Origin of the sequence: Kitasatospora sp. NPDC127035 (assembly GCF_042726075.1) — a bacterium.
Taxonomy (GTDB): Bacteria; Actinomycetota; Actinomycetes; order Streptomycetales; family Streptomycetaceae; genus Kitasatospora.
This window is the reverse complement of the sequence record NZ_JBHXDN010000045.1, coordinates 1-40,847: the sequence shown is the minus strand read 5'-3', so window position 1 is coordinate 40,847 and position 40,847 is coordinate 1. Positions and strand designations below refer to the sequence as shown.

At 71.7% G+C, this 40,847-nt stretch carries 34 protein-coding genes; 19 read left to right on the top strand and 15 right to left on the bottom strand.

Annotated elements, in window-relative coordinates; genetic code table 11:
- Positions 1 to 236: 236 nt before the first annotated feature.
- On the top strand, positions 237 to 947 hold the full coding sequence (locus ACFWIC_RS27105) for a hypothetical protein (protein ID WP_355404780.1): 711 nt from the start codon (positions 237 to 239) through the stop codon (positions 945 to 947).
- A gap of 42 nt (positions 948 to 989) precedes the next feature.
- Here the strand turns inward: ACFWIC_RS27105 and ACFWIC_RS27100 are convergent, their stop codons facing one another.
- Complete coding sequence (locus tag ACFWIC_RS27100) at positions 990 to 2,336, bottom strand: right-handed parallel beta-helix repeat-containing protein (RefSeq protein WP_380520210.1); 1,347 nt, start codon at positions 2,334 to 2,336, stop codon at positions 990 to 992.
- Positions 2,337 to 2,367: 31 nt separating this feature from the next.
- On the opposite strand from ACFWIC_RS27100, the gene ACFWIC_RS27095 reads away from it, so the two are divergent.
- Positions 2,368 to 3,588, top strand: coding sequence for a Dyp-type peroxidase (locus ACFWIC_RS27095; protein ID WP_380520209.1), 1,221 nt, complete (start codon positions 2,368 to 2,370; stop codon positions 3,586 to 3,588).
- A 151-nt stretch (positions 3,589 to 3,739) separates the two neighbouring features.
- On the opposite strand, the gene ACFWIC_RS27090 is transcribed toward ACFWIC_RS27095, so the two are convergent.
- Positions 3,740 to 4,117 carry a CBS domain-containing protein gene (locus ACFWIC_RS27090; protein WP_329952317.1) on the bottom strand — a complete coding sequence of 126 codons (378 nt, stop codon included), beginning with the start codon at positions 4,115 to 4,117 and terminating at the stop codon, positions 3,740 to 3,742.
- Between the two features lie 363 nt (positions 4,118 to 4,480).
- Positions 4,481 to 4,684, bottom strand: coding sequence for a cold-shock protein (locus tag ACFWIC_RS27085; RefSeq protein WP_030918248.1), 204 nt, complete (start codon positions 4,682 to 4,684; stop codon positions 4,481 to 4,483).
- Positions 4,685 to 5,222: 538 nt separating this feature from the next.
- On the opposite strand from ACFWIC_RS27085, the gene ACFWIC_RS27080 reads away from it, so the two are divergent.
- Both ACFWIC_RS27080 and ACFWIC_RS27075 read left to right on the top strand, forming a co-directional pair.
- A complete protein-coding gene (locus ACFWIC_RS27080; protein ID WP_329952670.1) occupies positions 5,223 to 5,450 on the top strand; it encodes a hypothetical protein in 228 nt (75 codons plus the stop codon).
- Positions 5,451 to 5,650: 200 nt separating this feature from the next.
- Positions 5,651 to 6,013, top strand: a complete 363-nt coding sequence (locus ACFWIC_RS27075; protein WP_329881505.1) for a hypothetical protein — start codon at positions 5,651 to 5,653, stop codon at positions 6,011 to 6,013.
- Between the two features lie 176 nt (positions 6,014 to 6,189).
- Here the strand turns inward: ACFWIC_RS27075 and ACFWIC_RS27070 are convergent, their stop codons facing one another.
- Positions 6,190 to 7,770 carry a carbohydrate binding domain-containing protein gene (locus tag ACFWIC_RS27070; protein ID WP_380520223.1) on the bottom strand — a complete coding sequence of 527 codons (1,581 nt, stop codon included), beginning with the start codon at positions 7,768 to 7,770 and terminating at the stop codon, positions 6,190 to 6,192.
- 734 nt (positions 7,771 to 8,504) lie between these two features.
- Here ACFWIC_RS27070 and ACFWIC_RS27065 point away from each other — a divergent pair.
- Together ACFWIC_RS27065 and ACFWIC_RS27060 are read left to right on the top strand one after the other, a co-directional pair.
- Positions 8,505 to 10,232, top strand: coding sequence for an amidohydrolase family protein (locus tag ACFWIC_RS27065; protein ID WP_329881506.1), 1,728 nt, complete (start codon positions 8,505 to 8,507; stop codon positions 10,230 to 10,232).
- A 282-nt stretch (positions 10,233 to 10,514) separates the two neighbouring features.
- Positions 10,515 to 12,485: a ricin-type beta-trefoil lectin domain protein gene (locus ACFWIC_RS27060; protein WP_380520208.1), complete on the top strand. Its 1,971-nt coding sequence runs from the start codon at positions 10,515 to 10,517 to the stop codon at positions 12,483 to 12,485.
- Positions 12,486 to 12,746: 261 nt separating this feature from the next.
- Here ACFWIC_RS27060 and ACFWIC_RS27055 read toward each other — a convergent pair whose 3' ends face one another.
- From ACFWIC_RS27055 to ACFWIC_RS27030, 6 genes are all read right to left on the bottom strand, one after another.
- Complete coding sequence (locus ACFWIC_RS27055; RefSeq protein ID WP_329875284.1) at positions 12,747 to 13,172, bottom strand: peptidase inhibitor family I36 protein; 426 nt, start codon at positions 13,170 to 13,172, stop codon at positions 12,747 to 12,749.
- A 32-nt stretch (positions 13,173 to 13,204) separates the two neighbouring features.
- The gene (locus ACFWIC_RS27050; RefSeq protein ID WP_329952672.1) at positions 13,205 to 13,642 is read right to left on the bottom strand and encodes a peptidase inhibitor family I36 protein; all 438 of its coding nucleotides are present in this window, start codon (positions 13,640 to 13,642) and stop codon (positions 13,205 to 13,207) included.
- 114 nt (positions 13,643 to 13,756) lie between these two features.
- Positions 13,757 to 14,203 carry a peptidase inhibitor family I36 protein gene (locus ACFWIC_RS27045; protein WP_329875280.1) on the bottom strand — a complete coding sequence of 149 codons (447 nt, stop codon included), beginning with the start codon at positions 14,201 to 14,203 and terminating at the stop codon, positions 13,757 to 13,759.
- A gap of 255 nt (positions 14,204 to 14,458) precedes the next feature.
- Positions 14,459 to 15,181, bottom strand: a complete 723-nt coding sequence (locus ACFWIC_RS27040; RefSeq protein ID WP_329952673.1) for a phospholipid scramblase-related protein — start codon at positions 15,179 to 15,181, stop codon at positions 14,459 to 14,461.
- Positions 15,182 to 15,424: 243 nt separating this feature from the next.
- Positions 15,425 to 16,555: a glycosyltransferase gene (locus ACFWIC_RS27035; RefSeq protein ID WP_355404799.1), complete on the bottom strand. Its 1,131-nt coding sequence runs from the start codon at positions 16,553 to 16,555 to the stop codon at positions 15,425 to 15,427.
- A gap of 283 nt (positions 16,556 to 16,838) precedes the next feature.
- On the bottom strand, positions 16,839 to 18,284 hold the full coding sequence (locus ACFWIC_RS27030) for a ParB/Srx family N-terminal domain-containing protein (protein ID WP_380520207.1): 1,446 nt from the start codon (positions 18,282 to 18,284) through the stop codon (positions 16,839 to 16,841).
- 418 nt (positions 18,285 to 18,702) lie between these two features.
- Between ACFWIC_RS27030 and ACFWIC_RS27025 the strand changes: the two genes are divergently transcribed.
- The 5 genes from ACFWIC_RS27025 to ACFWIC_RS27005 all read left to right on the top strand — a co-directional run bounded on the left by ACFWIC_RS27025 (position 18,703) and on the right by ACFWIC_RS27005 (position 25,458).
- Positions 18,703 to 19,485, top strand: coding sequence for a S1 family peptidase (locus ACFWIC_RS27025; protein WP_380364715.1), 783 nt, complete (start codon positions 18,703 to 18,705; stop codon positions 19,483 to 19,485).
- A gap of 223 nt (positions 19,486 to 19,708) precedes the next feature.
- Positions 19,709 to 20,620: a LysR family transcriptional regulator gene (locus ACFWIC_RS27020; protein ID WP_380359179.1), complete on the top strand. Its 912-nt coding sequence runs from the start codon at positions 19,709 to 19,711 to the stop codon at positions 20,618 to 20,620.
- A gap of 237 nt (positions 20,621 to 20,857) precedes the next feature.
- Positions 20,858 to 21,436 carry a snapalysin family zinc-dependent metalloprotease gene (locus ACFWIC_RS27015; protein ID WP_380520206.1) on the top strand — a complete coding sequence of 193 codons (579 nt, stop codon included), beginning with the start codon at positions 20,858 to 20,860 and terminating at the stop codon, positions 21,434 to 21,436.
- 294 nt (positions 21,437 to 21,730) lie between these two features.
- Entirely contained in the window at positions 21,731 to 22,906 is a 1,176-nt protein-coding gene (locus ACFWIC_RS27010; protein WP_380520205.1) for a cytochrome P450, read from the top strand.
- 185 nt (positions 22,907 to 23,091) lie between these two features.
- A complete protein-coding gene (locus ACFWIC_RS27005) occupies positions 23,092 to 25,458 on the top strand; it encodes an LPXTG cell wall anchor domain-containing protein (RefSeq protein ID WP_380520204.1) in 2,367 nt (788 codons plus the stop codon).
- A 137-nt stretch (positions 25,459 to 25,595) separates the two neighbouring features.
- Here ACFWIC_RS27005 and ACFWIC_RS27000 read toward each other — a convergent pair whose 3' ends face one another.
- Positions 25,596 to 26,054, bottom strand: a complete 459-nt coding sequence (locus ACFWIC_RS27000) for an MFS transporter (protein ID WP_380520203.1) — start codon at positions 26,052 to 26,054, stop codon at positions 25,596 to 25,598.
- Between the two features lie 45 nt (positions 26,055 to 26,099).
- Positions 26,100 to 27,026, bottom strand: coding sequence for an MFS transporter (locus ACFWIC_RS26995; RefSeq protein ID WP_380520202.1), 927 nt, complete (start codon positions 27,024 to 27,026; stop codon positions 26,100 to 26,102).
- Between the two features lie 544 nt (positions 27,027 to 27,570).
- On the opposite strand from ACFWIC_RS26995, the gene ACFWIC_RS26990 reads away from it, so the two are divergent.
- On the top strand, positions 27,571 to 28,092 hold the full coding sequence (locus ACFWIC_RS26990; protein WP_380359165.1) for a TerD family protein: 522 nt from the start codon (positions 27,571 to 27,573) through the stop codon (positions 28,090 to 28,092).
- 92 nt (positions 28,093 to 28,184) lie between these two features.
- Here the strand turns inward: ACFWIC_RS26990 and ACFWIC_RS26985 are convergent, their stop codons facing one another.
- Positions 28,185 to 29,132, bottom strand: a complete 948-nt coding sequence (locus ACFWIC_RS26985; RefSeq protein WP_380520201.1) for a helix-turn-helix transcriptional regulator — start codon at positions 29,130 to 29,132, stop codon at positions 28,185 to 28,187.
- Between the two features lie 195 nt (positions 29,133 to 29,327).
- Here ACFWIC_RS26985 and ACFWIC_RS26980 point away from each other — a divergent pair, with 195 nt between their 5' ends.
- The 6 genes from ACFWIC_RS26980 (at position 29,328) to ACFWIC_RS26955 (ending at position 39,510) form a co-directional block, all read left to right on the top strand.
- The gene (locus tag ACFWIC_RS26980) at positions 29,328 to 30,272 is read left to right on the top strand and encodes an alpha/beta fold hydrolase (RefSeq protein WP_380359159.1); all 945 of its coding nucleotides are present in this window, start codon (positions 29,328 to 29,330) and stop codon (positions 30,270 to 30,272) included.
- Positions 30,273 to 30,453: 181 nt separating this feature from the next.
- Positions 30,454 to 31,203 (top strand): MerR family transcriptional regulator, encoded by a 750-nt coding sequence (locus tag ACFWIC_RS26975; protein WP_380520200.1) that lies wholly within the window; start codon positions 30,454 to 30,456, stop codon positions 31,201 to 31,203.
- Positions 31,200 to 31,883 (top strand): hypothetical protein, encoded by a 684-nt coding sequence (locus ACFWIC_RS26970; protein WP_380520199.1) that lies wholly within the window; start codon positions 31,200 to 31,202, stop codon positions 31,881 to 31,883. The genes ACFWIC_RS26975 and ACFWIC_RS26970 overlap by 4 nt, the downstream gene beginning before the upstream one ends.
- A 288-nt stretch (positions 31,884 to 32,171) precedes the next feature.
- Complete coding sequence (locus ACFWIC_RS26965) at positions 32,172 to 37,094, top strand: RHS repeat-associated core domain-containing protein (RefSeq protein ID WP_380520198.1); 4,923 nt, start codon at positions 32,172 to 32,174, stop codon at positions 37,092 to 37,094.
- Positions 37,095 to 37,145: 51 nt separating this feature from the next.
- Positions 37,146 to 38,180: a hypothetical protein gene (locus ACFWIC_RS26960; RefSeq protein ID WP_380520197.1), complete on the top strand. Its 1,035-nt coding sequence runs from the start codon at positions 37,146 to 37,148 to the stop codon at positions 38,178 to 38,180.
- Positions 38,181 to 38,703: 523 nt separating this feature from the next.
- Positions 38,704 to 39,510, top strand: a complete 807-nt coding sequence (locus ACFWIC_RS26955; RefSeq protein ID WP_380520222.1) for a class I SAM-dependent methyltransferase — start codon at positions 38,704 to 38,706, stop codon at positions 39,508 to 39,510.
- A gap of 48 nt (positions 39,511 to 39,558) precedes the next feature.
- Here the strand turns inward: ACFWIC_RS26955 and ACFWIC_RS26950 are convergent, their stop codons facing one another.
- The gene (locus ACFWIC_RS26950) at positions 39,559 to 39,681 is read right to left on the bottom strand and encodes a hypothetical protein (protein ID WP_380359144.1); all 123 of its coding nucleotides are present in this window, start codon (positions 39,679 to 39,681) and stop codon (positions 39,559 to 39,561) included.
- A gap of 356 nt (positions 39,682 to 40,037) precedes the next feature.
- Between ACFWIC_RS26950 and ACFWIC_RS26945 the strand changes: the two genes are divergently transcribed.
- The gene (locus ACFWIC_RS26945; protein WP_380520196.1) at positions 40,038 to 40,196 is read left to right on the top strand and encodes a hypothetical protein; all 159 of its coding nucleotides are present in this window, start codon (positions 40,038 to 40,040) and stop codon (positions 40,194 to 40,196) included.
- A 410-nt stretch (positions 40,197 to 40,606) separates the two neighbouring features.
- Here ACFWIC_RS26945 and ACFWIC_RS26940 read toward each other — a convergent pair.
- On the bottom strand, positions 40,607 to 40,847 hold a 241-nt coding region (locus ACFWIC_RS26940), incomplete at its 5' end, for a pirin-like C-terminal cupin domain-containing protein (protein ID WP_380520195.1).

Genomic DNA, 40,847 nt, shown 5'->3' with positions numbered 1-40,847 from the left:
GATCAGCACCTGGAGCTCTTCGAGGCAGACTCCGGTCCGCGGACCCGCCCGACCGTCGTGACCGACCGACGAGAGAAGGCGATCGCATGGCCCGGAACGCAGGGGCCCGGACGACAGGGGCCCGAAGGGCGGAAGCCGCGAAGGCGGGCGCCGGGGCGGGCAGCGGGAAGCCCGGGAGCGCCCCCCGCGCGACACGTCGTCGGACCCTCCGGTTCAGGACCCTGGTCGCGCTCGTGGTGTGCGCCACCGCCGCGGGCGGCGTCGTCGCCTACCGGACCGTCGCAGGCGGGACCGGGGAGCGCGCGGTGACCGTCGACGAGGCCTCCCGGCTGGCCCTGTCGCGCCTGAACCTCTACCAGGCCGGCCCGGTCACCGTGACGCTCACCGCCGCCGAGGGCGGGGGCGTCGACGTCCGGGTCGAGGGTGTCGTGGACTACCGCACCCGCCGGGGCGTGGGCCGCTACCGGGTCACGGGGGCGAGCGGCCCGCTCGACCACGGACTGGTCGTCTGGGACGCCGGCGGGCTCGGGCTCGCCCCCGAGCCCGCCGGTACCGACGGACCGGCCTGGCAGCAGGCCGAGCGCGTCCCCCGGCAGGGCTGGTCCCCGCGCACCTACACGGCGGACCCGCTGGACGCCGGGCTCCAACTGCTGGTCCAGCTGGGCGCCGACCGGCCGGACAACCCGCTGCTGCTCGCCCAGTCCGGGGCGCGCTGGCTCGGCACCGACCGCCTGGACGGCCGGATCCACGACCGGTTCGCCGGCCCGCGCGCCCAGGGCGCCGCGCCCGACGGCGGCCGGTCGCCCCTGACCTACTGGGTCGACGCCGACGCCACGCTGAGGCGGGTGACGATGCGGATGCCGGGCCTGGGCACCCCGACCACCGTGGAGTTCGCCGGACACGACGACGTCGCCAAGCTCCCCGAGGCGCCCTGGCTGACCGGCTGACCGGCCGGCCCCCGACCTGCCTCCCGCCCCTTCGCCCGCCCGTCAGCGCGCGGGCTGCGCCGGGAGCACGCCGGCATCCGTCGGAAGCGGGTACGCCCCCGGGTCCACCGCGCCCGGCAGACCGGTCGCCGGGCGGCCCGGCGCCGTCGGGTCGGGCAGCGACGGCTGCGCGGGCGGCGCGGGCACCCGGCTGAACGGGACGCCGGGCGGCGCCAGGACCGTCGCCGTCCGGCCCGCCGGCAGTGGCCCGTGCACCGGGCTTCCGCAGCCCGCCGCGGCCTCCAGACCCTCCGGGCTCTGCGTGGCGGGCCGGTTGCCGCTGAAGCAGTTGCCGGGGTCCGCCGAGGCGAGCACCAGGTCGGCGCCGTTGCCGTCCACCTGGTTGCCCTCGACCCGGTTGCCGGTCGCCGGGTGGCCCGGCGGATCGGTGACGATCACCCCGGCCGCGCGGTTGCCCCGGACGAGGTTGCGCTCCACCCGGTTCGCGGTGCCGCCGCCGATCCCGATGCCGATCCCGAAGCCGCCGTCGGCCTGCTCGGGCGTGTCGGCGGCGTTGTTGTCGACGACCACGTTGCCCGCGATCACCGCGCCGTGCTGCGGGGCCAGCGCCTCCAGGTCGTTGGAGTTGACCGTGACGCCCACCCGGTTGCCGGCCACGCGGTTGCCCACGATCGACAGGCCGTCGGAGGCGTTGGTCAGCTCGACCCCCACCGCGTTGCGCTCCACGGTGTTGCCGCGCACGACGGTGTCGCAGGGCTTGCACTGGCCGACGTAGATGCCGGAGTCGGCGTGCCCGGAGGCGTAGGAGTCCTCGATCACGCCGGAGCGCGCGTCGAAGGCGTAGATGCCGTACAGGCCGTTGTTGTACGACGTCACCCTGGTCGCACGGAAGCCCTCCACGGGCGGGAAGCGGGCGGTGTCCAGCGGGTCGTACGCCGAGCCGCCCGCGCCGCGCTGCTGCAGCTTCTCGTCCGTGACGCCGGTGAACAGGACGCCGTTGGCCAGGTATCCGTGGACGGTGAGGTTCTCCACCACGGAGCCGGGCCCGGTGACGGTGATGCCGTTGGCCAGCTTGAGCCCGCCGTCCAGCACCACGGCGGAGCGGTCCGTCCCGCGCACCACGACGTTCCGCTTGGGGACGCGCACGCTCTCGCGGTAGGTCCCCGGGCCGATCAGCACCGTGTCGCCCTCGCGCGCAACGTCCACGGCCTTCTGGACGGTGGGAAAGTCCTCCGGCACGCGGACCACGGTCCCGGCCGGGTGTGCTGCGTCGTCCGAGGCCGGACCCGCGGAGGAGCACCCCGCGGACAGGGCGGCCGCGAGGACGAGGGTGGTCGCCGCCGCTCCGGCCCGGAGAGCTGACAGACGATCAGGAAACGTGATTTGCATGGCACGTGTTCTATCGTCTCCAATAGGGCGCATGCCCACCGAACCGGGAAACGCGTCGCCGTCGAACCCGATCGCCGCGCCCGGCCTCGGGCGGCGGCGGGCGCTGCTGGCGGCCGGTGCGGTGCTCGCCGCCGGCGTCGGAGCCGCGGCGGGCGAACTGACGGACGGCGACCGGACATCGGGCCGCGCCACCGGAGCCGACGGCCCGCCGCCCGGGGCGCCGACCCCCTTCCACGGCGCCCGGCAGTCCGGTGTGACGTCCCCTCAGCTCGCGGCGACGAAACTGATCGCCTTCGACCTCCCGCCGAGCTCCACCGCCGCGGACCGGGAGGCCCTGCGCACCCTCCTCGCCGCCTGGACCCGCACCCTGGCCTCGGCGACGGCCGGAACCGGCCCGTCACCCGACCCGCGGCTACGGGCCGGCGGCACCACCCGGCTCACCTCGCTGGTCGGCCTCGGCCCCGCCCTCGCCGCCCGGCTCGGCCTCGCCGTCCCCGCCGGGCTGGCCGAGCTGCCGGCGTTCCCCGGCGACCGCCTCGACCCGGCGCGCAGCGGCGGCGACCTGCTGCTCCAGCTCGGCGCCGCCGACCACTGGACGCTCGCCGTCGTCGGCGAACTCACCGCCACCGCCGCCCGGGCCGCCGGGGCCACGCCCCGCTGGTCGCAGTCCGGCTTCCTGCCGGGCACGGAGCCCGGCGCCACGCCCCGCAACCTGTTCGGCTTCAAGGACGGCAGCGCCAACCCGGACGAGGACGCGGCCCGACAGTGGGTCTGGGGCCCACCGGGGCCGCACGAGAACGCCACCGTCCTGGTCTACCGACGGATCCGGATGGACACCGCCGCCTTCGCCGCCCTCCCCGAGGAGCATCAGAACCTCGCGATGGGCCGCCGCGCCGGTGACGGCGCCCCGCTGACCGGCACGGCCGAACACGACGAGCCCGACCTCTACGCCAAGCACCCGAACGGTGCCTACGTCATCCCCGCCACCGCCCACGTCCGCCTCACCGGCCCCCGGCTGGACGGCGGGGCCCGCATGCTCCGCCGGGGCTACAGCTACGACGACGCCCCCGGCGACCGCGGCCTGCTCTTCTGCGCCTTCATGCGCGACCCCGGCCAGTTCACCCGCGTCCAGGAGCGCCTCGCCACCCGTGACGCCCTCAATCCGTTCCTCGAACACACGGCGTCCGCCGTCGCCCACGTGCTCCCCGGCGCCCCGGAGGGCACCGCCCTGGGCGACCACCTGTGGTCCTGACGCTCCCGGGCCCGCACGCCCCGGAGCCGGCTGCGCCCCGCGCGCGGTAGCGGGGGTCGGGGCGGGATCGCTGCGCCCCACCCGGGGCGCGAAGGACCCCCCGCCCGCCCGTCCGGGCCGGTCGGCGTCCGCGTCGGCGTCGGCGTCGGCGCTAGATGCTGAGCAGGCCGACGACGTGGCCGTCGTGGTCCACCACCGGCCAGCTGGTCAGGTCGCGGGAGCGCATGGCGGCAGCAGCCGTGGTGGCCGACATGTCGGCGGTGGCGAACGGGCCGCGGTCCAGGACGATGTTGCGCACCGGGGTGCGCTCGGTGTACCAGGAGCGGGCCTGGAAGGGCGCCAGGTGCAGGTGGGTCAGCAGCCCGGCGCAGCGACCGTCCTCGTCGCGGACCAGGAGGTGGTCCGCGCCGGAGCTCCGCAGGATGTCCATCGCCGTGTCGACCATGACGTCGTCGCTGATCTGCAGCTCCGGGTGTCGCATGAGGTCGCCGACCGTGGTGGTCGTGGGGTGTTCGAGGGTCGTGGTCATGGGCGGGCTCCTTCTCGTGTCGTTCGCCGAGGCAGCCGGTTGATCAGCGCACGCGGAAGCCGCGAGGCATCGGGCCGGGCGTGTGACGGGCGGGGCGTGGACGGTGGAACCGTGCGGCACGTCGCCTGCGGTCGGTGCTCACCGCAGGGGGCGGGAGCGAAGAACCGCGAACCGTGAACTGTCACGGGAGGAGGCCGGTCCGGACGCGGCGCCGTACGTCTCGCGTGGGGACGGCCGCCGGTGGCGGGACCGAGGGCCCGAACGGCCCGGGATGCGTCGTGACGCAATGCCGAAGGGCCCGCACCGGGCATCAAGTACTCGGTGCGGGCCCCTCGCTGCTGGGCGGGTGCCGTGGCAGAAGAACTACAGCGGGCGAATGTTCTCGGCCTGCGGGCCCTTCTGGCCCTGCGTGACGTCGAACTCGACCTTCTGGCCCTCAAGCAGCTCACGGAAGCCGTTGGCGTTGATGTTCGAGTAGTGGGCGAAGACGTCCGGGCCGCCACCCTCCTGCTCGATGAAGCCGAAGCCCTTTTCCGCGTTGAACCACTTCACGGTGCCATTAGCCATAAAAAAAATCTCCTTCAAGGGCAGTCCGAAACACGTACAGCACGTGCTTCGAGTCGCCGCGATGAGCACCCACCCGGAAATATCCGGGAAACAAAAATGCGCCTGCGATACATCAGCAGGCGCACACAAAGTTCATGGGAACCACTACTGCAACTAAAACGACTCTAGCAGGCCCCGGCCCGCTGCGGGCGGATATTTCGCCCCGGGTTTTTCGACACCTCGCCCCGGGGTCGCCGGCACCGGGGCGCCGGGACGGCCAACGCACTCCGGGGGTAGGCCTGTTGGTGCGGTCAGCCGCACCGTCCGAGCCCGCGGCCCTCCGGGGCGGGCGCGACTCGCCCGGGTGCGGCGCGCCCGGCGTCGCCGCGACAGCCCCCCAGGGCGCGCCCCGGGCCCGCCCGGGCCCGTCCGGCCCACCCCGGCCGGCGCCCCGCCCCGTTCCGGGGAGTTCCGTCGGCACACGCGGCGTTACAGCCCGCGCAACCCGAATGCTTCGGGAAAGTCCCACCCCCGCGATATCCGGCGCATACTGGAAGGGATGAGGAAATCTGCAGCAGTCCACCGCCACCTGCCCACCAGCCCCTTCAAGGCCCGGGTCGAAGCGCCGCGCAAACACTTCGCCGTCGGTGACCGCGTCAGCCACGACACGTTCGGCCTCGGCCGGGCCATCGGGGTCGAGGGCGACAGCGACATCGCGGTTCTCGTCGACTTCGGATCCCGACAGGAACGCATCACCCAGCCCTACACCTCGATGCACAAGCTCTGACCCGGCGCCTCACCTCGCCGTTCACCCCGTCCCTCCGGCTCCGGCCGACGCACCGGCGGTCGTCGACGCCGGGCGTCCGGCCGATCGGCCGGCGGCACGCCCACGGGTCGCGCCGTGGGAACGCCGCGCCGTGGCAGCGCCGTGGAGACCACCCCGGGCAAGGCTAGGCGGCCCCGGCACGGTGTCCTAGGCTGGGAGTCATGTCGAACCCCGACGGGCTGCTCGTCGACATCGCCGCGATGGTCGAATCCGAGCACAGCAACCAGATGTCCTTGACCGTGGTGGTCCCAGGCGCGGTCATCACCGGCAGGCTCGCGCCGGTGACCCTGTGGTGGGAGCGGGTGGCGGAGGTCCTCCAGGCGTCCGATCACCTGAAGCCGTTCGCCGCCCTCTTCGCCCAGCCCGCAGACGGCCCGCCCGCACGCCCCACCCACCTCCACCTCCACCGGGCGAAGATCCTCCAGGGCGACTTCGCGCTGCCCCACACCGGGGGCATGTACCGCATCGCCATCGAGGACGTCAACGCCTGGACGGTCGGAGACCTCAGCTACTCCGACACCTGACAGCCGCGGTCGCCCCGCCCTTCCCCTGCGATTCCCCTGCGAAGCACACACCCCTGCGGGTGATCCGGGCCCTCGGCGGCCTCGGATCACCCGCAGGGGTGGTTTCGGTCGGTGATCGGCTCCGGCGCGCAACGGCGCACCGGAGCCCCCGGAATCAGCGGGACATCAGCGGGACATCAACGGCCCTGGAGGGACTTGACGTTGTCGCCGAAGCTCCAGCCCTTGGAACCGTCCCAGTTGATCGACCACGTCATGAGCCCCTTCAGCGAACCGCTGAACGCGTTCCACGACTGGCTGACCAGGCCCGGCGCCATGTAGCCGCCGCCGGCGCCGGGTTGGGCCGGCAGGCCGGGCACCTGCTTGTCGTACGGCACCTTGATCGTGGTGCCCTGGATGACCAGGCCGTTGTTCAGGCAGGTGGTCTGCGCGGTGAAGCCCTGGACGGTGCCGGCCTGGTAGGAGTCACCGGAGCAGCCGTACATGCTGCCGTTGTAGTACTGCATGTTCAGCCACCACAGCCGACCGTTGTCGACGTACTTCTTGATGATCGGGAGGTAGGAGCCCCAGATCGACCCGTAGGTGACGCTGCCGCCGGTGACGTACGCGGTCTCGGGGGCCATCGTCAGACCGAAGCCCGCGGGCATCTGGGCGAGGACGCCGTCGATGATGCGGATCAGGTTGGACTGGGAGGCGGACAGGGTGTTGATGTTGCCGCTCCCGGACAGGCCGGTCTCGATGTCGATGTCGATCCCGTCGAAGTTGTACTTCTTGAGGATCGGGACGACGGTCGCCACGAACTTGTCGGCGACGGTGCTGGAGCTGAGGTCGATGCCGGCGGCGGCACCACCGATCGACATCAGGAGCGTGGCGCCGGCGGCCTTGGCCCGGCACATCTCGGCCGGGGTCGAGACCTTGACGCCGGCGTCCATGCCGTCCTGCCACAGGACGGTGCCGTCCGAGAGGATCACCGGGAAGGCGGCGTTGATGACGTTGTAGCCGTGCGCGGCGATCCGGCTGTCCGTGATGGGGACCCAGCCCATGCCGGGGTGCACGCCGTTCGCGGCACCGTCCCAGTTCTCCCAGTAGCCCTGCAGCACCTTGCCCGACGGCTTGGGCTTCGTCGGGCAGGTGTCACCCGGCGGCGTGGTCGGAGGCGTCGTGGGCGGTGTCGTGGGCGGCGTGGTGGGCGGCGTGGTGGGGGGTGTCGTGGGAGGGGTGGTCGGAGGCGTCGTGGGCGGCGTGGTGGGCGGCGTCGTCGGAGTGGTCGGCGACGGGCTGTTGCCGCCGGGGCCGGCGAGCGACACGTCGTCCACGTGGTACGCGGGCTGCCCGTACCAGCCGTGCAGGAAGACGGTCACCGAGGTGGTGTTCGCCCCGGTGGCGAAGGCCACGCTGAGCTGGCTGTAGGACGAGCTGCTCGGCGTCCAGGTGGAGGTGGTGCCCGTGAGGCCGGTGCCGGTGGCGCCCAGGTAGATGTAGCTGCCCTGGACGTACGCGCTCAGCGTGTACTGGGAGTTGGGCTGCACGCTGATGGTCTGGGTGCACTGGGCGTTGTCCAGGCCGGTCGGCGTCGCCTTGAGCGCGGAGGTGCCGGAGCGGACCGGGCTGCCGACGGCCGCGCCGGATCCGCCGGAACAGGTCCAGTCGGCGAGTCCGTTCTCGAATCCGGAGTTGGCCACCAGGTTGGGGGTGACGGCCCCGGCCGTGACGGTGCCGGCCACCGCGAGGCCGGCGCCGATGACGGCCGCGGCGCTCATCCCGGCGAGGGAGCGCCGCAGGACGGCCGGTCCGGGCCGGGTGCGGCCGGTCCGGTTCACGTGCGATGCGCGCTCCACGGCCGCCCGCTGCGGGCGGGGGGTTCGGGACGACTCGCTCCCGGCCCGGTCGCCTTCGAGGCGGCCGGGGTTCGCACCAGGGCGGGAATCGCCCGACAGACGCGGAGTACGGGACCTCCGACGGAACATGTTGTGCTCCCTTCCCGCCGAGCGCCATGGACATGACCGACGCGTGGGGGCGTGACGCCCGGCTCTGGGTGAGGTGGGGACATGTGGGGCTGTGCCGGACCGGATCGTAGAAGGGGTGGCGAGGCCCGTCAATAGGTCTGGACCAATCCCGGGAGGCGCGGCCCGGTCGAGCGAGGGCGGCCCGCCGAGGGTCCGCGCACGGAAGGGCCGACAAGTACACTGGAGGTGAAGGCAGTTGTACCGATCACCCGGTCCGCGGCCCGGTGGTGGCCACGCCCACCGCCGCCTCCCTCGACCGGCCGACCGCAGGCGAGTTCCGGCCGCCGGCCGTCACGGGCGTGGCCCGGTGGCCGGATTCCCCCCACCGGGGGCGGCGGGCGCCGGAGGACCGCGTGGCGGCCGGGCCCGGCGGGACCGGCAGGTGATTGACCCGTCCCGGTGAACGTCGGCCGTTCTCAACGACGTTCGGCCACCGGGCTCCTAGGTTGGGACCTGGTTTCGCACCCCCTACCGAACGGGAGACCCGCATGGCCGAACAGGCCGACCTCATCCTCCACGGCGGCGAGATCGTCACCGTCGCCGAGCACAGCGACGCGTCGCCCGAAGCGGTGGCCGTCAAGGACGGCACGATCGTCTTCGTCGGCACCCGGAAGGAGGCGGAACACTGGAGCGGCCCGCGGACCGTCGTACGGGACCTCGAAGGCCGCGCCCTCCTGCCCGGGTTCATCGATGCCCACGGACACCTCGGCGGCATCGGCCTGCAGACCGTCATCGCCAACCTGCTGGCCGCGCCGGACGGCGACGTCACCGACATCGGCTCGCTGAAGGACAAGCTGCGCGCCTGGGCCGACGGCCCGACGGGGACTGACTCCGCGTGGATCATCGGGTTCGGGTACGACGACGCGATGCTCGACGAGGGCCGGCACCCCACCCGCGACGACCTCGACGAAGTGTCCACGGAGCGCCCGGTGCTGGCCATCCACCAGTCGTTCCACCTCGGCGCGGTGAACAGTCTCGGCCTGCGGCTGCTCGGCTTCTCCGCCGCCACGCGCGACCCCGAGGGCGGGGTGATCCGGCGGCGGGAACTCGCCGTCCCGCCCTCGTACGGCGAGCCCGACGGCGTCCTGGAGGAGAAGGCGTTCACCCCGGCCTCGGAATCGGCACTCGCGGGGCTGCCGGAACGCGAACTGCGGGCGCTGTTCGTCACGGGCGCGGCCACCGCGGCGGCCTTCGGCTTCACCACGGTGCAGGAGGGCGGCACCAACCTCGCCAACCTCAAGGCCCTGCGGGACACGGCAGCCGCCGTGCTGCTCCCGGTCGACGTGGTCGCGTACGTGAAGGCCGAGGATGCCCTCGCCTCCGCGCTGGACGACCCGATCGGCGTGAGCGACACGTACGTCGACCGCGTCCGGGCGGCCGGGGTGAAGCTGGTCCTCGACGGCTCGCCGCAGGGGCGCACCGCGTGGCTGACCAAGCCGTACCTGACGCCGCCGGCCGGGCAGCCGGACGGCTACAGCGGGTACCCGACGGTGCCGGACGACGCGGTGGTCGCCAAGCAGGTCGGCACGGCGGTCGAGCGGGGCTGGCAGGTCCTGGCGCACGTCAACGGCGACGCGGCGATCGACCAGTTCCTCCGGGCGGTCGAGGCCGCCGGGCCGGGGCGGCGGCCGACCGTGGCGATCCACGCGCAGACGGCCCGCGAGGAGCAGGTCGAGGCGTTCGCCCGGCTGGAGATCGTGCCCTCCTTCTTCTCGATGCACACCTACTACTGGGGCGACTGGTACCGCTCGGTGGTCCTCGGCGAGGAGCGGGCGGAGGCCATCTCCCCCGCCCGCTGGGCGCTCGACCGGGGCCTGCGCTACACCTCGCACCACGACGCGCCGGTCGCCCTGCCGAACTCGATCGCCGTGCTGTCCAGCCAGGTGACCCGGCGCACCCGCACCGGCGCCGTCCTCGGGCCCCAGCACCGGGTGTCGCCCCTGGACGCCGTCCGCGCGATCACGATCAACGCCGCCCACCAGTACGGCGAACAGGACCGCAAGGGCAGCATCGAGGTCGGCAAGCTCGCCGACCTGGTCGTCCTCAGCGCCAACCCGCTGACCGTCGATCCGGAGGAGATCCGCGACATCGAGGTCGTCGAGACCATCAAGGCCGGCGCCACCGTCCACCCGCCCGCACCGACCGGCCGGGCCTCCGAGCCCCCGGCGGCCGACCCGGCGACCGCGCCCACCCCGCACTGGGGCTGCTCCTGCTGAACCGGCGGCCCCGGCTCGCCCCCACCACGACCGGCGGCCACGGCCGCCGGTCGTTCCCGGCCCGGGCCGGGCGCACGGGCCGTCGGCGGCAATCCTGACGTCACCGGTATCGAGGCCGGTCCGCAGAACCCGGCGGACCGGGGTCGTGCACGAAAGGGCAGTCCGGCCGGCCCCGTCGTATGGATGCCGTCAGGAGTCGCGGGCCGGAGGATTCCGGGGTCTAGCATCCGTCTTTGTCGAGAAGAGAAATATCTCTCGGTCGAGAAGAAGGATGATGACGACGTGAAACCCCTGTCCCGCTTGAAACGCTCGCTGGCCCTCGCGGTCGCCGCATTCGCCGTGGTCTCCGGTCCGAGTGTGCGGGCCGAGGCCGCTCCGGCGGCGAACTTCCCCGTGGACAGGACCTGCGGAACCCCAGCCGTTCCGGGCGGCGGCAACTGCATGTCCTCGCTGATCAGCTCCACCTTCGACATGATCAAGCTCATGCACAACGCCGCCAACGTCAACAAGCTGGACAACGCGGAGTTCACCCAGAACACGGCGGCGAAGTTGAGCGCCAAGTTCCCGGGGTTCAACGTCATGGTGTTCAAGACCGTGGGCACCGACCTGTACGACACCGAGTGGTTCACGAACGAGCACAAGACCGACATGAAGGGGGTGCTGCTCGACACCACCTACAAACTCAACCATTTCCTGGACAAGGAGAAAAAGGAACCCTCCGGTTACGACAAATTCCGGATATGGGTCTTCCAGGGGGATTCGACCTTCCGCAACCGGGGGGACGGCGGCTACATGAACTGGGCGTTCGTCGGCAACGACGGCGACAGCGTCAAGAAGGAGCCGTGGACCTGCCGGGCGAACACCGCGCGGCCCTACAGGTGCGACGGCGACGTGCGCACCATCCACTTCCCCGCCCGGTCCGGCCACGCCACCAGGACCGGCAGCCTGACCCCCGACTCCAGCGGCCCCGGCTACCACGCCTGCCTGGACGTCAGCGGCAACGGCACCGCGAACGGCACCCCCGTCCAGATGTGGGAGTGCAACGGCGGTGACGCGCAGAGGTGGACCTACAACGGCTACAAGCTCCGGGCCGCCAACGGCAAGTGCCTGGACCTGGAGGCCAACAGGACCGCGAACGGGACCAGGCTCCAGGTCTGGGACTGCCTGGAGATCCCCGGTCAGCGCTGGCACATGTCGCCCAGCGGCAGTCTGCGGCACATGACGGACCAGGACGACCGGTCCAGGGACGTCTGCATCGACGACCTGAGCGGCCGGACCGCCAACGGCAGCACGGTGGCGGCCTGGGCCTGCGGCTCCGAGGACAACCGGACCGCGCCCAACCAGAACTGGGCCTGGGGCGGCACCCCGCCCACCACCGGCCCGACCCAGCCCGGCAACGGCGCCGAGATGTTCCTCAAGCTCGACGACGGGCTGGGCGCCGTCCCGGTCGGCGGTTCCGCCGGGGCGGCGGTCGTCGCCGGGCTCCGGGGCGGCAACGAGTCCAAGTGGAAGGTCGCCCCGGTGGGCGGCGGCCGCTACCGGATCACCAGCTCCCACGGACTGGAACTCACCGAGAGCAGCGGCTACCTGGCCGAGCTCCAGCCGTGGAGCAACTCCTCCCGGCAGAAGTGGGAACTCGTCGGAGTCGGCAACGGGAAGTACCAGATCCGGATCTCCGACGACGACTGCCTCGCCCACGACTCCGACTTCAAGCAACTCGGCGTGTGGACGTGCAAGCGGGGATGGCAGCAGGAATGGGTGCTCGAGTCCACGTCCGGCGGCGTGATCACACCGACCGACCCGACCGGCCCCACCGATCCGACGAACCCGAAGCCCCCGACCGGAGGCGGCTCCCGCGTCCCGACCGAGCGGCCGCTGTTCCTGAAGCTCTCCAACGGGCTGGGCGCGACGGCGCCCAACGAGACCGCGAGCTGGGGTGCGCCGATCCTGGGCGGGATCCTGGGGTACAAGGGGTCCACCTGGACGGTCAAGCCGCTGGGCGGGGACCGCTACCGGATCGTCAACGACCTCGGGTTCAACCTCACCGAGAACCCGGACACCTACGTCGCCGAACAGCAGGCGTGGGGCAACACCCCCAACCAGAAGTGGGAGTTCGTCAGCCTCGGCGACGGCAAGTACCGGATCCGGATCGACGACGACAACTGCCTCACCCACGACTCCGACCACAAGCAGCTCGGGGTGTGGACCTGCGAGGGCGGCTGGAAGCAGGAGTGGTCCTTCCAACTCCTCTGACCGGCGGTCCCTGACCGCACCCGCCCGCGCACGAGGCCGAGGCCGTCCGCCCCTCCCCCCGGACGGCCCGGACCTCCCTCGTCAACGAGGCGGGAGTGATCGCCGGGCACGCCACCCTGGTCGACGTGCCCGGCGCGCCGGCGATTCCGCGCGCGACGGTCTGGAAGCGCTGACGGCCGCGACCCGCGGTCACCCCGGCCCGGCAGGGGCGTGACCCGCGAGCGCGACCGCCCCGTTGCGGACTGCGGGATCAACGACCCGTCAGCAGTACTTGAAGGAACTGATCCTGTCGTTGATCCACGACGGCACGGAGGGCCAGTGCTCCCGGGGGCCGATCCTGAACTCCAGCCCTCCGTACCCGTTGTGCTCGTAGAAGCAGATACTGCTCCCCGTGTTGTTCAGTACCGACGACGCGGTGTCCTGCATCCCCGTCCACAGGGCTCCGTCCCGCTTCAGCTTCCCCATGTCCGCGACGTTCTGGTCCGACGCGATCGACCCGAACTTGGAGCCGCTGGTGGCGCCGACATAGTCGTTCTCGGACCACAGGCAGACGTGATTGCCGGGGCACGCTCCGGCGCCCTGCCCGATGCCGAGGATCGTGGTGGCGCTCGCGGACGGCGCCGCCGTCATGATCAGTCCGATGACGGCGGCGGCACACAGTCCGAGCCTGACCGAATTCTTGGGCAATTTCCTTACCGTCCGTTCAGGTCCGGGAAGCGTCAGCAGTACTTGAAGGAACTGATCCTGTCGTTGATCCACGACGGGACGGAGGGCCAGTGCTCCCCGGGGCCGATCTTGAACTCCAGGCCGGAGTACCCGTTGTTCTCGTAGAAGCAGATGCTGCTCCCCGTGTTGTTCAGCACCGACGACGTGACGTCCTGCATGCCCTTGTCCCCGGTGGAGCTCCGGGCGAGCTTTCCCATGTCACTGACGTTCTGGTTCGACGCGAAGGACCCGAACTTGTGGTCATAGACGAACTTCCCCTGAATGAAGTTGCCTTCCGACCACAGACAGACGTAGCCGCTGGGGCACGAGCCGGCCCCGTGGCCGATGTCGAAGACACTGGTGGCGCTCGCGGACGTCGCCGTGGCCACGAACAGCCCGGCCGCGGCAGCAGCACACACTCCGAGCCTCGTCATCGTGCTTTTCGAGAACATGGTCCCTCTCTTCCGGATTCGGCCCGACCGTGCCGATCCTGTGCTTCGGGTGGTTGACTCAGTGGGTTGGTGGATACCGGTTCGTTCGTCGTCCACAGGGCCGACGGGGCCGGATCAGCAGAACTTGAAGGAGCTGATCCTGTCGTTGATCCACGACGGGACGGAGGCCCACTTCTCCGAGGGACCGATCCTGAACTCCAGGCCGGAGTAACCGTTGTGCTCGTAGAAGCAGATGCTGCTCCCCGTGTTGTTCACGACCGAGGAGGCGGAATCCTGCATGCCCTTCCAGCGGAAGAGCTTGCTCTCGTAGGTGAACTTCCCCATGTCCGAGACGTTCTGGTCCGAACCCACGGCCCCGTAGTCGTACCCGCTCGCCGGATTCCCCCTGACGAAGTTGTTCTCGCTCCACAGGCACACCCAGTTGGCGGGGCATTTGCCGGATCCGGTCTGAATGTCGGTGAGGACGTAGGCGTTCGCACTCGTCGTCGTGGCGGTGACCGCCCCGACCAGCGCGGCAGCGCCCACCGCCACCCGCATCACCGTTCGCCTCAGGTTCCTCATGATCTCCTCCGCCTTCTCCGTCGGCCCTGACCGGCGCGTCCGCGCCGGCTGCCAGGGGTGTCGCTCCGGCGTGTCCGCCCCCGGAGCAACTCCACTGTGCCGTCGGGGCCGCACGGGCGGCATCAGTCATTTGACTGCTCTCGAACGACTGCTCTCGAAGCCGAGGCCGACACCGACGCCACACACGGCGGTTCCACGTGCACGGCCCCGCCTCCCGGTCGGGAGGCGGGGCCGTGAACACCGTGCGGGCAACGGCTATCCGAAGCCGCGGGCGTCCTGCTTCAGCGCCGTGTCCACGGTCAGCGCGGTCGCCACGACGAGGCTGAGCAGCGGGTCGGCGAGCGGGCGGTGGATCTGGAGCACGTAGTTGTCGGCCGTGGTGAACATCGTCTTCGCCAGGCCCTCCCAGGTCTTGGTGATCCGGGCGATCTCGGTGTCCGTCCCGTCGACGATGGAGAAGTTCCAGGCCCGCCAGTTCTCCGCCTTGACGGCGCCGACCTTCTGCCCGCCGACCTCCAGCGCGAAATTGATCTTCCCGATGGCGTTCTGCTGAACGATCTGGCCGACCTCCTGGCCGTCCGGACGCTGCACGACCACCCGCGACTTGATGAACTTCGCAGGGCGGGTGAGCAGCAGCACCGGAGTGCCCTGCGCGTCGCGGATCTCCAGTTTGTGGGTCAGGTACTGGTCGAGGGAGGTGAGCAGCCGTATCGCCTTGCGCAGTCCGCTCTGGCCGACCTGGACCACCGAGCCCAGGGTGGCGCCCTGCTGGTCGAAGACCGAGTACTCGTTGGTCAGCTCGATCAGCTTGGCCTTCTGGTTCACCACCAGGACCGGCTCGGAGAAGAGGGTGCCGCCACCACCGTGGACCGGTCCGACGCCCGCCTGCTGCTGCACCTGGCGCTGGACCTTGGCGAAATCGCCGACCGGAGCGGCCGGCTGCCCGGGGATACCGGGCGTGTTCGTGTTCTGGGACATGGCGGGCAGGTTAGGCTCAATCCTCCTCCGGTAGCCAGAATCGTTTCGAACGGCCCGGGTTCGTCCGAGACCCCGAACAGGGCCTGCGGCCTGCGCGTTCGGGTGTTGCGAGCGACAGCCGGCCGGTGTTCGAAGCCGCGGGTGTGACCGATGTCACGTCAGGAGCCCGCCCGCCTGCGAACGATCCGGCCGCTCGAACCCTTCGGCGACCGCGCCACGGGTGCGCCGGTCGGGGCCCGGGGGTCAGCGGGCGGCGGCGGTGACGAGGGCTTCGATCTCGGGGACGACGGCGGCGGGCGTGGGGAGGGCGTCGTTCTCGGCGCGGAGCCGGAGCGCGCCGGCTCGGAGTTCCGGGTCCGCGACGAGGCGGGCGAGCAGGGCGGCGTCCACGTCGCCCGACGCGGAGCGCAGGCCCGCGCCGGTGGCGGCGAGGGCGTCGGCGACGGCGAAGCTGTCGGCGCCCTGCGGGAGGATGAGCTGCGGCACGCCGGCCTGCATGCCGGTGAGCGTGCTGCCGGACCCACCGTGGTGGATCACCGCGTCGCAGACCCTCAGCAACTCCGCCAGCGGGGTCCACGGCAGCGGGCGGACGTTGTCCGGAAGGGTTCCGAGGTCACTGAGGTCGGCGCCGCCGACGGCGAGCAGGAACTCCGCGTCGACCGAGGCGGCGGCCTCGATCAGGCGGGCGATCGCGTGGACGCCGTCCACCTCCGTGACCACGGTGCCCAGGGTGACCGCGACCCTCGGCCGGACGCTCCGGCGCAGCAGGCCGGCCGGAACCACGCCGCCGCCGTTGAAGGGGAGGTAGCGCATCCGCAGCCCGCCCGGGTCGCCGCCGAGCGAGGCCGGGACGACGTTCAGCGCGGTGGACTCGGCCGGGGCGGCCACCCCGTACGCCTCGTAGACGTCGGTGAAGTGACCTGCCAGCCGCGCGGCCAGCGAGAGGCCGGAGATGACGCCGAAGTTCTGGAGCGCGGTCGGGATCCCGAGCTTGGCGCCGACCAGTTGGGCGGAGGCCAGGCAGGAGTCGTGGACCAGGAGGTCCGCGCCCCAGCCGTCGGCGGTGGCCAGCAGGTCGTCCACGGTGGAGCGCGAGGCGTGGGCGAAGGCCGCCGCGGCCCGTTCGAGGATCTCGTCCTGGGTCATCTCCGGCCGGGCGAAGCGCATGGTCTCGCCCTCGAAGGCCTCGAAGGAGTCCTTGAGGGACCGGCCGTCGCCGATCTCCACGATCGGAAAGCCGGCCCCCCGGATCGGCTCCAACGGCTTCGGGACGGCGAACAGGATCTCGTGCCCGGCGGCCCGCAGGGCCTGCGCGGTCGGCACCATCGGGAACTGGTGGGTGGGCGCGCCCGGGCCGGTGAAGAGTATGCGCACGACAGTCTCCAGGTCGTTCATCGAATGATCGCCAATTCGGAAGGGCGCGGGCGGGGCCCGCACGCGCCATCATCTGATGAACCGTCATTGCTGCTCCCGGTACGATCGATAACCGGACATTCTCGTACCGGGCGAGGCGGCAGGGGCCCGCCCGGCGCGGTCCGCGCGCTCCCCGGCGTTGTCGGAGGCCGCGTTCGCCCGCCCCTGCGCGGGAGCGGACAACGACGCGGCCGCCGGCCGCCCTCGGGTGGAGGGCGGCCGGCGGCCGGAGGTGCCACCGGGTTCAGGAGGTCGGGTTCCCGACGAGCTGGACCGGGCCGTTCAGGGTGTTCGGGGTGCAGCCCGGAGCGGCCAGGGTGAGGTGGTCACGGGTGTTCACCACGCTCAGCGGGCCGGTCAGGACGGTGCCGCAGAGCTGCACCGTGCCCGCGCCCACCGCCTGGACCGGGCCGGTGATGTCCGATCCCTTGACCACCAGGCTCGCTCCCGCGCGGACCACGACGGGCCCGGTCTGCCGGGCGCCGGTCAGGCAGGTGGTGCCGCGCGAGACGACCAGCGGCCCGGTGTGTCGGCCGGTCACGGTCTCGGTGCAGGCCGGACCGGTCGGGACCTTGGCACGGAAGTCCAGGGCGTAGGCGAGCTTGCCGGGCTTGGCCTCGGTGATCGGGGCGCTCAGCTTGCCGAACTCGCCGCCGGTGGGCTTCTTGCCCGCGTTCCACGGGTTCAGCCGGCCCAGCTCGTCCGCCGTGCGGCCTTCGGTGATCACCGTGTCCCCCGGCACGGCCGACATGGCCTGGGAGGCCGTCCGGACCGCGGCCAGGTACGAGGTGCGGTCGGTCGTACTGTACGAGCCGGGCAGGCCGATGCCCTGGCCGCGGAGCCAGTCGCCCCAGAGGAACTCCAGGTACTCGGCCGCGCCGTCCGGCACCGAGTAGCCGATGTCCCGGGTGAAGTAGACCAGGCTGCGGTACGGGTCGTCGTGGAAGTACGCCAGGCCCAGGTGCTGCGGCAGCTGCTCGACGGTGATCGGCCGGTTCTGCTCGTCTATCAGGCGGACCCAGTTGCGGGCCCGCATCTCCTGCCAGAAGGCGGCCGGGGACAGGTCGCTGAGGTTGGCCTGGACGATGAGGCGCAGGTGCAGCTCCGGACCGCCGTCCGGGGCCTCCAGGAAGGAGGTCAGCGTGTGGTGGCCGTCGGTCAGGTAGAGCGCGCCGCCCGGGCCCACCACGACGGTCTTCATCTCCGCGCGACTCGCCTCGGTCTCCTGGCCCAGCGGGACGGTGCAGGTGAACGTCGCCGGGTCGGCGAGCCGCGCGCCCGGCAGCACCGTGGCGGCCACGCCCTGGCCGTTGGTCTCGCACCAGTCGTCGAAGCGCTTGTTGGCGGCGCCGTTCAGCTCGTCCTTGGGAGAGGTGTAGCGGCCGAGCTTGTAGTACACCTCGTCGTAGCCGACCGAGGGCTGGGTGGGGCGCACCTGGTCCAGGGTCACGTCCAGCAGGTCGCCCGGCCGGGCCCCCGACGCCCCTCCCGGCGCCGACGCCCCTCCCGGCGCCGTCGCGCCGGCCGGGCCCGCCGGGGCGGTGGCCACGCCGGCGGCAGCCGCTCCGGCCGGGGTGGCGAGACCCGCCAGCCCGCCCAGCGCGAGCATGCCGGCCGCCGCGGCGGCGAGCGCGCTGCGGCCCGGGCTGCGGCGCGGGGGGACGGGCGCGGGGACGGGGCCGGTGCTCATGGTTCTCCTGCGGCTCGACGGCTGAAAGCGATCACTGCTGGCGCACATCCATCCATCACTCCCGTCTCGACGGGTGGCCGCAGGGCGTCCCCGGAGTTGCGGGTGCGTGAACCCTGGTCGTCGCCGTTCGCGGGGCCGGGGCCGGGGCCGGGGCCGGCCTCGCGGTCGTAGCGGCGCGCGGTGACGCCCTGCCACGGCGACGACCGCGTGCCGCCCGAGCCGGGGGGTGCCGCCCCGTCCCACCTGCCGAAGCCTGCGCCCGCACCCCCGGATGTTATGGGCCGCTGACATTGGCGCGGCCGGTGCCGCCGCTCACATACTCCTGTGAACGGCAGGTTGATGGGCCACCGACAACCCGAATCGGGTGTCCGGCCCTCCCCCTCCGCTCCCCCGACACCCCTCACCCGAAGGAACCCCCATGCGCCTTTCCCGACCCCTGTCCGCCGCGGGAATCGCCCTCGGCCTGGTCATCACCGCACCGGCGTTCATCGGCACCGCCGCGGCCGCCCCAACCCCCATCGTCGGCGGCGAACAGGCCACCTCCACCTACTCGTTCATGGGATCCATCCAGGTCAACGGCGGCCACTACTGCGGCGCCTCGCTCATCTCGCCCGAGTGGATGGTCACTGCCCTGCACTGCACCTACGGCCGCAGCGGCCCGCTCCAGCCCTCCGCCCTGCGCATCCGGATCGGCTCCAACGACCACCTCGGCGGCGGCACCCTGACCGGGGTCTCGCGGATCGTCCGCCCCTCCGACGACCAGAGCATGGCAGGCCAGGACATAGCCCTCCTGCGCCTCAGCAGCAGGGTCACCAACACGCCCGTGCCGATCACCTCCACCACCCCGCCCGACGGCTCCGCCACCCGGCTGCTCGGCTGGGGGCAGACCTGCCCGCAGAGCGGCTGCTCCACCTCCGCGCCCCGCTACCTCAAGCAGCTCGACACCAAGGTGCTGCCCGACAGCTCCTGCAGTGACATGGTGAACAGCCGCGAGCTGTGCATCGCGGGCACCACCTCCGCCACCGCCTGTTACGGCGACTCCGGAGGCCCGGCCCTGATCACCCGTAACGGCCGGCGCGAACTGGCCGGCGCCACGAGCCGCAGTGGCACCGACAGCGACACCTGCGGAGTCGGCGGCGCCATCTACACGGACCTGGCGTCCTGGCGACCCTGGATCCAGGAGTACACCGGCGCCCTCTGAGCCGTCGCTCCTGCGGCGCGACCCCCGCACGAGGGGTCGGGCCGCCGGACCGCGGCCGGCCCGGGTCGCACGACCCCGCTCCGGCCGCGGTCCGCCGGTCGGGAGATGACGGACCGTCAGGTACGGACCAACGCCCCACACTTCACGCCCCACGTCTCACGTCCCGCGTTTCACGCCAGAACCGTGGACATGACATGGGGGCGTGAACTAGCCTCGCTCAGCCATGGAACTGGAACTGCGGCACCTCCGCATCCTGCTGGCGATCGCCGACGCGGGCAGTCTGAGCAGGGCAGCTGCCACCCTGATGCTCTCCCAGCCGGCGATGACCACCCAACTGCGCAGAATAGAAGCCTCGTTCGGCCAGCCCCTCTTCGAGCGTTCGGCTCGCGGGGTCACTCCCACACGGGCCGGTGAGCTCGTGATTCTGCATGCCCGTGACGCGGTGGCCAGCGCCGACCGGATTCGCGGCTGCCGTCTCCGGTCGGCGGTCGGCCTGGAGCCGGTGACGGTGGGCGGCAGCTCCGGCCCGTTCCTGGGTCATCTGGCGATCCACCTGCCGGCCGTCCTGAGCAACCCCGTGAGCTTCGTGCAGTGCGCGACCACGGGGGAGGCCATGAGCCGGGTCGCGGACCGGTCCATCGCCGCAGGGTGCCTGGTCGACCTAGAGGGCTTCGGCGCGGCGCCGCCCGACGGAGTCGTCGTCGACGTCATCGGACTCGAACCCGTGGTGGTCGTCCTCCCTGCCGGGCACCCCCTCGCCCGACAGAAGCGGGTCGACCTCGCGGGCCTCGCAGCCGAGACCTGGCTCCTCCCGCCCCACGATCCCGGCTGCGACGACTACGGGGCGCTGGTCGCGGCCTGCGGATCCGCCGGATTCGCGCCGTGCGTCTCACCGCTCCGCATCGGACAGGTGGGCATCCTGTGCGACCTGGTCACCCAGGGCGTCGGCCTCACCCTGCTGCAGGGATCGGCCAGAGCCCGGGAGGGCGTGGTCATGCGAAGACTCGCGGGCGACCCGCTCCTCGGAAGACACGTGCTGGCCCTGCACCGCGAGTCACCCCTCATCGGCGCCCGGTCGCTGCTGCTGGCCCTCGTCCGGGACGCCTTCGACGCCCGGTGCGTCAAGCCGGACTGACGCCCCGGAGGGAGAGCGGCTCGCCCACCACCCACGGGCTTCGAGTCCGTCTGCGGCAACCGCGACCGGGCGCCGTTGCCGGGAACGGGCGTAACACCCGCGTGCCGGCCGTCGATTTACTTGACAGTTCACCGCCAAATCCGGGGCGCCCGCCCCTTCGCGGAGGTGGCGATGCCCACCGCCCGCGCCATCCCCTCCCCTTCGTCCCGGGGAGACCGACCCCACGTAAGGACCGTCATGTCCCACTCGAAGTGGTTCACAGCCATCGGCACCGCCGCGGCCATCACCGTGATCATGGCGCCTGCGGCGCAGGCCGTGTCCACACCCGACGCCGCACGGACCGGCGCCGCCGCCGTGACCACCCTCTACTACGACGCCACCCGGGCCGCCGGCTGGGAGGCCGCCGTCTCGGCCGGCGTCGCCTCCTGGAACGCGAACACCAAGAACGTCAAGCTGGTGGCGGCCCGGCCCGGCACCCGCGCCGAGATCCAGATCGTCGCCACCACCGGCTGGCCGCAGGCCACGCTGGGACCGGTCCGTCCGGGCGGCCAGGCCCGGGTGGAACTCGGGAGCCAGGCGGTCACCGAGGGCCACGACAAGACCCGCATCGCCGCCCACGAGATCGGCCACAACCTCGGCCTGCCGGACACCAAGCCCGGACCGTGCTCCCAGTTGATGTCGGGCTCCAGCGCCGGCACCACCTGCAAGAACGCCGTCCCCAACGCGGCCGAGCGGTCCCGGGTCGAGTCCGCCTACGCCGGCCGCACCGCCGCGCACGACCCGGCGGAAGGCCACCTGCTGGTCGACGCGTCCTGACCGTGCGGCGGCGAGGGCAGCGCCCACTGTCCTCGCCGCCCCGGACCGGGTGCGGGGCCGGTGCGCCGCGATGCCCGGCACACCGGCCGACGCCGATCGGCCCCCCTCGTGATCCTCCACGTGCCCGACAGTCACACGGCTCCGCGGAAAGGCGACTGACGCACCACCCGCCCGGCCCGCCCCTTCGCGCCGAGGCCACCTGGCTACGCTCGACCGCACGGGCGTACGCCGCAGGCCACGTCGTCCGGACCACCCCGCACGAGGCACGACAGTCGAAACGGCACAGGGACGAGCATGAGCAACCCACTGCAGGACCCCGGCTTCCTCCGGAACCCGTACCCCGTCTTCGCGGCACTCCGAGGCACCTCACCGGTCCTGAGGATGCCCGGCGGAGGAGGGAGGCCGAGCTACCTCGTCACCGGCTACGCCGAAGCCAGGGAGGCGTTCACCGACCCGCGGCTGTCCAAGGACACAGCGACCTTCTTCGCCGGCAAGGGCACCGGACGCACCCTGCACCCCGCCGTGTCCCGGAGCATGCTGGCCACCGATCCACCCCGGCACACACGACTGCGGAGCCTGGTGACGAAGGCGTTCACGCCGGGCGCCGTCGCGCGGCTCCGCCCGTACATCGCCCGCGTGACGGACGAGTTGCTCGACGCGTGGGTGCCCGGCGAAGTGTCCGACGCCGTCGAGAGCCTCGCCGTCCCGCTGCCGGTCACCGTCATCTGCCGACTGCTGGGGGTTCCCGACGCCGACCGCGCGGCGGTGCGCACCTGGTCCGAGGAGCTCTTCGCGGCCGGACAGCCCCAACGGATCGACGCCGCCTCGCACGCCGTCGCCGGCTACATGGCCGACCTCGTCGAAGCCAAGCGCCGCACCCCCGACGACAGCCTGCTCCACGACCTGATCCGTGCCCGCGACGGCGAGGACCGGCTCGGCGAGGACGAGCTCGTCTCCCTCGCGGTGCTCCTTCTCGTGGCCGGGCACGAGACCACCGCCAACCTGATCGGCAACGGACTCCTCGCCCTGTTGCAGGCCCCGAATGCGTTGCACCGCCTGCGAGATGAGCCGGCACTGGCGAGCAGCGCCGTGGACGAGCTCCTCCGGCTCGACTCCCCCGTGAGCACGGCCACCTTCCGGTTCACCACCGAGGACGTCCGCCTCGGCGGCACCGAGATCCCCGCAGGATCCCCGGTGCTCATCGCGCCCGGCGCCGCCAACCACGACCCCGCGCGCTTCCCCGCCCCGGACCGGTTCGACCTCGACCGGGACACCAAGGGGCATCTCGCCTTCGGGCACGGCATCCACCGGTGCCTCGGAGCACCCCTCGCCCGCGCCGAGGGTGAGATCGTGTTCCGGGCCCTCGCCACGCGCTTCCCCCTGCTCCGTCTCGCCGTGCCCGCCGGGGAGTTGGAGTGGCGGAACACGAGGCTGGTGCGGGGCCCGGTCTCCCTGCCGGTGCTGCCGTGACCGTGCCTCACGCGCCGGCTCCGCCCGCTGCCTGCTCATCGCCCACCGCCCACGCCCACGCCCCGGGCCATCCGGCTACTGGTGTTGACCCGGGCGGGTGAAGGTCCCCTCCGCCAGGCATCGGAGCCGGTCAGCGAAGGTACGAGGTCCTGCTGTTCGTGTCGCCTCCCGACAGCGAGGTTCCCGTGTCACCTGTCCGACAACGGCGGCTGCGTCCGCCGCACGTCCTGTCCGCGTTGCTGGCGGTGGCGCTCGGTACGGGCGCCGCCTCGCTGGCCGTCACCTCCCCGGCCGCCTCCGCGGGGATCCCGAGGGCCGGAGCCGTCCGGGCGGACTCGAAGCCGGTGCCCGAAGCGGCCGAGCCGAAGCCCCGGGGGGCCGGGACGCAGCGCCCGATCGGCCCCGACCCGGTGGTCGACCTGCTGGCGCACGGCAACCTGACGATGGCCTCCAACTCGGTTCTGACCTGCGACGACAGCGACGGCTCGGTCTGCAACGACACCGAGGGCACCAACAACGGCCGCACCAAGTTCGTGAAGACCGACCCGAACGCGCCCGGTGACAACGCGTCCTCCGCGCAGCTGGTGATCCCGGCCGGGGCGGAGGTCCTGTCGGCCCGCCTGTACTGGCAGTTCAACCCGACCAACACCAGTACCGCGGGCGGCACCTCCGGAGACATCAACGCCGGCAACCTGGTGTCCTGGAAGGTCCCGGGCGGCACCTCCTACGAGCAGCTCACCGCCGACACCTACGACTGGTTCGACCAGCAGGTGGGCGGTACCCCGCCGGAGCCGCTGCTCGCCGGTGCGGGCGTGAAGGACGTCACCTCCCAGGTGAAGGCCGCCGGCCCGGGCAGCTACACCGTCGCGGACATCCAGGCGTGCGCCGGACGCTCCTCCGCCCAGAACTCCGGTGGCAACAACGTGGGCTGCTGGGGCGGCTGGTCACTGGTGGTGGCCTACCAGAACCAGGCGGACCCGCTGCGCTACCTCCAGGTCTGGGACGGCTTCCAACTGCTGCGCTCCCCCGACAACCTGGCCACGCTCACCCTCGCCGGCATCCGCACGCCCGCGACCGCCCCGCCGGCCACCATGGGCGTCACCGTCGGCGACGGCGACGTACCGATCGCGGGAGACCAGCTGCTGGTGGGCGCCGCGGCCGACAGCCTCACCCTGCTGCCGATGCCCGGTCCCACCGTCGCCACCGACAACGCCTTCACCAGCCGGATCGACACGGTCAACGCCGACGGCACCGGTGCGAACCTCACCACCCGCGACCCCGCGCCGGTCAACAACTACGGCTACGACGCCCGGACGATCGACGTCACCGGCAAGATCCCCGCCAACAGCGCCCAGGCCGTGCTCCGGATCAACGGCGCGGGCGACGCACTGCACCCGCAGGCGGTCTGGCTCGCCGTCGACGCCCTCGAACCGGACCTGCAGATCACCAAGGCCAACACCCCGCCCGGCAACCCGAACGACAACCCGCCCGGCCTGGTCGGCCCCGGCGAGACCATCACCTACACCTTCGCGGTCGCGAACCGCCACCAGGACGGCACCACCGCCGACCTCGACACCGCGACCGGCGTCACCGTGACCGACCCGATCCCGGCCGGCACCACCTTCGTCCCCGGCTCCAACCCCGCCTGCCAGGCGAGCGGACAGACCGTCACCTGCACGGTCCCCGACCTGGCCCCGGGCGCCGAGGCCAACGTCACCTTCCAGGTCACCGTCGACGCGGCGACCGCCGTCGGCACCCACCTCGACGACACGGCCACCCTCCGCTTCCAGGGCAACCAGACCCAGCGCGTCCAGGAGCGCACCAGCAACACCGTGCGCAACACCGTCGCCGCCGTGCCCGGCTACACCGTCGTCAAGTCCTCCGACCCCGCCACCGCCAAGCCCGGCGACACCGTCCGCTACCGGATCCGGGCGACCAACACCAGCCGGAGCGACGCCCCCGGCGTCACCCTGACCGACGACCTGTCCGGCGTACTGAACTCCGCCGCCTACAACAACGACGCCGCTGCGGATTCCGGCCGGGTGCAGTTCGCCGGCACCGCCCTGACCTGGACCGGGGACCTGCCCGTCGGGGCCACCGTGACCATCGACTACTCCGTCACCGTACGCTCCCCGCTGGCCGCCGACGTGGTGCTGCGCAACACCGTCGCCTCCGACAGCTACCCGAACAACTGCCGTCCCGGCTCCACCGACGCGCGCTGCCGCGCCGAGGTCCCGGTGACCGGCCCGAGTCCCAGCCCGAGCCCGAGCCCGAGCCCCAGCCCGACGTCCTCACCGAGCCCGACGTCCTCACCCAGCCCCAGCGCCGGCGCCAGCCCGACCGCTTCGCCGAGCCCCGGCCCGACCACGAGCCCCGGCCCGGTGCCCGGCAAGAGCCCGACCCACGTCCCCCCGCCCCGCCCCGACCACGGCGGCCACCTGCCTCAGACCGGCAGCAACGCGGCCAGGGTCCTGCCCCTCGTCGGCCTCGCCGCGCTCGGCACCGTCGCGGTGGGAGCGCTCCTGTTGCTGAGGAGCCGGCGCACCCGCTGACTCACGCACCCGCTGACTCCCGCACCTGCGCAATGCCACGGCCGCGCCCACGCCTCCCGCGTGGGCGCGGCCCCGTGCTGCCGGACGGGCCGCGGGGCCGGGACCAGCAGCCGGCCGGGGTCAGCAGCCGGCCGGGGTCACGGTCGGGGCCGGGTCCCGGCCCGGGTCGGTGCGGTGGGGGCGGTGCGAGGGAGCCGGACGGCTGCGGCGAGGCCGATGAGGGCGGCGAGGGCGAGCGTGGCCATGGCGGCGGCGTAGGCGTTCTGGGTGAGGTTGGCGACGAGGATGGTGCCTGCGACGGCGGTGCCGAAGGAGGAGCCGAGGTTGGAGATGCTCCGGGACAGGCCGGAGATCTCGCCCTGCTGGTCCTCGGGGAAGGCGGACTGGACCATGTTCACGGAGGGGGTGAGCATGACGCCGAGGCCGAGGCCGATCAGCAGCAGCCCGGGGGCGAACGCCCAGGCGCCGGGTCGGCCGGCGACCAGGGCCAGCAGGAGGGCGATGCCGAACACGGCGAGGGCGAACCCGCTGATGATCAGGGTCCGTTGGAGGAAGCGCCTGGCGAGGCGTTCCGCGGCGAGGGAGGAGGCGAGCACGCCGAGGGTGGCGGCGGTGAAGATGACGCCGGTCTCGATGGCGTCTTAGCCGCGGACGACCTGCAGGTAGGTGGCGACGGTGAACGAGGTACCCATGAGGAGCAGCCACTGGGCGTTCTGGGTCACCAGGCCGAGGTTGGCTGTGCGGTTGCGGAAGAGGCTGGTGGACAGCAGTGGTTCCACCCCGGCGCGCTCCTCGCCGCGGATCCAGTGCAGGAACCAGCCCAGGACGAGGGCGCCGGCGGTGATCAGGCCGAGAGTCAGCCACAGGTTGTCGTCGGCGGCGAGGATGCCCGTGACGATCAGGACCAGCCCGCCCGCGGACAGGACGGCGCCGCGCACGTCGAAGTGGCGATCGGGGTCGGCGGGGAGCGGGTCGGCGATGTTTCGGCTCAGTGCGATGATCACCGCGACCACCAGGGCCTGGAAGACGAACGCGGCGCGCCAGCTGATCGCGGAGGTGATCAGGCCGCCGATCAGCGGGCCCGCGGCCGCACCGACGCCGCCGGCCGCCATGATGACCCCGAACGCGCGGGCGCGGGAGGTCAGGTCGGGGTACAGCAGCGTGGTGAGGATGTAGACGGGGGGAATGAGCAGGGCGGTGCCGACGCCTTCGAGGAGCGAGTTGCCGAGGATCAGCACGCCGAGTCCGGGGGCTACCGCACTGAGGAGCGCGCCGACGCCGTAGACCGTGAGGCCCGCGAGGAAGCAGCGCTTGCGGCCGAACCGGTCGGTCGCCTTGCCGCCCGGGATCATCAACGCGGCCATGACGAGCAGGAACACGGTGATCGCGACCTGCACGCCCTGCACGGTGGTGTCCAGGTCGTGGCTGATGTCGTTGATCATCACGTTCATGTTGGAGCCCGCGAAGCTGCAGATGAACTGCGCCAGCGCGAGTGGTGCCAGCATGCGTGAGCCGGCGCCCGACCGGGCAGGACGGGCGTGTTCGCCGGCGGCGGGATCCTCGGTCACGGGAGCTGGCCTCTTTTCACGGCGGAAGGATCAGGCGCCCGACAGCGTCTCTCCATGGCACCGCCAAACTCGGCCCGCCGCATCCGGAACGGCAGACCGCACCTGCGGGCCGTCGCCGCGGCGGGTGATCCGCCGGGCGCTCCCTACTCCCCCGGGCCGTCGGGCGTCGGGCCGTCGCGGGATCCGTGGAGCGGCTGCGCGCCGCCTGCGACCGCAACGCCGGACCCGCGGTCGGATTCGGCCCGTGGGCGGCGACCGGCACCGCGGTGGTCCGGGCCGGAGCTGCCTTCGAGATCTACCGACACCTCGTGCCCGGCTCCGTCGGCCGCGCCGCCCGGCTCCTCGGCCTCCGCCTCGCCGCCCGACCACGCGGAGGCCCTGCCCCTGGGCCGGGTCCGCGCGGGTCGGACGGTCAGCCGGGCCCGAGGTTCGCCCGTGCGAAGCTCACTTCCTGTCAATCACATGTCAGTACACTGTCGTTGCCCACCATCGGGTGGGTACTCCATGGCGCCGTGGGTCGGTGTGACGACGAAGGGAGAGTCCGGTGAGCAGTCTCAACAAGGGTCTGGAGCGGATCGAAGTAGGCCTGTTGTGGGATCCGAGCCCAGCCGGCTCGGCACGTCACGATCTGGACCTCGTCGCCGCGACGTACACCGCCGACGCCCCGTCCGTCGCCCCCTCCTACCTGGTCCACTTCGACAGCCGCGCTCCCGACGGCACCATCACACTCACCAGGGACAGCCGCGACGGCAAGGGCCTCGGCGTCGACGAGCGTCTGGTCCTGGAGCTCGACCGTCTGGCGGACCGCTACCGCCGGGTTGTCGTGGGCGTCGCCATCCAGCAGAACGCCGGCCGGCTGACGTTCGGGGACATAGCGAACCCCGTGCTGAAGATCCGGAACGGGCGCGACGAGTTCGCGGTCGTGGACTTCTCCGGCACCGGTGAGGCCACGGCGGCGAGGGTCGCGGAGTTCGTCCGGGACAGCTCAGGGGTCTGGGGATTCCGGCCCGGGGTCCACGGATTCGACGCCGATCCGGCGACCTTCGCGAGGATCATGGGCACCTGAAGCCTGCCGCAGCAGGCTGGGGCGGGTAGGCCGGGATTCTGTCCGAGCCGTACGAGTCGGTACCGCCCGCCGGCCGGCGCCCCATCAGGGTCTCAGCCGTACCGCTCGACGAGCGCGCTGCCGATCGAGGCCAGGCGGTCCCGCACACCCGGAGGGCCGGTCACGTCGAGCCATTCGACCAGTCCGGCGAGCTCGCCGGCGAGCGCGTACTCGTTGTAGCCGCGGATCACGACCTCGACGCGGCCGTCGGTCGTGGAACCTCCCACGACGAGCCGAGGGCCGAGCATCATTCGGAGCAGGCCCATCCCGTCGGGCGCGCACACCGCCTGGATCTCCAGGGGCGTCCGCCTGCGGTCGACCTCGTCGGCGATCTCGCGCCAGCTCGCGGCGAGGTCGAAGTCCGCGGGTCGCCGCGCGGGATCGCCGGTCGGGTCGACGGAGGACACGCGGTCGACCCGGAAGGTCCGCCGACCGGCCCCGGTGTCGGCGACGAGGTACCACGACGGACCTTTGGCCACGATTCCCAGCGGGTGGACGGTCCTCGCGGTTTCGGCGCCCTTGCCGTCGACGTAGCCGAGCCGCACCTGGACGCCTCGGATCACCGCGTCCTGGAGCTCGTCGAGGAAGCGGGCCGGCCGGTGCTCGACCGGGCTCGACCCCCATCGTTGCGGGTCCATGACCAGCGACGACGCCGCGGCCTCGGCCTGCACCCGGAAGGGCTCCGGCAGGGCGTGGACGAGCTTGCGCAGAGCCGCTCTCACGGCCGGCGTCGCGGCCGAGGCCTGGCCCGCGACCAGGAACAGCGCACGGGCCTCACCCGCGGTCAACCCGGACAGGTCGGTGCGGGCGCCGCCCACGAGGCGCCAGCCGCCGCCCCGGCCCTGCACGGAGTACACGGGCACCCCGGCCGTGGCCAGGGCGTCGAGGTCGCGGCGGGCGGTGCGCTCGGACACCTCCAGCTCTCGGGCGACCTCCGCCGCTGTCACCTGCTCGCGCCGTTGCAGCAGGAGGAGGACGGCCACCAGCCGGTCGGTTCGCACGCCGGCAACACTTCCACACAAAACCGGTCATGGGGTGACCGGGTTCGTCGGCAGGATGGCGACATGGCCTCAGGGGCGAGTCGCACCACCCGCGACCGTGTCGGCCCCCGGCCTGCCGGGGCTGCACCGGCGCCGTCGTCGGGAACCTTCGCCGCCTGATCGTCCCGAATCCCGAAAAGATGAGGAAGAAATTCAGTGTTCAATCCATCCGATTTCCCCGAGCCCACCGTTGTTCCGGTCAACGGCGTGGAGCTCGAAGTTTTCGAAGCAGGTCGACAGAATGCCGGAAAGCCCATCGTGCTCTGCCACGGCTGGCCGGAGCACGCCTTTTCCTGGCGCCACCAGGTGCCCGCCCTCGTCGCAGAGGGATACCACGTCATCGTCCCGAACCAGCGAGGTTACGGCAATTCGTCCCGCCCGGCCGACGTCACGGACTACGACCTTGCACACCTGTCGGGTGATCTCGTCGGACTTCTCGATCACTACGGGTACGAGGACGCCACCTTTGTCGGTCATGACTGGGGTGCCATGGTCGTCTGGGGACTGGCCCTGCTGCATCCGGACCGTGTGAACAAGGTGATCAACCTGAGCCTGCCCTACCAGGAGCGCGGAGAAAGGCCCTGGATCGAGTCCATGGAGGAGGTACTCGGCGGCGACTTCTATTTCGTCCACTTCAATCGGCAGCCGGGCGTCGCGGACGCCGTGTTCGAAGAGAACACCTTCCAGTTCCTTCGCAACATCTACCGGAAGAACGAGCCCCCCAGGGAGCCTCGGCCGGGTATGGCACTGATCGATCTCGCCAGGGCGGAGAAGCCGCTCGGTGAGCCCGTGATGAGCGACGGCGAACTGGCTGTTTTCGTCTCCGCCTTCGAATCGGCGGGGTTCACGGGCAGTGTGAACTGGTACCGGAACCTCGACCGCAACTGGCGCTTGCTGGCGGACGTGGACCCGATCGTCCGGCAGCCCACACTCATGATCTACGGCGACCGGGACACGGTGCGCAGGTCCGAGAACCTGGCCGAGTTCGTGCCCCAGGTGGACGTGGTCAGCCTGGACTGCGGCCACTGGATCCAGCAGGAGAAGCCGGTCGAGACGAACCGGGCGATCTCGGAATGGCTGAGGCGGCACGAGAGGGCCTGAGGATCCGTCCGGTCGATCATGTGATTCTCCGGGCCGGTCCTTCTCCTGAGCGGCTCGTCGAACCAAAGGCCGGAATCGTCGGGACGAACGGAAGAGTTCGCCGACGGACCGACGCGGCCGGGTCGGGGGCAGGCGCGCCTGTCCTTGACCTTGCCGCAACGTCATGGTTTTCACTGGGTTCATGAGAATCGGCGAAGTCGCGGCGCTGGTCGGGGTCACCCCGCGGGCCGTACGGCACTACCACCATCTGGGGCTGCTGCCCGAACCCCTGAGACGCAGCAACGGGTACCGCGAGTACGGCATACGGGACGCCGTCCTGCTCGCCCGGATCCGTCGGCTGACCGAGCTCGGAGTCGGACTCGACGAGGTCAGGGACGTCCTGGCGGACGCCGAAGGCCATGACCTGAGAGAGGTCCTGGAGGAGCTGGACGCCGACCTGGCACGGCAGGAGGCCCTCCTGCGGGAGCGACGGTCGCGGCTGGCCGCGCTGCTGGTTCAGGCGCAGGAGGGGTCCCTGCTCCCCGGGGGACCGGTCTCGCCGGAGCTCGCCGGTCTGCTGGCCTCGCTCGGCGGCGCCGATGACTCGCCCGCGGCCGTGAAGGACCGCGAGCACCTGGCGTTCCTCGACGCCGCGACCCCGGAGGAACGGCGGGTGTCCCTGATGGCGGCGCTGCAGGAGATGTCCGAGCACGCGGGACAGGTCTACGGCCTGCTGGACGACCTCGTCGGTCAGGCGCCGGACAGTCCGCAGGTGGCACGGGCGGCCGAAGCGTTGGCGGCCCTTCTGCCCGACAGTCTGGCGGCGCACGTTCCCGGCGCAGGCGCGTGGGGCCCGGCCGGGGCCCTCTACGAGGACCTGGCCCCGGCCCAGGCCGCGGCCGTGCGCCGCGCGCTCGGACTCCTCAAGCGACGACAGGGAGAGTCCGCATGACCTCCACGCCCCCGGCGCCCCGGCCGCAGCCCGCCGGCACCGCGCCACCGAAGCGCCCACGGCTCGTTCCGGTACCCGTGCTGCGCGTCCTCGCACACGAGCGACGTGTCATGGAGAGCCTGGTCCGGTGGGTCACCCGCCGGCCGCACGGCACCGACGGAGCCGACGCGGTCTTCACCCACGGCCGGGACCAGGCCACGACCATGTACGCCCTCACCTTCGCCTGTGTGGTCGAGACCGGCGCCCTGTCCCTCCTCCTCGCCGGCCTACCCGTCCTCCACGCCGTCCTCCTGGTGGTCGACGTCTACACCGTGTTGTTCGTCCTCGGGCTGCACGCCGCCTCCCGCACCCGGCCGCACGTCCTCGCCGGCCGCACCCTGCGGATCCGGCAGGCGGCCGGCGTCGACATCCGCCTCCCCCTCGACCGGATCGCCTCCGTCCGCCGCGACACCCGCTTCACCCACGAGAAGAAGGACGGCGAACTCAACCTCCCCATCGCCTCACAGACCTCCGTCACACTCGAACTCACCGAACCGGTCGACGCACCGACCTTCCTCGGCGCACCCCGCCTCGTGACGGTGATCAGGCTGCACGCGGACGACCCACAGGCCCTCCACGACGCCGTCACGCGAGTACGGTTCACGCCCGGACCGGGCCCGGAGGCAGCCTCGCAGACCTGACCCGGGTCCGGGTCCGGGTACGGGTCCGGTCCGGCAGGACCGCCGCCCTGCCCGCGGGCCCCGATGGCCCCTTGGTCCCCTCAAGTCTGTTGTCCTGTAAGGGAATCAGCCATTCTGCGTGTCCGCACCACACGCGAGCATCGGAGCCGTCAGTCTGGTGAGAGGTTGAGGGGGCCGGCGCCAGGGCCCTGTCCGCCCGTTCCTCCCTGCCCTCCCGTTCCTCCCTGCCCTCCCTGTCCTCCCGTTCCGCCCTGTCCGCCCTGTCCGCCTCTGCCGGAAGTGTTCTTCATGAGTTCACCGCCGTCGTTCTACTCACAGGCCGGAAACTTCGGGAGTGCGGTCGCGGGGGGTGTGGATCCGCGGACCGGACTGTTCAACGTGCGGATCTCGTTGGGGAATCTGGTCGGCAACCGCAATCTCGGGCCGTCGCTGCCGCTGGTACTGGGCTACTCACCGCTCAACGGCACCGATGCGGGCCTGGGGCGGGGCGTCTCGCTGGGGTTGACCGCCTACGACCGGGACAACCGGCTGCTGGTCCTGGCCTCCGGAGAGCAGTACAAGGTCCAGGAGACCGACAGCACGGTCGTCCTGAGGCAGAAGAAGCTGGACACGGTGCGCGTCACCAAGGACCGGGACGCGTACCGCCTGGTGCACAAGTCCGGCGACGTGGAGATCCTCACCGGGCCGCGGAACGCGTTCGGCCTCAAGGTGCCCACCACGCTGCTGACGCCCGCCGGGCACGCCCTCGGCCTGACCTGGGACTTCGGCCACGGCTCGGTGCCGCGTCTCAAGGCGGTGAACGACGAGAACGACACCCTGCTGACCGTGGACTACACCGGGAGCGCCAAGGCCACCCTGACGGTGCTGCCGGGGCACTCCGAGGGGTATCGCGTGGAACTGCGCTTCCAGGACAGCCTGTTGTCGAGCGTGCACCACTTCGGGCTCGGCGCGGACGCGCCGCTGGTCTGGAGCTTCAGCTCCGAACCGGTGGGACGGCAGGGGGCGTGGGGCTCCTGGATCACCCGGGTCGGCATGCCCGGCGGAATGTCCGAGACCGTCTCCTACTCCCAGGGCGGGACGGGTCACCGGTTCCCGGACTCCGCCGGACTGCCGGCCCTGCCCTACGTGACGCGGTACGTCCGCAGACCGGGCGGCGACCAGCCGCAGACCGAGGTGGACTACAGCTACACCGACAACAACTTCCTCGGCGGCCGCTCCGGTGCTGCCTGGAATTCCGACCTCGACAGTCTCTACGGGGTCCTGACCGGCTACACCTACGGTTCCACCGAGTCGGTCACCACCGGGGGCCGCACCACGAGGACCACCCGCACCTTCAACACCTACCACCTGCAGACGGACGAGACGACAAGCCGCAACGGCTGTTCCCGGCAGGTTCGCACCGACTACCACGCGGTCGTCGGCCGGCGGTTCGAGCAGCAGGACGACCGCTTCCAGCTCCCGAAGACCCGCACCGTCACCTGGACCGAGCCGGACGGCCGATCACGCGCCGAGGTCACACAGACCGACTTCGACGACGCCGGCAACCCGCGCAGCCGCACCGATCCCGACGGGACCCGGACCGACTGGGAGTTCTACCCCACGGGCGGCAGCGGATCGGACTGCCCGCCCGATCCCCACGGATTCACCCGGTGGCTCAGGGCCGTCACGCACACGCCGCCGGGCACCGGGTTCGACGCACCCGCCGTCAGGACGTCCTACTCCTACACCTCGTACGCGACACCGGACGCGCGGGTGCCCACCGCGGTGGTGAAGTCCTCGGAACGGCACTACGCCGACGGCCGGCTCCTGCGGAGGGAGGACCTCGCCTACGGCACCTCGGGCGCGGAGTTCGGCCGCATCACCGCGCTGGCCGAGGTCGAGTTCCCGGACGGCGAGGGCGGCGACTCCTACACCGCGTCCCACGCCTTCACCTTCCGGACGGACGGTGAGGCGCTGGTCCAGACGCACCGTCTGACGACCCACGACCGGTTGACGACGATGCGCTCGCAGCGACGCTCGCGGTTCACCGGGCGCCTGTGGTCGGCCACCGATCCGCAGGGCAACACCGTGACCACGAGCTACGACGGCCTGGGCCGTACGCTGGCCCGCACCACCCACCCGGGCACCCCGTACGAGGCGACCGAGACCCACACCTACGAGGTGGGGACCTCCGCCCCGTTCGTCACGACATCCACGGACCCGCTGGGCAACCAGCGGCGCGTCAGCTTCGACGGCGCCGGGCGGCCGGTCGTCGGCGAGCGCCGGCACACCGGCGGCGACGGCACCTGGCAGGTCGTCCAGCGCGTGAGCTACGACGAACTGGGCCGCGCGGCATCGGAGTCGGTGACGGACCACCTGCCCGACGGCGGCGGCAGAGCGGCCGAGCTGACCCGGACCCTGTCCTACGACGACTGGGGCCGGCTGTCGGCAATCGCCTGCGACGACGGCACCGGCCGGCTCACCCGGATCGACCCGGTCTCGCTGACGGCCACGGTCCAGCAACTGGGCGGCGGAAGCCCGGTGTCCGGAACGGGGGTGACCACCTTCAACACGCGGGGCGAGCCGGTGGCGACGGAGCGGTTCGACCTCAAGGGCGCCCCCTCCGGACGGCGCACACTGGAGCACGACGGCCGGGGCCGGCTGCGCCGCGAGACCGACGAGCTGGGGAACACCACGCAGTACGACTACGACATGCGCGGCCGGCTCACCCGCACCACCCTGCCCGACGGCACGGCCGTCACCCGCGCCTACGCACCGTTCTCCTCCGGCGGCCTCGCCACGACGCTCACCGTGGCCGGAATCCCCTACGGCGCGCAGACCTTCGACGGCCTGGGCCGACTGACCGGCACCAGCTCCGGCGGACGCACCTGGTCCTACCGGTACGCCCACGACAGCGGCCCCCTCCCCACCCAGGTCACCACCCCCGACCAGCGGCAGATCACCTACGCCTTCGTCCCCCAACTCGGCAACGCCGTCTCCCGGGTCCAGGCCGACTCCCTCACCCAGAGCCTCGGGCACGACCCCGTCTCCGGCTTCCTGACGAGCGCGCAGGAGGCCGACGTCACGGTGACGCGCGACTACACCCCCGCCGGCCTGCCCCGCACCGAGACCACCACCCGATCCGGCGGTCCCGGCGTCACCGCGCGATGGACCTTCACGCCCGGCGGCCTGGAAACCGGCTACACCGGAGTGGACGGCACCGCCCGGCAGACCCTGCGGGACGCCTTCGGCCGGATCACCGCCATCACCGACCCGGCGATGGGCGTGTCGCTGGGCTACGGCTCCGACGGCCGCCCGACCTCGTGGACCGTCAGGGACCCGCAGTCCGGGTACACCCTGACCACCACGCTCACGCTGGACGACTTCGGCCGCGAGGTGACGCGCTCGACCCGGGACAGCCGGGGCCGCACCTGGTCGCTCACCCAGCAGTGGCTGGACAACGACCTCCTCGCCCGCAGGACGTCCACCTCCGGCACGACGCTGCTGCGCGACGAGACCTTCGGCTACGACGGCCGCAACCGGCTCACCGCCTACACCTGCGCCGGACCGACGCCCCCGACCGACGCCCAGGGCAACGGGATCACCGCGCAGACCTTCGACCACGACGCCTTCGGCAACGTCACCCGGTGCCGGTCGCAGTACGCCGACGGCTCCGACACCGCGATCTACCTGTACGAGAACCCGTCCGACCCGTGCCAGCTCACCGGCATCACCCACACCGGCGGCACCCACCCGCCCCGGATCACCCTGGCCTACGACGCGGCCGGGCGCCTGATCACGGACCGGGCCGGGCGCACGCTCGCCTACGACCCGCTCGGCCGCCTGCGCTCGACGGGCCCGGCGAACGAGTACGGCTACGACCCGCTCAACCGGCTGCTCACCCAGCGGACCGACGGCCACACCACCGTCCTCCACTACCGAGGCGAATCCCTCGCCGCCGTCACCGAGGACGGCCGGCCCGCCCGCCTCCTGCAGCTCGGCAACGGCGCCTACGTGGCCCAGTCGCGCGACGGACGCACCCGGCTGCTCACGACGGACGGCGCCGGCACCGTCCACCTGGCGGCCGGCGCCGAGGGCCGGGAACCGTACGCCCGCACCCCTTACGGCGAACGGCCGGTCGGCGGCGCCGACAGCCTGCTGGGCTTCACCGGCCAGCGGAGCGACCCGATGACCGGCTGGTACCACCTCGGCAACGGGGCCCGCGCCTACGATCCCGTCCTCCTGCGGTTCACCACCCCCGACACCCTGAGCCCCTTCGGTGCGGGCGGCGTCAACCCCTACGCGTACTGCGCGGGCGACCCCGTCAACCGGGTCGACCCGTCGGGCCACCTGAGCTGGCAGGCCTGGCTCGGCATCGGCCTGGGCATCGCGGGCCTCGCCCTGGCCGCCGTCACCGGCGGCATGGCCATCGTCGCCGCCGGAGGGGTGATGGCCGCGATCAGCGCCGCCTCCGCCACCACCCTGGTCGTCGGCACGCTCGGCGTCGCCTCCGACGTCACCGCCATCGCGAGCGGTGCCCTCGAAACCGCCTCCCCCAAGGCCTCGGCCGTCCTCGGCTGGGTCTCGCTCGGCACCGGGGCGGCCGGGCTGGCCGAAGGCGGCGCGCGCCTGGCCCGCCTCGGGGCCGAGCGCGCCCCGGGCTTCGCCGAGGAGGCCGCACGCGGCTTCGGAGGGCCGGCGAAGAGGAAGGCCACGCTCGGTCTGAAGCTCGCGAAGACCGATCCCGAGCTCCACGGCCTGCCGGTCGTCCTACCGGACAAGACCCCCTGGGACATGTTCGTCATCGAGAACCGCAACGGTGCGAGGGTCTGGGTCAGCGAAGGCGAGGTCGACGGAGTCATGGTCAGGAGGGCTGCCCTGAACGCGGCGGCGCGCGGCAAAAAGGTCGACATTCTCAGCGGAACACACGGCGCCGAGCTCGGGGAGCGCACCGGCGCGGAAGCGAAAGCGGAGTTCTACCACCAGGACGTCGGCGGCAGGCCGCACGCGGCCACGGGGCAGGAGAGCCTCTGGTCGCCGAACGTGTACGTGCACAACACGCCCCGCCTGTCGTTCGACCGGATCGGGGAGATCCTGCGGGGCGACTCCAGTCACGAAATCATCGTGGGCTTCTGCTGCAGCCGCAACGACGACGCCGTCCGGGAGTTCCTCGGCCTGGACGCCGGCTACTCGTACTCGCCACGTTTCGCCGGATTCCACACGGCGCTCTGAGACCCTGCCGCACGCCGCCGCACCATCTCGGACGAACGAAGGAGACCACGCATGTCGACATGGACCAGCGTGTCGAAGCTCTCGATCATCCTCGTGAGCGGAGACGAGACGTGCGACATCTACGCGAACGGGCGGAACAGGATCGGCGTGATGATCAGTATCGCGCCGACCGACGGCGACGGGGATCCCGTCGAGGTCGACTCCGCCCACCTGCTCGACCGCCTGTGGCTGATCGACTACGTCACCGAGTCGACACTCAACTGGAACGGCACCTCGGGCTGGTGCTACACGGACACCACCAACGCCTTCACCGCCACCCCCGGCCTGTCCGGTGAGCGCGCCGAAGCCTCGTTCGACGACGACGGAACCCAGCTGGTCACGTTCTACGTGTACTGCGCCCCCGGAGCGAGCCCGAAGTCGATCGGCGTCCAGGTCAAGACCGACAGCGACCACATCATCAAGAGCTCCTTGAACGGAACGCACCGGGCGAAGGTCAGGCTCAATCCGCGGAAGGCCCTGACGTACACGCTGGCGGACGTCGCCTGGGACTACTCGCGAACGTCGACCAAGTACGGCGAAGACACGAAGTACGTGACGACGAACGCCTGGAACTACTACCTGTCCCTGCGATCCCCGGACAACTACTTCGTCACCTTCTCGGTGAGCAACTACTTCAGCGGATCCGGCTACGACGGGTTCTTCGCCTGCAACATCACCCCCGACAACCACCACAAGAACTTCTACGGCGGCTACGTCTGGTACCACGAGCCGCACGGTTCCGCGTACTACTTCGACAGCGACGGGCGCAGCGAAGCGCAGGTCGTCAACTTCCCCGACGGCAACAAGTGGTGGGACTACGCGAAGATCTACAACCGGGACAACCCCGATCAGTACCTGTGCTTCACCTGGGTGCACTCCACCACCGGCGGCAACGGATGGCACCTTCCGAACGGGCCGCTGGACACGTGGAGGGAGTGGTTCGCCCCGGAGATCCACGCGTACGACAGGTACGGCAACTGGGGCGCCTTCTGGGTGGACGGAGGGGACATCGTCGGCGGCCTCAACCTCTACGATCTCAACCAGTAGGAAACGAGGTTCGAAGACCGCCGTCCGCATCCATCCCGCCCGCGGCGGAAGGAGGCGTCGATCTCCGCGATCTCCGCGATCTCCTCATCGAGGGCCGTCACCCCCTTCGCGAGGCGGGCCACCACGGAGGCGGCCAGTTCCGCCCCCGGCAGGGCTGTGTGCCGGGTTTCGGCCGCCTCGCCGCCGCCGGCTCGTCCCGTAGGGCCCGATGATGAGCACCGACGCCACGCCCAACCGCTCCTCTCTCGCCGGTTGACTCACGGACGCCGCCCAGGCCGTCGCCGAAGTCCTCACCGCCGAGCACCCCGTCCCGGCCTCCCCTTCCTACCTGCATCCGGTCCTCGGCCCGTTCGCCGCCGGGCCCCGCTTGGCCGGCGAACTGAACGCCCGGCTCGACGGAGAAATCGCAGGCGCCGCCAAGGGGCGTCTCGTACCCTCGTCCTCACCGGTTCGCCGAACAGCCACTGAGGATTGTGTGAAGCACTTCGATCTCCATGCCAGGATTCCGTTGCTCGTGAAGACCATGGCCGCTGCCGACCACAGCCCGGATGCTCAGCTGGTACAGACACGCCACCGCGCTTCACTCGTGGCGAGCTGGGACATCGAGCCCGGATCCACCGTCCTCGAACTGGGGTGCGGGCAGGGCGACATGACCGCCGTCCTCGCGGAAGCCGTCGGTCCCCAGGGACGCGTGGTGGCCGTCGATGTCGCCGATCCGACCTACGGGGCGCCGGTCACGCTCGGGGAATCGGCGGCCCGGCTCGCGGCGAGCCCGCTCGGGCCGCGCATCGACTTCCGCTTCAGCACGGACGTCCGCGACCTGTCCGTCGACTTCCCCTCCGACGCCTTCGACCACGTCGTGCTCGCCCACTGCTCCTGGTACTTCGCCTCGCTCGGGCACCTGCGCGACACGCTGGCCCGGGTGCGGCCCTGGGCGCGCCGGCTGTGGTTCACCGAATGGGACCTGACGCCCACCCGCGGCGACCAGCTGGCGCACCTGCTCGCCGTACTGATCCAGGGCCAGATCGAGGCCGCGGGCTCACACGGCGAGGGCAACATCCGCACGTCCTTCTCCCGCGAGGCGCTGCTGCGGCTCCTGCCCGAGACGGGCTGGACAACGGACGGCGACGGGCCGGTCGACACCGACGCACTCCAGGACGCGGACTGGGAGATCACCGCCTGTCTCGACCTGACCACCGGAGGAGAACGATTGGCCGCGCTTTCCGAACCGGTACGGCAACTCGTCCTCAGCCAGAGCGACGTCCTGCGGACCGTCGCCGCACCGCACGGGAACCGCCCGCTCGCAGCGTACTGGGTCACCGCACGCTGAAGTGCCACCCCGGCCAGACCGTCGAACTTCGACGAGACCGGCCACGCTTCAGTCTGCGGCCGGGTCGGGGCGGTCGCCGGGCTCGGCGGCGCCCACCGTCCACGGCCGCCCTGCGCTGCGGACCTTGCGCTCCAGCGCCGCCATGTCGCGGCGGCCTCTGCTCGGCTCCAACGCCGTTCTCCCTCTTCGGGCTCCTGTACGGCAGCACGCCTAGCCCTCCTTCAGCACCTCGCACAGCTGGGGCACTCCCTCCAGTTCGCCCATGGCAGAGCGGACGGCGATGAGGATGGCCTCCGACGCTCCGAGCGGTGGCACGGGTTGGGGGCGAGTATCGATGCGGGCCACGGCCGATAAGCCCACAGGGCCGCCCTCCACCACGGTGGAGGGCGGCCTCACCTCGTGTGACCTCCTGGAACTCAGGGGCCGGTCGGTGGATATGCCTGGACAAATCTCAGCAGTCGCACCTGTAGCGCCTGTCAGTGGTGGGTCATAGCCTGAGCGATCAAGCGAACGGACGAGGCGCACCGTTGCGTCTCGACACTCGGCCAGGAAAGCTGAGTCCGGCCACGGACAAAAGCTGGAGTGCCGGCGACGGCGTCGACGCCCTCGACGTGGAGATCGAGGCCGTCGACCAGGCCGAAGGCGGCATGGACGACCGGCGGGCGTTCACGCCGTCATGCTGCTGATCCGCACCGCCCGAGAACAACGCTGCTCGCGCCGCGTCGGCTCACTCTCGGGGCTGGTTCTGGCTTCTCAGCACCAAACTGGCATTTCACCCTGGCGGTTCCGGGGCGGCACAACGCGCTCAACGCCGCTGCGGTGTTCGCCGTCGGCCTGATACTCGGGGCCGAGCCCGCCGATTTCCAGGCCAATCCGTCACCGCCGATCAGTCAGAAACGTCAGCAGAAGGTCAGCATCGGTACGAGCAGACCTTGCAAATCGCGCGTAGACCTGAGAATCAACGGCCCCGCACCTACCCCCCCCGAGGGGGCAGGTGCGGGAGACGGAACTCGCTCTGCCAATGACCTTGAGATGCCCGAAAAGTCCAGTCGGTAGCGACAGGGCACAGATGCTTTCCTCGAAGCATCTCCCCAGGTCAGCGCACCCTACCGCGGGGCTTGAGGGGTAGGGCCGGGAGTTCGGGGGCGTGGAGGCGGGGGCCGTCGTAGCCGTGGACTTCGCCGAAGCGGGTGCCGGTTTCCCAGTCGTTGCGGGCTTGGGTGATTTCTTCGCCGGATCGGCCGATGAAGTTCCACCACATGACGAGTTTCTCCTCGAAGGGGTGGCCGCCGAGGAGGAGGAGGGTGGCGTCGGTGTGGGCGTGGAGGGGGAGGTGG

Coding starts and splice junctions, on each gene's coding strand:
- ACFWIC_RS27100 (WP_380520210.1), bottom strand. CDS start 2,336: ATGCAAATCACGTTTCCTGATCGTCTGTCAGCTCTCCGGGCCGGAGCG.
- ACFWIC_RS27095 (WP_380520209.1), top strand. CDS start 2,368: ATGCCCACCGAACCGGGAAACGCGTCGCCGTCGAACCCGATCGCCGCG.
- ACFWIC_RS27090 (WP_329952317.1), bottom strand. CDS start 4,117: ATGACCACGACCCTCGAACACCCCACGACCACCACGGTCGGCGACCTC.
- ACFWIC_RS27085 (WP_030918248.1), bottom strand. CDS start 4,684: ATGGCTAATGGCACCGTGAAGTGGTTCAACGCGGAAAAGGGCTTCGGC.
- ACFWIC_RS27080 (WP_329952670.1), top strand. CDS start 5,223: ATGAGGAAATCTGCAGCAGTCCACCGCCACCTGCCCACCAGCCCCTTC.
- ACFWIC_RS27075 (WP_329881505.1), top strand. CDS start 5,651: ATGTCGAACCCCGACGGGCTGCTCGTCGACATCGCCGCGATGGTCGAA.
- ACFWIC_RS27070 (WP_380520223.1), bottom strand. CDS start 7,770: ATGAGCGCCGCGGCCGTCATCGGCGCCGGCCTCGCGGTGGCCGGCACC.
- ACFWIC_RS27065 (WP_329881506.1), top strand. CDS start 8,505: ATGGCCGAACAGGCCGACCTCATCCTCCACGGCGGCGAGATCGTCACC.
- ACFWIC_RS27050 (WP_329952672.1), bottom strand. CDS start 13,642: ATGTTCTCGAAAAGCACGATGACGAGGCTCGGAGTGTGTGCTGCTGCC.
- ACFWIC_RS27045 (WP_329875280.1), bottom strand. CDS start 14,203: ATGAGGAACCTGAGGCGAACGGTGATGCGGGTGGCGGTGGGCGCTGCC.
- ACFWIC_RS27040 (WP_329952673.1), bottom strand. CDS start 15,181: ATGTCCCAGAACACGAACACGCCCGGTATCCCCGGGCAGCCGGCCGCT.
- ACFWIC_RS27030 (WP_380520207.1), bottom strand. CDS start 18,284: ATGAGCACCGGCCCCGTCCCCGCGCCCGTCCCCCCGCGCCGCAGCCCG.
- ACFWIC_RS27025 (WP_380364715.1), top strand. CDS start 18,703: ATGCGCCTTTCCCGACCCCTGTCCGCCGCGGGAATCGCCCTCGGCCTG.
- ACFWIC_RS27020 (WP_380359179.1), top strand. CDS start 19,709: ATGGAACTGGAACTGCGGCACCTCCGCATCCTGCTGGCGATCGCCGAC.
- ACFWIC_RS27015 (WP_380520206.1), top strand. CDS start 20,858: ATGTCCCACTCGAAGTGGTTCACAGCCATCGGCACCGCCGCGGCCATC.
- ACFWIC_RS27010 (WP_380520205.1), top strand. CDS start 21,731: ATGAGCAACCCACTGCAGGACCCCGGCTTCCTCCGGAACCCGTACCCC.
- ACFWIC_RS26975 (WP_380520200.1), top strand. CDS start 30,454: ATGAGAATCGGCGAAGTCGCGGCGCTGGTCGGGGTCACCCCGCGGGCC.
- ACFWIC_RS26970 (WP_380520199.1), top strand. CDS start 31,200: ATGACCTCCACGCCCCCGGCGCCCCGGCCGCAGCCCGCCGGCACCGCG.
- ACFWIC_RS26965 (WP_380520198.1), top strand. CDS start 32,172: ATGAGTTCACCGCCGTCGTTCTACTCACAGGCCGGAAACTTCGGGAGT.
- ACFWIC_RS26960 (WP_380520197.1), top strand. CDS start 37,146: ATGTCGACATGGACCAGCGTGTCGAAGCTCTCGATCATCCTCGTGAGC.
- ACFWIC_RS26955 (WP_380520222.1), top strand. CDS start 38,704: ATGGCCGCTGCCGACCACAGCCCGGATGCTCAGCTGGTACAGACACGC.